At 40.9% G+C, this 57671-nt stretch carries 46 protein-coding genes, 2 tRNA genes and 3 pseudogenes (1 of these 51 cut by a window edge); 16 read left to right on the top strand and 35 right to left on the bottom strand.

Annotated elements, in window-relative coordinates:
• The first annotated feature begins 110 nt into the window (after positions 1-110).
• The gene (locus HMPREF9007_RS22125; RefSeq protein WP_008759927.1) at positions 111-344 is read left to right on the top strand and encodes a hypothetical protein; all 234 of its coding nucleotides are present in this window, start codon (positions 111-113) and stop codon (positions 342-344) included.
• Positions 345-473: 129 nt separating this feature from the next.
• Positions 474-1019 (top strand): RNA polymerase sigma-70 factor, encoded by a 546-nt coding sequence (locus HMPREF9007_RS22120; protein WP_008759928.1) that lies wholly within the window; start codon positions 474-476, stop codon positions 1017-1019.
• Positions 1020-1083: 64 nt separating this feature from the next.
• Here the strand turns inward: HMPREF9007_RS22120 and HMPREF9007_RS22115 are convergent, their stop codons facing one another.
• The 6 genes and pseudogenes from HMPREF9007_RS22115 to HMPREF9007_RS22090 form a co-directional block, all read right to left on the bottom strand.
• Positions 1084-2931: a right-handed parallel beta-helix repeat-containing protein gene (locus tag HMPREF9007_RS22115; protein WP_008759929.1), complete on the bottom strand. Its 1848-nt coding sequence runs from the start codon at positions 2929-2931 to the stop codon at positions 1084-1086.
• A gap of 39 nt (positions 2932-2970) precedes the next feature.
• Positions 2971-4230, bottom strand: a complete 1260-nt coding sequence (locus HMPREF9007_RS22110) for a Gfo/Idh/MocA family oxidoreductase (RefSeq protein ID WP_008759930.1) — start codon at positions 4228-4230, stop codon at positions 2971-2973.
• Positions 4231-4292: 62 nt separating this feature from the next.
• A tRNA-Gly gene (locus HMPREF9007_RS22105) sits at positions 4293-4365 on the bottom strand.
• Between the two features lie 8 nt (positions 4366-4373).
• A tRNA-Tyr gene (locus HMPREF9007_RS22100) sits at positions 4374-4456 on the bottom strand.
• Between the two features lie 50 nt (positions 4457-4506).
• A pseudogene (ribH, locus tag HMPREF9007_RS22095) lies at positions 4507-5002 on the bottom strand (6,7-dimethyl-8-ribityllumazine synthase).
• Positions 5003-5169: 167 nt separating this feature from the next.
• Complete coding sequence (locus HMPREF9007_RS22090) at positions 5170-5853, bottom strand: tetratricopeptide repeat protein (protein WP_008759931.1); 684 nt, start codon at positions 5851-5853, stop codon at positions 5170-5172.
• 161 nt (positions 5854-6014) lie between these two features.
• Here HMPREF9007_RS22090 and recF point away from each other — a divergent pair, with 161 nt between their 5' ends.
• The gene (recF, locus tag HMPREF9007_RS22085; protein WP_008759932.1) at positions 6015-7124 is read left to right on the top strand and encodes a DNA replication and repair protein RecF; all 1110 of its coding nucleotides are present in this window, start codon (positions 6015-6017) and stop codon (positions 7122-7124) included.
• Positions 7121-7396 (top strand): annotated as a pseudogene (locus HMPREF9007_RS0124540) (DUF721 domain-containing protein); the annotation flags it as partial. The gene recF and the pseudogene HMPREF9007_RS0124540, both read left to right, overlap by 4 nt.
• Here HMPREF9007_RS0124540 and HMPREF9007_RS22080 read toward each other — a convergent pair.
• The 7 genes from HMPREF9007_RS22080 to gap all read right to left on the bottom strand — a co-directional run bounded on the left by HMPREF9007_RS22080 (position 7396) and on the right by gap (position 14659).
• Positions 7396-8187 carry a histidinol-phosphatase gene (locus tag HMPREF9007_RS22080; protein ID WP_008759934.1) on the bottom strand — a complete coding sequence of 264 codons (792 nt, stop codon included), beginning with the start codon at positions 8185-8187 and terminating at the stop codon, positions 7396-7398. The pseudogene HMPREF9007_RS0124540 and the gene HMPREF9007_RS22080 sit on opposite strands and share 1 nt — an antisense overlap.
• Positions 8132-8656 carry a 5-formyltetrahydrofolate cyclo-ligase gene (locus HMPREF9007_RS22075; protein WP_008759935.1) on the bottom strand — a complete coding sequence of 175 codons (525 nt, stop codon included), beginning with the start codon at positions 8654-8656 and terminating at the stop codon, positions 8132-8134. Before HMPREF9007_RS22075 ends, HMPREF9007_RS22080 begins: the two co-directional genes overlap by 56 nt.
• A complete protein-coding gene (locus tag HMPREF9007_RS22070; protein WP_008759936.1) occupies positions 8634-10382 on the bottom strand; it encodes a S41 family peptidase in 1749 nt (582 codons plus the stop codon). The genes HMPREF9007_RS22075 and HMPREF9007_RS22070 overlap by 23 nt, the downstream gene beginning before the upstream one ends.
• 31 nt (positions 10383-10413) lie before the next feature.
• Positions 10414-10863 carry a dCMP deaminase family protein gene (locus HMPREF9007_RS22065; RefSeq protein ID WP_008759937.1) on the bottom strand — a complete coding sequence of 150 codons (450 nt, stop codon included), beginning with the start codon at positions 10861-10863 and terminating at the stop codon, positions 10414-10416.
• 18 nt (positions 10864-10881) lie between these two features.
• Positions 10882-11379 carry a DUF4847 family protein gene (locus HMPREF9007_RS22060; RefSeq protein ID WP_022470407.1) on the bottom strand — a complete coding sequence of 166 codons (498 nt, stop codon included), beginning with the start codon at positions 11377-11379 and terminating at the stop codon, positions 10882-10884.
• A gap of 18 nt (positions 11380-11397) precedes the next feature.
• Positions 11398-13467: a M3 family metallopeptidase gene (locus tag HMPREF9007_RS22055; RefSeq protein ID WP_008759939.1), complete on the bottom strand. Its 2070-nt coding sequence runs from the start codon at positions 13465-13467 to the stop codon at positions 11398-11400.
• Positions 13468-13648: 181 nt separating this feature from the next.
• Complete coding sequence (gene gap, locus HMPREF9007_RS22050; RefSeq protein ID WP_008759940.1) at positions 13649-14659, bottom strand: type I glyceraldehyde-3-phosphate dehydrogenase; 1011 nt, start codon at positions 14657-14659, stop codon at positions 13649-13651.
• 142 nt (positions 14660-14801) lie between these two features.
• On the opposite strand from gap, the gene mscL reads away from it, so the two are divergent.
• Together mscL and guaA are read left to right on the top strand one after the other, a co-directional pair.
• A complete protein-coding gene (mscL, locus tag HMPREF9007_RS22045; RefSeq protein ID WP_008759941.1) occupies positions 14802-15248 on the top strand; it encodes a large-conductance mechanosensitive channel protein MscL in 447 nt (148 codons plus the stop codon).
• A 206-nt stretch (positions 15249-15454) separates the two neighbouring features.
• Complete coding sequence (gene guaA, locus HMPREF9007_RS22040) at positions 15455-16978, top strand: glutamine-hydrolyzing GMP synthase (RefSeq protein WP_008759942.1); 1524 nt, start codon at positions 15455-15457, stop codon at positions 16976-16978.
• 197 nt (positions 16979-17175) lie between these two features.
• Here guaA and HMPREF9007_RS0124545 read toward each other — a convergent pair whose 3' ends face one another.
• On the bottom strand, positions 17176-17433 hold the full coding sequence (locus HMPREF9007_RS0124545; RefSeq protein ID WP_129593449.1) for a hypothetical protein: 258 nt from the start codon (positions 17431-17433) through the stop codon (positions 17176-17178).
• A 491-nt stretch (positions 17434-17924) separates the two neighbouring features.
• On the opposite strand from HMPREF9007_RS0124545, the gene HMPREF9007_RS22035 reads away from it, so the two are divergent.
• The 7 genes from HMPREF9007_RS22035 (at position 17925) to HMPREF9007_RS22005 (ending at position 31295) form a co-directional block, all read left to right on the top strand.
• Complete coding sequence (locus HMPREF9007_RS22035) at positions 17925-19397, top strand: hypothetical protein (protein WP_032850060.1); 1473 nt, start codon at positions 17925-17927, stop codon at positions 19395-19397.
• Between the two features lie 17 nt (positions 19398-19414).
• Positions 19415-22534, top strand: a complete 3120-nt coding sequence (locus HMPREF9007_RS22030; protein ID WP_016268476.1) for a TonB-dependent receptor — start codon at positions 19415-19417, stop codon at positions 22532-22534.
• 21 nt (positions 22535-22555) lie between these two features.
• On the top strand, positions 22556-24607 hold the full coding sequence (locus tag HMPREF9007_RS22025; protein ID WP_008764461.1) for a RagB/SusD family nutrient uptake outer membrane protein: 2052 nt from the start codon (positions 22556-22558) through the stop codon (positions 24605-24607).
• Between the two features lie 28 nt (positions 24608-24635).
• Positions 24636-25631: a DUF4361 domain-containing protein gene (locus HMPREF9007_RS22020; protein ID WP_008759946.1), complete on the top strand. Its 996-nt coding sequence runs from the start codon at positions 24636-24638 to the stop codon at positions 25629-25631.
• 13 nt (positions 25632-25644) lie between these two features.
• Positions 25645-27480 carry a BACON domain-containing carbohydrate-binding protein gene (locus tag HMPREF9007_RS22015; protein WP_008759947.1) on the top strand — a complete coding sequence of 612 codons (1836 nt, stop codon included), beginning with the start codon at positions 25645-25647 and terminating at the stop codon, positions 27478-27480.
• Between the two features lie 117 nt (positions 27481-27597).
• On the top strand, positions 27598-28299 hold the full coding sequence (locus HMPREF9007_RS22010; RefSeq protein WP_032850061.1) for a hypothetical protein: 702 nt from the start codon (positions 27598-27600) through the stop codon (positions 28297-28299).
• A gap of 5 nt (positions 28300-28304) precedes the next feature.
• Positions 28305-31295 (top strand): M60 family metallopeptidase, encoded by a 2991-nt coding sequence (locus HMPREF9007_RS22005; protein WP_008759949.1) that lies wholly within the window; start codon positions 28305-28307, stop codon positions 31293-31295.
• A 78-nt stretch (positions 31296-31373) separates the two neighbouring features.
• Here HMPREF9007_RS22005 and HMPREF9007_RS27415 read toward each other — a convergent pair whose 3' ends face one another.
• The 16 genes from HMPREF9007_RS27415 to HMPREF9007_RS21940 all read right to left on the bottom strand — a co-directional run bounded on the left by HMPREF9007_RS27415 (position 31374) and on the right by HMPREF9007_RS21940 (position 45134).
• Positions 31374-31547, bottom strand: coding sequence for a DUF5030 domain-containing protein (locus tag HMPREF9007_RS27415; RefSeq protein WP_008759950.1), 174 nt, complete (start codon positions 31545-31547; stop codon positions 31374-31376).
• Positions 31544-32299: a DUF5030 domain-containing protein gene (locus HMPREF9007_RS22000; protein ID WP_008759951.1), complete on the bottom strand. Its 756-nt coding sequence runs from the start codon at positions 32297-32299 to the stop codon at positions 31544-31546. Before HMPREF9007_RS22000 ends, HMPREF9007_RS27415 begins: the two co-directional genes overlap by 4 nt.
• A gap of 55 nt (positions 32300-32354) precedes the next feature.
• Entirely contained in the window at positions 32355-34223 is a 1869-nt protein-coding gene (locus HMPREF9007_RS21995) for an erythromycin esterase family protein (protein ID WP_022471526.1), read from the bottom strand.
• Between the two features lie 136 nt (positions 34224-34359).
• The gene (locus tag HMPREF9007_RS26975; RefSeq protein WP_008764467.1) at positions 34360-34518 is read right to left on the bottom strand and encodes a DUF5030 domain-containing protein; all 159 of its coding nucleotides are present in this window, start codon (positions 34516-34518) and stop codon (positions 34360-34362) included.
• Positions 34515-34940 carry a hypothetical protein gene (locus HMPREF9007_RS27420; protein ID WP_277754608.1) on the bottom strand — a complete coding sequence of 142 codons (426 nt, stop codon included), beginning with the start codon at positions 34938-34940 and terminating at the stop codon, positions 34515-34517. The genes HMPREF9007_RS26975 and HMPREF9007_RS27420 overlap by 4 nt, the downstream gene beginning before the upstream one ends.
• A gap of 167 nt (positions 34941-35107) precedes the next feature.
• On the bottom strand, positions 35108-35305 hold the full coding sequence (locus HMPREF9007_RS27425) for a hypothetical protein (protein ID WP_277754609.1): 198 nt from the start codon (positions 35303-35305) through the stop codon (positions 35108-35110).
• A gap of 110 nt (positions 35306-35415) precedes the next feature.
• Positions 35416-36198, bottom strand: coding sequence for a hypothetical protein (locus HMPREF9007_RS21985; RefSeq protein WP_022471527.1), 783 nt, complete (start codon positions 36196-36198; stop codon positions 35416-35418).
• A gap of 32 nt (positions 36199-36230) precedes the next feature.
• The gene (locus tag HMPREF9007_RS21980; RefSeq protein WP_008759954.1) at positions 36231-37064 is read right to left on the bottom strand and encodes an FkbM family methyltransferase; all 834 of its coding nucleotides are present in this window, start codon (positions 37062-37064) and stop codon (positions 36231-36233) included.
• 55 nt (positions 37065-37119) lie between these two features.
• On the bottom strand, positions 37120-38853 hold the full coding sequence (locus tag HMPREF9007_RS21975; RefSeq protein WP_022471528.1) for a glycosyltransferase: 1734 nt from the start codon (positions 38851-38853) through the stop codon (positions 37120-37122).
• 49 nt (positions 38854-38902) lie between these two features.
• Positions 38903-39736 carry a glycosyltransferase family 2 protein gene (locus tag HMPREF9007_RS21970; protein ID WP_008759956.1) on the bottom strand — a complete coding sequence of 278 codons (834 nt, stop codon included), beginning with the start codon at positions 39734-39736 and terminating at the stop codon, positions 38903-38905.
• Positions 39729-40955, bottom strand: coding sequence for a glycosyltransferase family 4 protein (locus HMPREF9007_RS21965; protein ID WP_008759957.1), 1227 nt, complete (start codon positions 40953-40955; stop codon positions 39729-39731). The genes HMPREF9007_RS21970 and HMPREF9007_RS21965 overlap by 8 nt, the downstream gene beginning before the upstream one ends.
• Positions 40952-41941 (bottom strand): hypothetical protein, encoded by a 990-nt coding sequence (locus HMPREF9007_RS21960; protein ID WP_008759958.1) that lies wholly within the window; start codon positions 41939-41941, stop codon positions 40952-40954. The genes HMPREF9007_RS21965 and HMPREF9007_RS21960 overlap by 4 nt, the downstream gene beginning before the upstream one ends.
• 143 nt (positions 41942-42084) lie before the next feature.
• Positions 42085-43035, bottom strand: a complete 951-nt coding sequence (locus HMPREF9007_RS21955; protein ID WP_008759959.1) for a DUF5030 domain-containing protein — start codon at positions 43033-43035, stop codon at positions 42085-42087.
• 11 nt (positions 43036-43046) lie between these two features.
• Positions 43047-43592 carry a JAB-like toxin 1 domain-containing protein gene (locus tag HMPREF9007_RS21950; protein ID WP_008759960.1) on the bottom strand — a complete coding sequence of 182 codons (546 nt, stop codon included), beginning with the start codon at positions 43590-43592 and terminating at the stop codon, positions 43047-43049.
• A gap of 72 nt (positions 43593-43664) precedes the next feature.
• Positions 43665-44444, bottom strand: a complete 780-nt coding sequence (locus tag HMPREF9007_RS21945) for a hypothetical protein (RefSeq protein WP_008759961.1) — start codon at positions 44442-44444, stop codon at positions 43665-43667.
• 21 nt (positions 44445-44465) lie between these two features.
• Positions 44466-45134, bottom strand: a complete 669-nt coding sequence (locus HMPREF9007_RS21940) for a hypothetical protein (RefSeq protein WP_008759962.1) — start codon at positions 45132-45134, stop codon at positions 44466-44468.
• A gap of 80 nt (positions 45135-45214) precedes the next feature.
• On the opposite strand from HMPREF9007_RS21940, the gene HMPREF9007_RS21935 reads away from it, so the two are divergent.
• The 3 genes from HMPREF9007_RS21935 to HMPREF9007_RS21925 all read left to right on the top strand — a co-directional run bounded on the left by HMPREF9007_RS21935 (position 45215) and on the right by HMPREF9007_RS21925 (position 51539).
• Complete coding sequence (locus HMPREF9007_RS21935) at positions 45215-47440, top strand: peptidase domain-containing ABC transporter (RefSeq protein ID WP_008759963.1); 2226 nt, start codon at positions 45215-45217, stop codon at positions 47438-47440.
• Entirely contained in the window at positions 47394-48734 is a 1341-nt protein-coding gene (locus HMPREF9007_RS21930; protein ID WP_008759964.1) for an HlyD family efflux transporter periplasmic adaptor subunit, read from the top strand. Before HMPREF9007_RS21935 ends, HMPREF9007_RS21930 begins: the two co-directional genes overlap by 47 nt.
• A 711-nt stretch (positions 48735-49445) precedes the next feature.
• Positions 49446-51539, top strand: a complete 2094-nt coding sequence (locus HMPREF9007_RS21925; RefSeq protein ID WP_008759965.1) for a BT4734/BF3469 family protein — start codon at positions 49446-49448, stop codon at positions 51537-51539.
• A 144-nt stretch (positions 51540-51683) separates the two neighbouring features.
• Here the strand turns inward: HMPREF9007_RS21925 and HMPREF9007_RS21920 are convergent, their stop codons facing one another.
• From HMPREF9007_RS21920 to HMPREF9007_RS21900, 5 genes and pseudogenes are all read right to left on the bottom strand, one after another.
• Positions 51684-52382 (bottom strand): hypothetical protein, encoded by a 699-nt coding sequence (locus tag HMPREF9007_RS21920; protein WP_022471533.1) that lies wholly within the window; start codon positions 52380-52382, stop codon positions 51684-51686.
• 113 nt (positions 52383-52495) lie between these two features.
• Complete coding sequence (locus HMPREF9007_RS21915) at positions 52496-54340, bottom strand: BACON domain-containing carbohydrate-binding protein (protein ID WP_008759967.1); 1845 nt, start codon at positions 54338-54340, stop codon at positions 52496-52498.
• Between the two features lie 9 nt (positions 54341-54349).
• On the bottom strand, positions 54350-55369 hold the full coding sequence (locus HMPREF9007_RS21910; protein WP_008764488.1) for a DUF4361 domain-containing protein: 1020 nt from the start codon (positions 55367-55369) through the stop codon (positions 54350-54352).
• Positions 55370-55396: 27 nt separating this feature from the next.
• Positions 55397-57448 (bottom strand): RagB/SusD family nutrient uptake outer membrane protein, encoded by a 2052-nt coding sequence (locus HMPREF9007_RS21905; RefSeq protein ID WP_008759969.1) that lies wholly within the window; start codon positions 57446-57448, stop codon positions 55397-55399.
• Between the two features lie 18 nt (positions 57449-57466).
• A pseudogene (locus tag HMPREF9007_RS21900) lies at positions 57467-57671 on the bottom strand (TonB-dependent receptor); it runs 2884 nt beyond the window's last position.

The raw sequence follows: 57671 nt of genomic DNA on the forward strand, positions 1-57671 counted from the left end.
ATAATAATTTTGCTATTTTTTTTATCGAAGGGATGTGGGGATAGACTTAACTCAAGTGTATTTATAATATACGAGTAATAATAAATAGAATAATAACAAAGTAAGATAGGATGGATAAAGATACAAAGATGAGTTTGATTAAAGGTTTGCTGGCAGGACAGCTGACTAAAAAGCAGCGAAGGAGCTATGCTGACCTGGAATCAGTGGATAGAGAACTTAAAATACAATGGAATGAATCAGAAAATAAAGCTATAGATTTTAAAATAAAAGAACAGATCTGGGAAAAAGTAAAAGCAAGATGTGTAGATAGGAAAAGAAACAAAGTTCTAACAGAACTTAGTTGAAATTAATAATTAGAATAGATTTTGAAGACATTATTAAAGGAAAAAAGGTAACTTTATTATAAATAAAAATCAAAAAAAATGTTGCGGTTAATAGTTATTTCTTTATTTTTGTAACACAATTGAAAAGAGATGGAGGAGACAATAATTCTGGAAAAGGTAAAAGCGGGAGATGCGGCTGCATTTTCTTTGCTGTATGACCTTTATTGGCTGAAGGTTTATAACTTTGCACGACTTTATATCACTTCATCTTCCGTGATTTCAGAAGTAGTTCAGGATGTTTTTGTGAAAGTTTGGGAGTCCAAAGAGTTTCTTGATATTACCAAGAATTTTGATGGGTTGCTTTTTATGATTACCCGTAATATTATATTCAATTATTCGCGTAGACATTTTAACGAGCTGAATTTTAAAATGACAGTTCTGAAAGGACTTGAAAATTCTTATGATATAGAAGAGGAATTGGATGCTGCTGATTTGAAGAACTATATTGATAAATTGATTTCGCAACTTCCGGCCAGACGACAGCAGATCTTTAGAATGAGCCGCGAAGAGCATCTATCTAATCGGGAAATCGCGGAACGTTGTGCAGTCAGTGAAAAAGCAATAGAACGGCAGATAACATTAGCATTGAAGTTCATCAAAGAGAACCTTCCTTTATTTGTCGTATTTGTGGGATAAAGGCTCAAACGTATTCATACCCATGCTTGAGTCTGAATACGTTTAATTGCCTATATGGTGTTTCTTATTTTTTCAGTTTAAAGAAAGGATTCTTGCTAATCTTGACATCCGAAGGTTTCATCTTTTCAATTGTAACAGTACGTCCTAATACATTCCCTTCAATCTTATTGTTTGAAATAACTACAGATTTACATGCTTCCAGCGTAATACCTTCTTTGCGATAGTGATAAGGCTGGTAAGTCGTATCACGTATGAGTGTATTGGAGGAGAAGGTGAGCCCGTTTACCGAACGTGCGAAGAGTATCGGATAATCAAATAGGTGGAAGGTATTATCCATAATGCGGATATTGCGATGATAGGGGTACTTCTGTTCCGGTGTCGGTATTTCCGGGTCAATGCTAATCACAGCTTCACAGAATTGATAAATTGAAGAATTGCAAGGGTAACGGAAATCATTGTTGCGTATCAGCACATCTTTGACAGCTCCTGATTCATACCATGCGTTTGCGTCTCCGGCAATCAGAATGGCAGAGCCGCTGGATTCGAATACATTGTTCTCGATAATAACCTTGCCGGGAGTAGATACAAGCAGACCACGTGCCCGGCAACTTCCGAAATGGCAGTTGCGTATTTCTGCATCAGGTGTGCAGGTCAGATTCTCTATTACATATCCGGCTTCCACTCCGGCTGGAAGTGGTACTGATAATTCGATGATAAATTCAGCTTTATTCAGTGCTTCAAATTTATTCATTTTACCGGTAGCTACGGTACGCATGGTTTTATGCTCTATAAATCCGATTGTTTCGTCTGGGCGTCCCCATTCCATCCCTTCACTCATGTCTTGCATGAACTTGCATTTGATACGGGTAGGAGAAAGAACTTCCATAATACGGGAACATGTTCCATGGATGTTAATAGGGTCATCCATCAATCCTGCCCAACTACAGTTCTCAATTTTGAGTAATCCGCTGCATCCCATGAAGTGGAAACCGTCGTCATGTCCGCTCAGCACACGTTTCTTGGAAGTGTTAGGGATGATATGTACATCATTGAAAGAGATATTCTTGCTATATTGTGACAGAATTCCCAGTCCGCAGGTATGGAATAGCTTTACGTTCTCTAGCTTTGTATCCATACTGTGGTAAATGAAGATACCGGCGTGATCTCTGGTGCTGTGTCGTAACACAAGGACCGTACCTGGCGCAGGGAAGAATTTATCAGCCTCCTTTTTAGGATCGGATAAGCGTATTAATCCGGGGTTTATTTCTGTTGCATCGTATGAGCGCCAGCCTAAGTTATCACCTGTATTTGGCAGGACGAGATGGGTGTCGGGATCAAACTGCATGATCGCCCAAAGACTGCTTTTCCATCCTTCGCCGACAAAAGTCAGTCGTTTGTTTTCTATGATATAAGGATATTGGTGGGAGTCGATTTCGATCTCAAGGTATTCGGAGGTAGATTGAGTGACAATACCTTGCGCAGTTAATGGGATTTCCCAATCGACGGAGAAATTCTTTAAAGTAATGTTCCGGCAATGATCCAAAGTGAATGGTTGCATCCGTCCATGCATAATAAACTCAGAACCATTACCGTCAATCGTCAGATCATTGATCTGCTCCAATAGCACGGCGAGAATTTTGGGATTAACATCGTAGGTGTTCGTTTCGTAATAATCTTTTTCGATAGCATGTTGTGTCCAGAAGTCATATCTTCCTTTTGGGAAAACAAGCGTGGAACCGGGATGTTGCTTGCAAGCATCGATTGCCTTTTGTATAAATGGCACTGCGTTGATACGGCTGTCGGGTTTCAAACCGAAATCAGATACGGAAATAATCTTGCTTGCTGCAATGCTGTTTACGCAAAGTAAAAGTGCAGATAGTAAGCATGTCTTTAATGATAGGAATGTTCTCATGTGTTTTTTTATAGTTTAATTGGGGTAAATAGGTAAAATCTAATGTTTGTGTTTTTTCCAGACACCTCTGGTGAAATCCGGTATTTCTACAGGAATACTTCCGTTCAATACTGACTTCTCGCTTAATTCGGTGATACACGACCATTCGGCTGCATCATAAACGTCCATGTCAAGGGGCAGTCCGTTGCGCAGGCAATATATTAACCGATAATCCATTACATAGTTCATTTCGTTCGGTAATCCTTTACGATGTGCTTCCTCGCCGATGGTGGCGCTAAAAGGGTGTTTATAGCGAGTTAATACTGTCTCCAGTGCTTCGCCTTCAAGCGGAGTATCTCCATGAGAATCCAGGGCAATGCATGATACCGGATATTTTTGTGCAAAGCCGAGTGTACCGCATACTGTTTGCAGGCGACTGTAAGGGCGGGGAGTAGAAACATTATACTGAAGCATGATCGTTTTTCCTTTGGCGGTATGGATAAGCGTGGTGTTGACATCTCCCAGCTTATACTTCTGACGGGCTTCCGGTGAGTTCTCTCCGAATCTTTTCCGCGCATACTCGCTCATGCCGGCCTGATGGGTGGACATGGATACGAGATATTCCATTCTGTCATTGCGGTGGATGTCGAGAATCTGACATGCAGGTCCCAGTCCGTGGGTGGGGTAGGGATTGCCTGTATGTTCGATACTGTATCTTTTTCCCCAGTGATTGTGGTAACCACCTTCGCTCTCTTCGGCAAAATACATGGAACGGAGATCGTGAATATACGCTCCTTCTACATGCATTATTTCTCCGAGTACACCTTGACGTGCCATTTCGAGAGTAGTCAGGGCAAAAGGGTCATAACAGCAATTTTCCAGCATGATACAGTGGCGTCTTGTCTTTTCTGCTGTATCGACCAGTTGCCAGCATTCGGCTATATTCATGGCGGCAGGAACTTCGATAGCTACATGTTTGCCGCATTCCATTGCATAGGTTGCCATTTGGGTGTGAGTGAGCCAGTCTGTACAGATAAAAATTAAATCCAGATCGTTGCATTCACACATCTTTCGCCAGCCGCCTGGTCCGGTATATCCCGTGGCTTCGGGGTGCTTTGCTTCTTTGAGTATGAGTTGGGCTTTGTTCAAGTTACCTTCCCTGATTTCGCTGAGAGCTTTGATTTCGGTTCCTTCTATTTGCAGATAACGTTGCAGGGTGAGTAGCCCTCGATTCCCCAATCCTATGATTCCGATGCGGACAATTGGGATAGGGGGGTGTGCCAATTGCAGTACGTGTGATTGCGTTGGAGAATCTTCCATGTTCTTAGAGGTTTAAAGTTATACAAAAAAAGAGAATCTAATTTCTCAGATTCTCTTTGAAGAGCGGAAGACGGGGCTCAAACCCGCGACCCTCAGCTTGGAAGGCTAATGCTCTATCAACTGAGCTACTTCCGCAATTTTTGTGGGCAAAGATGGATTCGAACCACCGAAGGCGTAAGCCAGCAGATTTACAGTCTGCCCCATTTGGCCACTCTGGTATTTGCCCTTTTGTGCTTTTGAGGAGGTTTGTTTCTCAATTGCGGTGCAAAGATACAACTATTTATTTAAACTCCAAACAAAATCGATCATTTTTATTGCAGAAATTGCACATTCATCTCCTTTGTTACCCAGTTTGCCACCGGCACGATCCTCTGCTTGCTCCATTGTATTGGTGGTAATTAATCCGTAAATGACTGGTATGTCGCCAGTTGCGTTTAATTCGGTAATTCCTTGAGTTGCTCCCATACAAACATAATCAAAATGTGGAGTATCTCCTTTAATTACGCAACCAATTGCAATAATTGCATCCACATCGCAATTTTCCATCATTTGATTGGCGCCGAAAGTTAGTTCGAAACTTCCCGGTACAGTTTTCACCAGAATATTTTCGTCTTTCACTCCATGTTTTTTTTAATGTATTGACTGCGCCGTTCAGTAAGGCTCCGGTAATATTGAAATTCCATTCGGATACGACGATGCCGAATTTCATGTTTTCAGCGTTTGGTACAGAGTTGAAATCGTATTCGGATAAGTTATGGTATGCTGTTGCCATAATTGTAGTAATTAAAGTGGGTTATAAATACATGATTTTAAAAAGGCACGGATTACACGGATTTCACGGTAGCTTCGCATAATTGCATTAGTACATATTGTGCGTACTAAAAACCGTGAAATCCGTGTAATCCGTGCCTAACCTTCTATTATATATAATAAGGTATATTATTTCTTCATCAATTTAGCCTGTTCGATGTACTTGTCGATGTCCATAGCCTGGTAAGACTGGAAGTATTTGTCCTTGATCTTAGTGTAGGCATTAACGGCATCATCATACTTTCCTTGTTTCACCAGGATTTCACCGGCTTGCATCAGGAAGATAGGGCTTAATGAGTTATTGTCAGCTTTGTCTGCTGCAGAGAGCAGGGTAGAAGCGGCTTTGTCCAGCTGACCCAGTTGTGCGTAGCAGTTTCCTGTTGCACCGAGGATAGCGGGAGCTACCATCTGGTCGCCTCCGTTGAAGCCGTCGAGCATCTTTACTGCTTCGTCATATTTACCCAGTTGTGCGTAGCAGATTCCTGCATATGCTTTTGCCAGATTAGCGGCTTTTGTTCCGCTATATTCGTCGGCAACTTTGAGGAAACCTACATAACCAATACTATCACCGTTCAGTGCTTGTTCATAAGCATCTTGTTCAAAGTATTCCTGTCCTTTGAAAAGAGCAGCCTGTGCCTTTTCTTCACGTGGCTCAGCATAGAGGTTCTTGTACATGATAAAACCTGCTACGATGATAATCACGGCTACAACACCGCCGATGATTGCGTTTTTGTACTTAACAAGAAATGCTTCCGATTGTGTCAGTGCATCTTCTACGTTCAGATGTTCGTTCTGATTCTTTTGTTCTGCCATTTTTATATGATTCTTTTTGTTATTATTCATCGTTTGATAATTCGACTCGCAAAAGTAGTTTTTTTATATCTACAAACGAAATTTAGAGGCATCTTTTTTTGTTTTACGCTCGAAAACCTCGAAAAACTTGCTACTTTTGTGAACAAATTAACGCGTATACAATGATACTGAAACGGATATCCATATTAAACTATAAGAATCTGGAACAGGTAGAGATCGGATTCTCCGCCAAACTGAATTGTTTCTTCGGACAGAACGGGATGGGAAAGACGAATCTGCTGGATGCAGTGTACTTTTTATCTTTCTGCAAGAGTTCGGGTAATCCGATTGATTCGCAGAACATTCGGCACGAACAGGATTTCTTTGTTATTCAGGGCTTTTATGAGGCGGAAGATGGCACACCAGAGGAGATTTACTGCGGAATGAAGCGTCGTTCGAAAAAGCAATTCAAACGGAATAAAAAGGAGTATAGCCGCTTTTCCGATCATATCGGCTTTCTGCCGTTAGTGATGGTTTCGCCTGCCGATTCGGAGTTGATAGCCGGAGGAAGTGACGAACGGCGCCGCTTTATGGACGTCGTGATCTCTCAGTATGATAAGGAATATCTGGAAGCATTGATACGCTATAATAAGGCATTGGCACAGCGTAATACCTTATTAAAAAGTGAATTTCCGGTAGAAGAGGAATTGTTCCTGGTTTGGGAGGAGATGATGGCGCAAGCGGGTGAAATTGTTTTTCGCAAGCGGGAGGCGTTTATCGAAGAGTTTATTCCTATTTTCCAGTCGTTTTATTCTTTTATTTCCCAGGATAAAGAACAGGTGGGTCTGTCTTATGATTCGCATGCACGGGATGCTTCTTTACTGGAAGTTCTGAAGCAAAGCCGGGAACGGGATAAGATTATGGGATTCTCTTTGCGGGGAATTCATAAAGATGAACTGAATATGCTGTTGGGTGACTTTCCGATCAAGAAGGAAGGTTCGCAGGGACAGAATAAAACGTATCTGGTAGCGTTGAAGCTGGCACAGTTCGACTTCTTGAAACGTACGGGGCAGACCGTCCCTTTATTGCTGTTGGATGATATTTTTGATAAACTGGATGCTTCGCGGGTAGAGCAGATTGTCAAGCTGGTGGCTGGTGATAACTTCGGACAGATATTTATTACGGATACCAACCGTGAACATCTGGATCGTATTCTGCAGAAGGTAGGCAGCGATTATAAAGTATTCCGCGTAGATCAGGGTGTAATTAATGAAATGGGAGCTGAACAATGAAACGTAACGATGCCGAGCAGATAGGAAAACTGATTCAGCAATACCTGCGTCAGGAGAGTCTGGAGTCTCCTCTCAATGAGCAGCGGTTGCTGGATGCCTGGCCGCAGGTGTTGGGACCGGCGGCAAGCTATACCAGTAATCTCTATATCCGTAACCAGACGCTGTATGTACATCTCACTTCCGCCGCCCTTCGTCAGGAACTGATGATGGGACGGGAACTTCTGGTGCGTACTCTGAATCAGAGAGTAGGGGCTACGGTTATCACAAACATTTATTTTTCGTTGAGGAAAGGAATTCTGTCTGTCACTTTCATCCCCAGCTTTTGGAGCGTCTCATTTGCCCGGTCATAGTAGAACGGAGTTTCCAGATATTGGTTGTTGTGGGCATCCACTCCGATAATGGCAGTGCAGCCTTCGTGCGCTGCTATTTCCCAAAAATCAGGGTGGGGAATGGTTGTTATTCCATGTTCGTCGTTGTAATCTTCGTAGCCTATATTATATTCCAGGGGCAGGTTCAGGCGGGCGGCCGTTCGGCAGATATGTCTGCTGACAAGTTTACAATGACGGTCAAATTCAGGATATGAACGCATGAACAGGTCGGGATGTGCCAGATAGGCAAACAAACCGCTTTCCATACCTTCAATCGCACTCTCTTCATAAAGTTCAAGCATATCTAACGTATGGGTATGTCGCCCGAAATAAGGAAACTTCTCATCTGTATGGAAATGGTGGTTGCCGAAGATGATGTAATCCAGCTGATACTCCTTGATAACTCCTTTCAGCCAGGGAATATACTCCGGAAAATATTCACATTCCAAGCCGATTTTAATGCTGATCTGATCTTTATATTTCTTTTGTAGCGAGCGGAGGCTTTCTACATACTCCGGCAGTTCTTCGGGAATCATCCGGATGTCGGATACATAATCGGTATGGTATTTCCATGGAGTGTGGTCAGAGAAACCAAGTTCCTGATAGCCGCCTTTGATGGCACTTAAAACAAATTCTTCGTCACTCCCTGTCGCATGAAGGCAGCGGGTGGTGTGGGTGTGATAATTCGTCCTCATTACTTGTTATAATTATGTCCATGCAGATGTCGAATGCTTCTGCCGGAACTTCTTCTACTATTTGAAATGGGAAGCAGATGCCTGCTTTATAAGCTGCGGGGATGCGTGGCAGCAAACGGTCATAATAGCCTTTTCCTCTTCCCAGTCGGTTTCCTTTCCGGTCGAAAGCTACACCGGGAACGGCAATAAAGTCTATGTCTGCATAGTCTGTGAATGTTTCTCCAACAGGCTCTTCAATACCGTAAGTGCCGGTTGCCATATCCTCGGGACCGGTATAGAGGCGTAATTCCAATTCATCGCCGATAACTACCGGAAGCAATATCCGCTTCTCATTGCTCCATTTCCGGATAAACGCATGCGTGTCTACTTCATCTTTGAGCGAATGGTAGAGCAATACAGTAGTTGCCGCCCTGAAAGCCGGGTGGGCTTCGAGGGCGGCAAGTATTTTAGCTGATTGTAGCTTCTGCAAAGTCGAAGATGCGTGTCGGGTCTTCAGTGATGCCATAAGCTTGCGCAGTTCTTTTTTTCTTTCCATCTTTATTGTCTTTCGTCACTTCCTCTTCTGTCTCGGCGGGTGCTTTTGGGAAAGCTTCTCCCTTTTCGAGCAGTTCTATGCCTTGTTGAACTGTAGCATCCGATTTATTGAAGTATTTCAGATAAGCTTCCAGTCCCAGCATATTATAGATAATGTTGCCGTATATATTCGCTTCCAGTCGTTTATACGATTTCTGGATCAGAATATTCCTTCTCTTTACACCTTTCGAGTCGGCAAAGCGGATGAACTGCTCTACCAAACCTTGGTGACGAAGATAATTCAGCAGGTCTTCTTCCGTTTCATACTGGCTCAGTTTCTTCCGGTTATTGTCCGTGTACTGGAAAGTAAACTGTAGAGTCAGTCCGCGGTTGATTACCGATGATAGATAAGAAGTGACTCCGGTAGTATCCTGTGGCACGAATACGTCCGGCATGATACCGCCACCGCCATACACTGTACGTCCCAAGCTGGTGAGATAGCGTTCGTTCTCGTTCTGCTTGATGCTGTCGCGTGAGAAGAACTCACCGTGTTCGTAGCGGTTGTACAAATCCAGTTCGTAGTTCCTGTCTTTACCACTTTCGTAAGGACGTTGGATGCAACGCCCTGAAGGAGTATAATAGCGGGCGATAGTCAGGCGGATAGCAGAGCCGTCGCTGAAGTCAATCGGTTGTTGTACCAGTCCTTTTCCGAAGGAGCGGCGTCCTACCACTGTACCGCGGTCATTGTCCTGAATTGCTCCGGTAAAGATTTCGCTGGCAGAAGCAGAACCTTCGTCGATCAATACAACGAGTGGCATTTTCTGGCAACTGCCCGTACCATTGGCAAATTCTTCCGCACGGGGATATTTACGTCCTTGTGTATATACAATCAGTTTACCTTCGGGCAGGAATTCATTTACCATGCGGATAGCAGCTTCCATGTATCCTCCTGTATTGCCGCGAAGGTCAATAATCAGTCCTTTACATTTCTTATGATTGAGCTGAGCCAAGGCGTTAAGCAATTCTACGTGGCTTGTCCGTCCGAATTTGCTGACTTTTACATAACCGATATCATCGTTCAGCATATAGGCAGCGTCTACTGTATTTTGAGGAATGTCTCCGCGGGTGATGGTGAAGTCCAGCAATTTCGGTTCTCCTACGCGTTTGACACCCAGTTTCACCTGCGATCCCTTAGGACCTTTCAGTGTGCGCATGGCTAGTTCGTTGTTCAGCTTCTTGCCTACAAATAAACTGTCGTCTACATTAACGATACGGTCTCCCGCCATGAGTCCCACTTTTTCAGATGGGCCTCCCTGTATAACGGCATTCACATGAATCGTATCATTCTGTATTGTAAACTGGATACCGATTCCGCTGAAACTGCCTTCCAGTTCCGAATTGACTTCTTCGAGATTCTGTGCAGGGATGTAAGTGGAGTGCGGGTCCAGTTCTGCCAGGATCTGCGGCATAGCCTTCTCCACGAGGTCGGTCATGTTTACGGTGTCTACATATTGATCGTCTACGATTCTCAACAACGCATTCAGCTTGTTGGAAGAACCGTTGATGATACCCAGACGGTTGCCGGCGAAGTGCTTGGCATAAAATGTACCGATAAGAATACCGGCCACCACGCTGATAGCTATGATGATAGGCGTAAAACGTGAAGAGTTTCTTGTACTCATGTCTATTCCTTTTTTTAAAACGTTCGTCTTATTATTTGTTTGGAGAAGAATCTTCGTTCATTTCTGTATAGATAACTTCAATTCCTGCCCGTTTTAATAGTTCTATTCCATCTTCGAGGCGGTAATGTTCGGAGTAGACTACCCGTTTGATTCCTGCCTGTATGATTAACTTTGCACATTCGATACAAGGTGAGGCGGTGACGTACATCGTGGCACCGTCGCTGCTGTTGTTCGAGCGTGCTATCTTGGTGATAGCGTTTGCTTCCGCATGGAGAACATAAGGTTTTGTCAGGTTATTCTCGTCCTCGCATACGTTTTCGAAGCCCGAAGGAGTACCATTGTATCCGTCGGAGATAATCATTTTGTCTTTGACGATCAACGCTCCTACCTTACGGCGCTGGCAATAAGAGTTTTCCGCCCAGATGCTTGCCATACGTATGTAACGTTTGTCCAGTTCCAATTGTTTCTTTTCCGTGTCCATCTTGTTTCAATTCTAGTCTTAGTTTGGAGCGAATACGAGACAGAGGTTCTCTTTATCAGTCTGGTAATAAAGATATAGGTTCCGGCTGTCCGATCCTTTGTAAGAATTTGCTTTTTTCATGCCTTCCAGTATCTTTTCGGCGATGCGGTCTTTGCTGTCGATGGGAGTTCCCTTTTCCACTTTCATCCCGAATTCCTGGTTTTTGCCGTTCGCACTCCAGGTTCCGTTGGCGTTGATTGCGCCGCTGCCCGTAAATGTGCCTTGTATTATATCATCCTCTACAGTACCGGAAAAAACCAGCATGAAAGTTTTCTTTCCATCTGCATATTCCATGATGTTACTATCATCCACATCCGCAAATTTATACCATCCATGACCGTTGGCTTTGGTGATATAAGTCAGTTTCCATGTCTTGCCGGTGAAGATGCCGGCTACATCATCCGTATCATTACATCCGGAAAACATCGGAAGCAATAACAGCAATCCTAATACTTTAAGTATCAATCTCTTCTTCATGTCCAATTCTCTCCTTTTTTAATTGTATTGTTTCTTTATGCCGTTTCGGATCAGCAATGCGTCAATGGTAGGCTCCTGCCCGCGGAAGCGCTTGTAGAGCAACATCGGGTGTTCTGTACCTCCTTTCGACAGGATATTGTTGCGGAACGAATCTGCTACTTCACGGTTGAAGATTCCTTGCTGTTTGAACAGTGAGAATGCATCCGCATCCAGCACTTCTGCCCATTTATAACTGTAATATCCTGCGGAATATCCTCCGGCAAAGATATGGGAGAATTGTGTACTCATGCAGGCTTCTTTGACTATCGGCAATACTTGTGCGTCTTTCCAGGCTTCCTGTTCATAGGCTTTTACATCGCCCTCGAAAGGAGTGTTGCGGGTGTACCATGCCATATCGAGCAGCCCGAAGCTCACTTGTCTCAGGCAGGCATAGGCTGCATTGAAATTCGAAGCATCCACGAGTCTCTGTATCAGTTCGTCCGGAAGCACTTCTCCGGTTTCATAATGACGGGCAAAGGTATTAAGAAATTCTTTCTCGATGGCAAAGTTTTCCATGATCTGTGAAGGAAGTTCCACAAAGTCCCAATATACGTTTGTTCCGCTTAGGCTCTGATAGGTTGAGTTGGCAAACATGCCATGCAGGCTGTGCCCGAACTCATGCAGGAATGTCTCCACTTCGTTGAAAGTCAGCAAAGCAGGTTTGCTTTCGGTTGGCTTGGTGAAGTTCATCACTACAGATATATGCGGTCGGCTGTCTTCACCGGTTACGGGATCTATCCATTGTTCCTTGTAGCTGGTCATCCAGGCTCCGGCGCGTTTTCCGGGACGGGGATGGAAGTCAGTGTACAGTACGGACAGGAACTTACCGTCTTTGTCGAATACCTCGTAGGCTTCAACATCTTTGTGATAAACCGGGATTTCCGTATTTTTCCGGAAAGTGATTCCGTAGAGTCTTTCTGCCAGTCCGAATACTCCTTTTTTTACTTGTTCCAGTTCGAAGTAAGGACGGAGCATTTCTTCATTGATATTGAATTTCTTGTTTTTCAGCTTATTGGAATAGTAGCTCCAGTCCCAGGGCATGACAATGAAGTCATCACCTTGTTCCTCACGTGCCAGTTCCTGTACTTCGAGATATTCTTTCTGTGCGGTGGGAGTGTAGGCTTCCAATAGTTGGTTGAGCAGCTTATATACGGCATCGCTGTTTTCAGCCATTCGTTTTTTGAGGGTATATTCCGCATAATCTTTATATCCTAGTAGCTGGGCTATTTTCATGCGTGTATTAACCAGCTTCTTTACGATTTCGATATTGTTGAATTCGTTATCGTGCGTACACTTTGTATTATATGCGATGTAGAGCTTATGGCGCAACTCGCGGTTGTCGGCATAAGTCATGAAAGGCACATAACTTGGAGCGTGCAGGGTGAAAGCCCATCCTTCTTTATCCTCACTTCTGGCTGTTTCGGCAGCAGCTTCTACGATGATTTCCGGCAGTCCGGCAATGCTGGCTTTGTCTGTCAGAAGCATTTGATACCTGTTTGTCTCCTTCAAGTTGTTTTCGCTGAAGTCGAGTGTCAGTTTGCTCAGTTCGTTGGTCAGTTGTCGGTATTGTTTACGGGCTTCTCCTTCGAGGTTGGCACCGTGGCGTACAAAACTGTCGTATATATCGTCTAGCAGGCGATTCTGTTCCTGAGTCAGTTGCAGAGATTGTTTTTGTCCGTACACTTCTTTCACGCGGGCAAACAACTTCTCATTCAGTGTGATGTTGTTGCTGTGTTCGCTGAGTAGTGGCATGATTTTCTGAGCCAATGCCTGTAAGTCGTCATTGGTTTCAGCACTAAGCATATTGCCGAATACGGCAGTCACTTTGTCCAGCAGCCTTCCGGATTGTTCGTAGGCTTCTATTGTATTTGTAAATGTCGCCTTCTCCGGGTTTTGTATGATCGCATCAAGTTCCGCATTCTGTTGTTTGATTCCTTCGAGGATGGCAGGCTCATAATGCTCTGTCTTGATCCGGTCAAAGGGCACAGTCCCATGCGGTGTCTGATACTGACCGAAGAAAGGATTCTGAGCGTTCAGTATATTGTTCATGGTGTAAACTAGTATCAATGTTATTAATAATCTCTTCATAATTCTCTTCATAGAAGTACAAAACTACTAAAATTGTAGGTTATACCACGGATAATACCTTGCTTTTTAACAATATATAAAATGAAGACAAAAAAACCGCTACGGTTTCCCGCAGCGGTTTCCTATATGTTTAGATTTCTAATTAAGCGTTAACTGATGCCATGTGAGCGATCAAGTCAAGAACTTTGTTAGAGTAACCGATTTCGTTGTCATACCAAGATACAACTTTTACGAAAGTGTCAGTCAAAGCGATACCAGCTTTAGCATCGAAGATAGAAGTACGAGTGTCACCCAAGAAGTCAGAAGAAACTACTGCATCTTCAGTGTAACCTAGAATACCCTTCAATTCGCCTTCAGAAGCTTCTTTCATTGCAGCGCAGATTTCAGCGTAAGTAGCCGGTTTAGCCAAGTTAACAGTCAAGTCAACTACAGAAACGTCCAAAGTCGGAACGCGCATAGACATACCAGTCAGTTTACCGTTCAAAGCCGGGATTACTTTACCTACAGCTTTAGCAGCACCAGTAGAAGAAGGGATGATGTTGCCAGAAGCAGCACGACCACCTCTCCAGTCTTTCATAGAAGGACCGTCAACTGTTTTCTGAGTAGCAGTTGTAGAGTGAACTGTAGTCATCAAACCGTCAAGGATACCGAACTTGTCGTTCAATACTTTAGCGATAGGAGCCAGACAGTTAGTAGTACAAGAAGCGTTAGAAACGAACTGAGTACCTTTCACGTATGTTTTTTCGTTTACACCGCAAACGAACATCGGAGTGTCATCTTTAGAAGGAGCTGACATTACAACATATTTTGCACCAGCTTCGATATGAGCCTGAGCTTTGTCTTTGCTCAAGAACAAACCTGTAGATTCAACAACGTATTCAGCACCTACAGCATCCCATTTCAAGTCAGCCGGATTTCTTTCTGCAGTGATGCGGATAGCCTGACCGTTAACGATCAATTTGCTGTTTTCAACATCTGCTTCGATAGTACCGTCGAATTGACCGTGCATTGTGTCATACTTCAGCATGTAAGCCAAGTAGTCTACCGGACAAAGGTCGTTGATACCTACGATTTGAATATCGTTTCTTTTCATTGCAGCGCGGAAAACGAAACGTCCGATACGTCCGAATCCATTAATACCTACTTTAATCATTTTGTTTAAACTTTTAAGGGTTTTATAATATTTGTTCAAATATCTCTCAGCTCGCGCATTTGTTTTATTTTCAAATGCGGTGCAAAATTACAAAAATGTTTTTATATTCGCATATTAAATTCACATTAAATATTGAAAAAAGATGGGAAAGAGCACATTTTTACAAGACTTTAAGGCGTTTGCTATGAAAGGGAACGTCATTGACATGGCTGTCGGTGTAGTTATCGGCGGCGCGTTTGGGAAGATCGTATCGTCACTGGTGGCGAATGTTATTATGCCCCCAATAGGCTTATTGGTTGGTGGTGTGAACTTTACAGATCTGAAATGGGTAATGAAAGCGGCTGAAGTTGGAGCAGACGGTAAGGAGATTGCTCCTGCCGTATCTCTGGATTACGGACAATTTCTGCAAGCAACTTTTGACTTTCTGATTATAGCTTTTGCTATATTCCTATTTATACGTCTGATCACTAAACTGACTACGAAGAAGGCGGCAGAGGAAGCCCCGGCTGCTCCTCCTGCGCCACCTGCTCCTACTAAAGAAGAGGTGTTGCTGACTGAGATTCGTGACTTGCTGAAAGAGAAGAAATAAGTACTTGTATAATAAAATAGGAGATTCTGTTTTGAGTCTCCTATTTATTATATATAAGTCTCTCTGACATCGTTTCCCTTTTCGGATTTTATGTTGTCCGATGATATATTTCTCTCGTAAATTTCGATTTTTCTGTTTATTCTTCTATCTTTTTGCCTACTTTTTTCTACTTTTGCAAATCATTTATTCAAAATCCAACCATTGATATGCAGGAGAAAATAATAATTCTTGATTTCGGTTCGCAGACAACACAGCTGATTGGTCGTCGCGTACGCGAACTGGACACGTATTGCGAAATTGTTCCTTATAACAAGTTTCCTAAAGAAGATCCGACAATTAAAGGAGTCATCCTTTCCGGAAGTCCTTTTTCGGTTTATGATAAAGATGCCTTCAAGGTAGACTTGAGTGAGATTCGTGGTAAATATCCTATTTTGGGTATCTGCTATGGTGCACAGTTTATGGCGTATACTAACAATGGAAAAGTAGAACCGGCCGGTACACGTGAATATGGCCGTGCGCATCTGACTTCTTTTTGCAAGGATAATGTGCTGTTTAAAGGAGTTCGTGAGAATACGCAGGTATGGATGAGTCATGGTGATACAATCACTGCTATCCCTGATAATTTTAAGAAGATTGCTTCAACGGATAAAGTGGATATCGCTGCTTATCAGGTTGAAGGTGAGAAGGTATGGGGCGTTCAGTTCCATCCGGAAGTATTCCATAGCGAAGACGGGACGCAGATATTGAAGAACTTCGTAGTTGATGTTTGCGGATGCAAGCAAGACTGGTCGCCAGCTTCTTTCATCGAGAGTACGGTTGCTGAGTTGAAAGCTCAGTTAGGTGATGATAAAGTGGTGCTGGGATTGAGCGGTGGTGTCGATTCATCGGTTGCTGCTGTTTTGCTGAATAGAGCTATCGGTAAGAATCTGACTTGTATCTTCGTAGACCACGGTATGCTCCGTAAGAATGAGTTCAAGAATGTGATGAACGATTACGAATGCCTCGGACTGAATGTAATTGGCGTGGATGCCAGTGAAAAGTTCTTTGCAGAGCTTGCAGGTGTGACGGAACCGGAGCGTAAACGTAAGATTATCGGTAAGGGCTTTATCGATGTATTCGATGTGGAAGCTCATAAAATAAAAGATGTGAAATGGCTGGCTCAGGGCACTATTTATCCAGACTGCATCGAATCATTGTCTATAACAGGTACAGTGATCAAGAGTCATCATAACGTAGGTGGTTTGCCCGAAAAAATGCACTTGAAGTTGTGCGAGCCGCTTCGTCTGTTATTTAAGGATGAAGTTCGTCGTGTAGGTCGTGAGTTGGGTATGCCGGAACATTTGATTACTCGTCATCCATTCCCTGGACCGGGTTTGGCTGTACGTATTCTTGGAGACATCACCCGCGAGAAAGTGCGTATCCTGCAAGATGCTGATGATATCTACATTCAGGGATTGCGCGACTGGGGATTGTATGATCAAGTATGGCAGGCAGGCGTTATCTTGCTGCCGGTACAGTCTGTAGGTGTCATGGGAGATGAACGCACTTATGAAAGAGCGGTAGCATTGCGTGCCGTGACTTCTACTGATGCCATGACTGCCGACTGGGCGCATTTGCCATATGAATTCCTGGGTAAGATTTCGAATGATATTATTAATAAGGTGAAAGGTGTAAACCGCGTAACCTATGATATCAGTTCTAAGCCACCTGCAACTATTGAGTGGGAATAAGAGATTTTCTTGATTTATATAAAATTCCAGTATCGCAAGTTACTGGAATTTTTTTATGTAATATACCCTTTACTTCTTATTATGGGCTATTCGCTAGAGATTGTCGGTGAAGGAGAAAATATTATTATATATGGTAGAAATTAAGGTATGCGTTTTATTTCTTATGCATTTATTCTTTTGGGGATGCACTACCTTTTTTATTTAGCATATTTGAAAATAAATAGTTGTGTTTGGCTGTTATGATTCATTTTTATATTTAACAGATTGGGATAAGTTGCTCTAGAACTTGGTAGTTTTATACCAATAAGTGTATTTTTTCCTGTTTTCATAGGCTTTTCAAAGGTTATTAAGTTTGTGTGCCACTTAAGACGGTGTAAAGTTATTAATAAAATTGGTAAACGCAATGTTTTTTTTATTTTAATTATCGGCAAACGGTGTTTTTTTTGATTTTTCATTCTACTACTCAGATCGTAATAAGATAGATACAATCTTTTTGTTGCTATATATTGTTGATTATCATGGTTTTATTATTTTAGCTACCAAGTTCTAGAGCGACTTATTCTAATCGGTCAATTACGACTATATTTCTTAATAATTATTTATGATAATGCGAAATTATAGGCCGCCTCCGGGCTGTGATTAAATTTTTATTATCGTTTCTTCAGCATAGATCAGAACAGTGCTGAAGAGAGATTGAATTCATTAAAAATTTCAATACCCCCCAAAGAAAAAACAAAATGAATGATAACAGTCAAACACAACTATATATATTCCTAAACTTACTAAATATTAAGATAAAGCATACACACCCAAAAACAAACGTATTAGAGTAAAAATGCACATCTTATTTCTACCACATTATCATAATGCCTAGATATAGAATAGTAAGTTTTCTACTTATCCATATTAACACAACTAATTATTAACCTTTAATCACAGAAAAACAATGCAAAAAAGAACTATTTTTTTGACATTTTTTGCCGCCGTATTTGTCTATCTGACTTCATGTTCGGATAGTAAGAATATAGGAAGTGCAGTATTCAATCCGGATCAACCTATTGAGGTGACCGGATTTTATCCGGATTCCGGTGGGATCGCTACCCCTATGATCGTCGAAGGCAGCAACTTCGGATCAGACACTACCAATCTGAAAGTTTATTTCGAAGATGCGGATGGGATAAAGCACCAGGCGGGCTTGGTGAGTTCAAATGGTAACAAAATCTACTTGTATGTTCCTTCGGGACTGACGTACAAGAAAGAAATGAATCTTCTTGTTGCCCGAACAATGCCCGACGGAACAGAATATGAAGGACAAGCTGGAAGGCAATTTATCTACAAGACGCAGACGAGCGTGACTACCGTTGTAGGACAAGCTTCGCCGGACGCTAACCAGCCTACGGTAGGAGGAGACATCGCTACTTCTACATTGTCGGCACCCAACTACATTAGTCTGGATGACGAGGATAATATCTTTATCACCGAACGCCACGTATGGCACGGAGGAAACAATTATCCATCCGTAACCTGTCAAAATGATAAAGGAGCGCAGTCTAACGGAAATATTGTCATGGCTTCCATTAAGAGTAATTCTGTGCTGGTACTTCAGTATGGTACGTCAGCCATCCTGAATGCTCCTGCTTTTTCGGACCTGGATGGTACGATGTACGCTCCTGAAGATGGCGGTATGGGATATTATTCTTTGGCCAAAAGCGTGAGCTATGCGCCGCGCCGCCTGACGGTGCTGCTGAATGATGAAACTAAAGACGTTGCCGATGGTAACTATAAGCACTGCTTTGTAGTGAATAAGCTGGATCATTACATTTATACAGTGATGGTTAAGGGACAACTGGTGCGGATAAAACCGAACACCCGTACTTGTGAACTCCTACTCAAGAAAGTCGGAACTTCTACCAGACCTGATGCATGTGACTCATACCTTGCTTTCAGCCCTGTCAAAGGACAGGAAAATATGCTTTATGTCGCGATGGCAGAAGGAAATCAGATATGGCGAGTGGATGTGGGAAATCTGGAAGGTAAAGACAAAAACACCTATCCCGGTGAAGGTTATGCCGGAAAGGCCATATTGGAAGGACAGGTAGCAGGAGCAGGATGGGAAGACGGTTTGCTGAGGAATGCCAAGTTTGATAATCCCCATCAAATCTGCTTTACCGAAGACGGTAAATTGTATATCGCTGATTGTGGTAACAATTGTATACGAGTAATCGATACCAAATTGCCCTTGGATAGAGCTATGGTAACTACTCCTATCGGACTTCCGGGCATGAAGGGCTATAAAGACGGCGGTCCGGATATCGCGTTGTTCAATCATCCGTTCGGTGTAGCTGTTAGTGCCGACGGACAAATCGTATATATCGCAGATACCGGAAATAAAGTGATTCGTAAATTGTCTATACAATAACCTTTGATAATACATATATGAAAAAAAATCTTTTATTGATTGTACTGCTTATGACATTGATTCCATTGGCAGGCTACAGTCAGAACGAAACGAGTACACAGTTTACAGTGGCAGGCGTGATTGTGGATGCAACCGGCGAGCCATTGGTAGGTACGGCTGTTTATGTAAAGAACGAACCGGGAGTCGGCGTAGTAGCGGATCTGGACGGAAAGTTCAAGATAAAAGTAACGAAAAACGCTACACTGATATTCCAGTCAGTGGGTATGAAGAATGTCGAGATGCTGATTACCAAAAACGAAGAAAAGCTTAAGATCGTCATGAAAGAAGACGAGACTAAGATTGACGAAGTAGTGGTAACGGGTATGAGTTCCCAGAAAAAAGTATCTGTGGTAGGTGCCATCACCACCATTGACGTTGCGCAGCTAAAAACTCCCGCCACTTCCCTCAATAATATGATCGGAGGTCGAATGGCAGGTGTTATCACTATGCAGAGTTCGGGTGAACCGGGCAAAAATATCTCCAACTTCTGGATTCGCGGTATCAGTACTTTCGGAGCCAGCAGTGGAGCCTTGGTACTGATCGATGGTCTCGAAGGAAGATTGGAAGATATTGATACCGACGACGTTGAATCGTTCAGTATCCTGAAAGACGCCGCAGCAACGGCTGTCTACGGAACACGCGGAGCAAATGGCGTGGTATTGGTGACTACCAAACGTGGTACCAGTGGAAAATTAGAGGTGACCGGACGTGCTACGATGAAAATATCACATATCAAACGTCTGCCCGAATACCTGGGAGCATACGATTACGCACTCCTTGCCAATGAAGCCAGAGCGATGTCCGGGGAAGACGATCTGTACACCCGCCTTGAACTGGATCTGATCAAAAACAGGCTGGACCCGGATCTTTATCCGGATGTAAACTGGATAGATGAAATCATGAAAAGGAATTCTATTCAGCAGAACTACTATGTCAGTGCTAAAGGAGGAGGTGACGTTGCTAGATACTTCTTGTCGCTGGGGTATCAGGATGAAGGAGCCGCCTATCGCCAAGAGGAAAATCTGTTTAAAAAGCCATTGAGCGTAAACAAGCTGAATTATCGTGCCAATATCGATATGAATTTGACCAAGACGACCCAGCTATACTTCGGTGTAGATGGATATGTCAATTCTTATGTCAGTCCGGGCGGAGGGAACACAGATCTGGTATGGTCAGCCGTCCAGCAGTTGACCCCCCTTCTGTTTCCGGTCACTTACTCTGACGGCACGCTGCCCGTATATGGCGGATCACGTGAATTGGCTTCTCCATATGTTATGCTGAATAATACCGGATACATGCAAAGCGAGGACAACCGAAACATGCTGACGCTGAAGCTGACGCAAGAATTCGGAGGATTTCTGAAAGGACTGACGATGTCGGTACAAGCGATGACGGAACATATCGGCTACTTCAGCGAATACCGCAGGATTTGGCCCGACCTCTACCGTGCTACCGGACGAACCGCACAGGGAGTCTTGATTAAAGCGCTGCGCTCAGCACAATCAAGTATGGCATACGGAAGTGGCGAAAACTCTTACAGGCAATACTATATGGAGGCGAAAGCCAACTGGAACCGGTCGTTCGGAGACCATACCTTTGGCGCGTTGCTCGAATACTATATGAAAGATGAGAAAAACTCTCTATGGGGCAAATATGATGATTTAGGTATCGCCAGCATCCCCAAACGCCATCAGAACCTTTCCGGACGTATCTCCTATGACTATAAAAACCGTTATTTCATCGATGCGAATTTCGGTTATACAGGTTCTGCACAGTTCAAAAAAGGAGAACAGTTCGGTTTCTTTCCTTCCATTGCCGCAGGATGGGTTCCTTCCTCTTATGCATGGTGGACAGAGAAACTACCTTGGTTTACGTTCCTCAAAATTCGCGGCTCTTACGGTATCGTAGGTAACGACCAGATTGTTTCTACCAACGATTATACCGGCCAGGGACGCTTCCCTTACCTGACCCTGATAGACAATCATGCCGGATCTGCTTGGGGATATCGTTATGCGGGTATCACAGAAACCCATACCGGAGCCGACAATTTGAAATGGGAAGTAGCAAAGAAGGCGAATCTTGGTATCGATGCCAAGTTCTTTCACGACAAGTTGTCCCTGACAGTCGACATATTCCGGGATACTCGTGACCACATCTTCCAGGACCGTGTGACGTTACCTTCTTACGTAGGTATGGTGACTTATCCGAAGTCGAATGTCGGACGTATGCACAGTGTAGGATCGGACGGAAATATTGAGTTTTTCCATACAATTAATAAGGATATGAGTTTTACGGTTCGTGCCAATTATACATTCTCACAAAATATCATCGACTATTTTGAAGAGAATAAATTACCTTACGACTATCTCAGTGTGACCGGCAGACCCTTTAACATCTTACGCGGATATATCTCCGAGGGACTATTCGCCAGCAAAGATGAGATCAATACCAGCCCCGATCAAAGCGGATTCGGAAAGATACGCCCGGGCGACATCAAATATCGCGATGTCAACGGCGATGGTATTATCAATGAAGACGATAAGGTGCCATTGTCTTATTCCAACCAGTTACCAAGAGTGATGTATGGATTCGGCGGTGACTTCCAGTGGAAAGATCTGACTGTTAGTGTCTTGTTCAAAGGTTCCGCCAAGGTAGACTACTATCGTGCAGGGCTTGGCAACGACAACGGATGGATTCCGTTCTATAATGGAGACTTGGGAAATGTGATCAAACTAGCCAACAATCCCAAGAACAGATGGACGCCCGCATGGTATTCGGGAACTACTGAAACGGAAAATCCGAATGCTGAATTTCCACGTCTCTCTTACGGAGGTAATAAGAACAATTCTCAATTGTCCTCCTTCTGGAGGCGGAACGGTTCTTTCCTGCGCCTTCAGGAAGTTAGCTTGCGATACAGCCTGAAACATCTGCCATGGATTAAAGCGGTAGGATTGTCTTCCGTCGATCTGGAATTTGTGGCGAATAACCTGTGCACTTTCGACAATGTGAAATATTTCGATCCCGAACAAGCATCGGCAAATGGTGCTGTCTATCCGATACCTGCTACCTATTCATTCCAGGTATACTTAAGATTCTAATCACATAACATTGAAAAATTTATGAAAAATCGAATTAAAATACTTTTGGGAGCCGTGATCGGCAGTTCTTTGCTGCTCAGTTCCTGCAATTTTCTGGATGTAGACAATTATTTTCAGGCTACATTCAAGGAAGATTCCATTTTCCACAGCATGAAAAATGCCGAAGGATACCTTTGGAACACCCCGACCCGTTTTCCCGACGCGGGTGCCATTTGGGGAAACTCATGGAATCCGGGAGAAACTGCCTCGGACGAGATTGCCGTCAGATGGCAGACCAACGAGTTTTGGGGAGCGCAATTCAGTGTTGGTACTGTCAACGGAAGAAACCTGCGGCAGGATATATGGTATAGCATGTATGTAGTAGTGGCAAGATGTAACCGGATGCTGGAAAATATCGATAAAGTGTCTGATATGACAGAAGCCGACAGAAGACGTTACATCGGATACGTACACTTTATGCGCGGTTATGCCTACTACCATTTACTGATGAACTACGGTCCGTTGCTCATTGTCGGAGACGAAGTACTAGGTACTTCCGAATCTGCGGAATACTATGACAGGGAACGGTCTACATACGATGAATCGGTGGATTATATTTGCAATGAATTCAAGCTTGCCACACAAGGTATTTATGGACCGACCGAGCAGAGTATCAGCTATTCCGACCGTCCTACCAAGGGGGCAGCTTTAGCGTTGATTGCCCGTCTGCGCCTGTTCCAGGCTTCTCCGTTGTTCAATGGCGGTGATGCCGCCCGCCTGTGCTTTAGCAATTGGAAGCGCAAAAGCGACGGTGCCGATTACGTAAACCAGACTTATGATCCCGACCGTTGGGCGGTAGCAGCCGCTGCCGCAAAGCAAGTGATCAATATGGAATACTATTCACTGTTCACAGTGGCACCGGACAATCAATACCCTTATCCGTTGGCAGATAATGTTCCTACGGCTCCTTTCCCCGATGGTGCGGGTGGTATCGACCCTTACCATTCTTTTGCCGATATGTTCAACGGTGAAGGTATTATTCAAACCAATAAAGAGTTTATCTGGGCAATGGCATCCCAAAATGTGACTAATTACACGCACCACTCGTTCCCTGTTAAATTCGGAGGCTGGGGCGGCATGTCCGTACCTCAGAGAGTGGTCGATTGCTTCCTGATGATGGATGGCAGAGACATCCACAATGCATCGGCAGACTATCCGTATGTAGCGGATCTCAGCCAGACAATAGGTACGAATAAAGTGCTGGGAAACTATCAGTTGAGAGGTGATGTTCCGAAGATGTATGACAACCGTTCGGCACGTTTCTATGCTTCCATCGGATTTCCCGGACGCTTGTGGACTATGAGTTCCGCTTCTTCCGACGCAACCTATGTCAACCAGCAGTTCTGGTATTCTCATGATGATACGCAAGCCGGGTTGGCCGGTGCGGGAAATAACGTCAATGATTACAATATCAGCGGCTACACTCCCGTCAAGTTTGTTCATCCTGACGATTCATGGTCGAGCGGAAAAGGAAGTGTGAAAGGCGCATTTGTTACTCAGCCTAAACCGTTTGCCATCATCCGTTATGCCGAAGTACTCCTTGAATATGTAGAAGCGTTGAACCGGGTGACGGGTACGGTCACCGTTACTACTCCTGATATGACAGGTACGGATGTCGAAGTGACTGTCAGCCGTGATATTCAGGAAATGGCTAAATACTTCAATATGATCCGCTATCGTGTCGGATTACCCGGTCCGGCTTTGGGTGACTTCAACGAGGTGGAGAGATTTGAGCAGATCATCCGTAATGAACGACAAGTGGAACTTTTCAACGAAGGCTACCGCTATTTCGATACCCGTAGATGGGGTACTTACCTTACCGAGGATGCCAATACGTCTAACTGGCAGGGATTGGATGTACAAAAAGACCGTACGGACGTCGCCGGCAATCCGGGATTCTGGAACATCGTGACCATTGACCAACAGAATATCCGCGATCGCGTCGCACTGCCCAAAATGGTATTTATGCCGATCAGTCACTCTGAATTACTGAAAGTACCTTCCATGGACCAGAATCCGGGATGGGACAGATAATGAAAAACAAGAATAACAGAAAGATAATATGAAAAAGATATTAACTATAATTCTTTGCTCTGCTTTGGTTATGATAAGTGGTTGCGATAAGTATGATTTCGATCAGGAACAGTTCCGCAAAGAAGTAAATTTACTCAGTAATTCCAACTTGGTATATGATCGCCAGGTAGCTGAGTTGCAGCAGGGAGGAGATACCCTTTTCGTGGTAGCTTCGTTGAGTGGATCGCAGGCTACCGACGAACCGGTAACAGTGGTGCTGCAACATTCCGATACACTGTTGAGGGCTTACAACAAGTCCAATTTTGATATCAATAAAGCCCGTTTTGCAAAGTACTTGCCGGAAGAATGCTATGAATTTCCGACGATGGAAATGAACATTTCCGCCGGCTCTTCCAAGGCTATGTTTCCGGTGTATCTGAAAAATCTGGAAAAGATTTCACCCGACTCCATCTATTTTCTCGAATATAAGATAGATTCATTGAGAACACCGGACTGTAATCCGAAAAAGAGGCACGTGCTGCTTCGTATCCACAAGGAGAATTACTATGCGTCCACGCAGACGGCAACTTACTACAATTACACCAGTAGTACGGTCATTATCCCGAATCCGGATGGGTATAGTGAAGTTCGCCGTCCGACCAATTCCAACCGTGTATTTCCTATCTCTGAGAACTCTGTACGTTTGATGGCCGGTGATGAAAATTTCACTGACTATACCACTGCGCTGGATATCATCAATAAGGGGAGCATCATTCTGGAAATGGGAACACAGTTGCCCGAGAATCCGTTGGCGAAGGAACTCACTATCCTGCCGTATCAAAGCATCGACGTAGTGCAGCTCACACCCATCGGCGAATATGACAATACGTATTTATTGAATGTCATCCGGACGCCCGACGGACGCTCCACTTATTATAAGGAGTTCCGCCTCCATTACAAATACCGTTTGAAGTCTACCGACCTCTACAGGGAGGTAAATGCCAAACTGAGATACCAATTCAATCCAAGAGTAGAAAACTTGTAATGCATCTAATAATATGAAAAAAAATATACTAATCATCGGACTGACAGGAATCCTGGGAACTTTCGTAGCTCTCTCTTCCTGTGGTCCTGATTATGAAACTGAGTTCAATGTACTGACATTGACCATTCCCAGCGAGAGCCAGGCGGCTGTTGTTTTTCCGCTTTCCGGCGGCGAACATGAGATAGAAGTGGAGACCAACGTGGCGCTCGATAACTGGACGGTAAGTTCGAATGCCGAATGGTGCAAACTACAAAAGCAGGAAGGTAAAGTCACGGTTTCTGCCGATCAGAATGAAGGCTATAAACAGCGTATAGCAGAAGTTACGATAGCATACGGTCACCAGAGTTATTCCATAAGTGTGAAACAGTTCGGCTTGGAACCGGTGATCGATATACCCGGATTGACGGATGATGGAATGAAGGCGGTGGATGCTAAAGCGACTTCACTTTCTATCCAGGTGAATACCAATCTGAATCTGGATGTCATCACTGTACCGGATACCTGTAACTGGGTACGCTTTAACGAACCGAAAGAGCTGAAAGCAAAGAAAGGACAAAAAGCTGTAAAAGCGGAAGATATCGTCAAGAAAAATCTGGTATTCAGTTTGGATCAGAATACTGATACCATTGTGAGGTATTGTACAATCACCCTTCAGTCGTCACAGAATTACAACTGTGTCGGCACGTTCATTATCAAGCAGCAGCCGAGAGGATATATTGTTGACATTGACGATGCACACAAGGTCTTTGAAGTGAAAGCAATGGGCGAAACGATCACGATTCCTTTCAAAGTGAACGGTCCTGCGGGTGCGGAATATGAATATGTGATTGACGAAAATGCTCAAACATGGATTAAGCCTGCAACTGCACCGCTCACCAGAGGAGCATTGCGTGATGCTTCCGAAAGCTTCATCATAGAGCCTAACACCGCAGTTGTAGAACAACCCCGTGAAGGAACGATAACGTTCACAAGTAAAGATCCGGTTGATCCAAACAGCTTTACAGTTACTGTGAAACAAGCAGGATTCGTTCCCGTTCCTCCTGTAAATGTGGTGAATGCTACCGCTACACCGGGAGCCGGACACATCACTCTGCAATGGGAAGCACCGGAAGATGTGGATTATAGTAAAGTGAAAATTACGTATTATGATAAGGTCACAAAAGAAAATAAAGAGATAGAAATAGATGGATTCAAGACAACATCGGCTATCATAGATGATACCTATCAGTGTGCTGGTGAATATTCCTTTACTTTCAAGACCTACGGTCCTACGGGAATGGAGACTGAGAGTCCTGTAATCATTACAGGTACTTCCGGCGAAGCTTCCGAGTTGGAACGCGTCATTCTCACTGTTGATATGCTTTCTGCTAATGCGACACAGGACGGTGATGGAGGTGGCTTACCTGCTTTGATTGACGGCAAAGGTGAAACTTATTATCATTCCAGATGGCAAGATCCAGTCGTATCAGAAGCCCATTACGTGCAGATTAAACTGAACAAACCGTTGCAAGGGCTTCGTTTTGAATATGATGCGCGTCAGACTGGCATAAATAATGGGGGCGACGTAACGATCGCAACTATTTACGGAAGTACCAACGGTGAATACTTTGAAAGCATGGGTACGGAAGAGTTCAATTTACCGACATCAAACGGTGGTCATGCTACCGCTAAAAACAATGTGAATGGTAAACAAGCTTACAACTATATCCGATTTACTCCTACGGGTCGCCGTAATCAAGCCACATTGGACTATACTAACGCTAATAAAGCATGGTGGAATATGGCTGAGATGTATCTCTACAGAGTAAGGCATGATGAAGCCTGGGCCAAAGAGCAGTTAGGCATCTGATAAACTAATGGAAAGACTGGCGGGGAGGAAATAAGATTAGATTAGACACATTTTCCTATAATACTCCCTGTCAGTCATTTTTTTATTTATATTATCCGACTATTGAGAATCATGTACATGAAAACAAAGAAACTGAATATCATATTACTTGTTTTGCTGCTAATCTGCACAGCCATCGGTTGTCATTCACGGCAGAAACCGGACATTCGTCCCCATCCCGTAAATCTCAGTGCCGACAGTTTTTATCAACAGGCGGTAGCCATCCTGCAATCGTCTTATGATGTCGATTCCACTCGGAAGTGTATCAGCCTTCTGGACCGGGCACTGTCGATTGACAGTCTCAACCCCGATTATTATGGTACCAAAGCTAAACTACTGGCTGAGATGGGGGAGCTGGATTCCGCATTGCATGTCCAGACTTTGGCAATGGAGAGAAAAGCGATAACAGGAGAATACCTGTTTCAGTTAGGATTGTTTCAGGCGGCTAAAGATATGAATGCTGATGCGCATCAAAGTTTCGGAAAAAGTCTGGAAATTCTGCGGGCAGTGCTCGAACAATATCCTGACAGTTTGGGAGCATTTATTCTTGAAGAATCCGCCAATGCGCTTTATCAGGGAGCAGACAGCATTTATATGAAAGACATCGATGGCATTCGCAAACGTTTCCCGAACAGGCTTCTGGAAATAGAGATGATCCGAAGGTTGAAGCCGCATTCGCTGGTGAAGCAAATCAAAAAGATTCAGATAGAGAATGAATATAACATTGACTTCGATTTGGATAGTTTGGTCAACGAAATGGAAAAACAACAAAAATTATAAATACTATGTTATTGGATAAGGTAAAACACATACTATGTATCTCTCTTATTCTGCTGGTGGGAGTCACTACTCTCTATGCTTGCAAGAGTGATGATAAGGAGCTGCAGGGAGAGCCGGTGCTGCAAGTTCAGAAATCCATTGGATTCAAGAAAGAGGGTGGGGAAGTAGCCGTACCTGTCAAATCGAACCGGGAGTGGAATGCATCGGTAACTGAGGGAAAAGAATGGCTGACGGCAAGGAAAGCATCGGATACAGAACTGACGGTTTCGGCAACATCCAGTCCCGAAAAAGGAGTCAGAGAAGGAAATATTACTATCGCCAATAATGCGCTGACTGCTAAACTCAGAGTTGTGCAGACAGGCGGTGACCTGATCATTGAAGTGGCTGAAGAGAGCCGTGTCATTCAGGTGGCGGGAACAGGAAACGATCATCTGGAAGTCAACTTGCTTTCCAATACAGACTATGAAGTAGTTATTCCGGAGGAAGCCAAAGACTGGATTACCGAGAAAGAAGTACCTGATACAAGAGCCGATCTGGCATCCAGTACACGAATATTCTCCATTGCTTCCAATCCTCTGACTACAGAAAGGAATGCTACGATCAAGTTTGTATCCAAAGAAAATACAAACATTTATGACCAGTCGGAAATCAAACAACAAAAGAAATCGAGTGATATTTCGGGTGTAAATCCGGAGAAGGATATAAAGTTGAAAGTTACCGGTGGATACGACACCGACCATCAGCCGGGGCAGGATATATCGAAGTCTTATGACGGTCAGTTCGGCGGAACCTGTTATCATTCCACATGGAGTCAATCTGCAAAATTCCCCGTTACTCTTGAATATCAGTTCGATCAGAATCAGCTTACGCTAGACTATATCCTATATCACAGCCGGAATGGTAACGGTAATTTCGGAGCATTCGAACTTTACATCAAGCCTCAAGGAAGTACGGATTTTATTCATATACAAGATTATGATTTTAAAGGAGCAGGAGGCAGCTATAGGATATTGCTGAACGATCCGGTTGTACCTGCGGCTGTTCAATTCAAAGTTAAAAGCGGATTGAATGATTTCGTCAGTTGCGATGAGATGGAATTTTTCCATGCTGCGGAAAATCCGCTTGACGAACAACTGATAACAGTATTCACCGACCGTTCATGCAGTGAACTCCTCCCGGACGCTTCCGACGAAGCCATCAATCGGCTTCCGGCATTCTTCAATGTGCTGGCAAAGTCTTTGCAGAGCAATACTTATCCCGAAGCGGAAAAGAGATTCAGGATACAGTCATATCAGGCATACAGTGTGCCCGAATATTGGGGAGATAAATTGAGAACCAATTACTACTCGCCTCTTTGCAACCCTACCGGTATCATAACCAATGCGGGTGAAGAGATGGTCGTTTTAGCAGACGGCATACCGCAAGGTGAATCCATTTCACTAAGGTGTTGTTCGGATCTGGGGCCCGACGGTGAAGAACGATTCCTGAAAAACGGAATCAACAAGTTTTCTTTCTCACGTGCGGGAAATCTGTTTGTCATCTATCAGAAACTTGATCCCCGTGGCATGCCGGCAGTGAAAATACATTTTCCGCCCCAGTATGTGGAGATAACGGAACATGCGCGTGTAGGCTTCAATGTATGGGATCTGACTGTGGATAAAACCGATGATCTGTTCCGTGAATATATCCGGAAGGCAAAATCTGTCACTTTGGACGGATCTGATAAATGCGTATTTGTATTGAAAGGCAGGAAGATTCTGTTTACAGCACTGAAAGACTTGCTGCAAAATCAGGACAACTTCAAACAGTATGGAGTAGTAAGAGGAATGGAACGATGGGATAACCTGATAGATTGGGAGCAGGAACTGGCTGCCATCGATACCTATTCGAATACAGGAGAATTTAATTCACTGATGCATGTCACGACTTTCACCGACGGGCTTTATGCTACCAATTATTACATTAATATGGCAGCGGGTGATGTAAGCACAAAAGATGGATGGGGTTTCAAAAACAACTTCGATCCGCGTGATATGGACAAGAATCAGGACAATGAATGGGGACCGGGACATGAACTCGGACACATGCATCAGGGAGCTATCAACTGGCCCAGTACTACGGAATCGAGCAATAATCTCTTTTCTAATTATGTGGTGTACAAGATAAACCAGTGGGGATCACGTGGAAGCTCCATTGGGACTTTAGCTACTTACCGGTATGCGCCTCCGACTCCTTGGAGCAGATTCATGCATCCGCGCGACCCGAACACGTTGGCATTTACCCCTCAGGACATGACATCTGATGATGCCAATAAATATGGATTATATCAAGGAGAAGCCTCCGAAATGCATATGCGCCTCAACCAGCAATTGTGGACATATTTCGAACGTATCGGCAAGAAACCGAATACCATCCGTAAGATATTCGAACAAGGACGTACCCCTGAATTTTGGTTACCTTTCAATGATCCGGGCGCAGCACAGCTGATGTATGCACGCAACGTAGCAAAAGCCGCTAATATGGATATGACCGAATTCTTCGATGTCTGGGGATTCTTTATTCCGGTCAGTTTCAAGTTGTATGCTTACGGAAGCTTTTCATATACCGTGACACAGGATATGATTAATCAGACGCTGGCTTATATGAAAACATTCCCCACTAAATGTCCGCCTATTGAATACATTGAAGACCGAAGATACCAGGCAGGAGCCGGAGGCAATCAAAAAGGTATATCCGAAGATGGAGGAGATGTAGGGTATTTCGAAACATTCCAGAACAATGTGAAAATCACCAAGACTGTAAGTTATACCGTTTCCGGAAGAACATACACTGTGACTAATGGCGAACAGGCGGTTGCTTTCGAATTAATCAAGGATGGCAAAAAAGTATGGTTTGCCAATCGGTTTGTATTTACTGTACCTGCCGGAGCAGACATTGAAGGAGCGGAACTGTACGCTGTTCAGGCGGACGGGCAACGTATTAAAGCAAATAAATAGGGAAACTTACTGAATATCCCCCAATCTTATATGGAATGAAGAGTAGCTTTTACTTTTGAGTAGAAGTTACTCTTTGTTCTAATGAAGATAATCCTCTAGCTTCCATCCTGTATCCGATGAATAGTTTGCTTTTACATACCGTCCCTGGAAAATAGAACCGTTTATCGTTTGTAACCATCCAAAACTCCAACGAGGCAACTTGCTGATCTGTTTTATTAATTGTTCGGTCAGAGCTTGATTCTCTTTATTCATGATCTCATTGGGTGATAATAAATATCCGGTCGTTTTCCCTTTTTATTCGTCACCAACAAGATATCTACGCCAAATTTTGTGGTTGATGTTTTATGCTTTTTCAAATTACCATTAACGAACTCTTCTAATAAATCCAGTTTATATTGAAGATTAGTATACCAGCAACCATCTGTACTGGCAATAGGCGAATACTTGATAGTAGGACGAGAACGACGAGGACCTTCCATCGTTCCGGTTTTTGCAATATCTAAAAAGTTTCGTGATATAACCTGTCCCTTTTCTATGTCAAACTCAGCTACATTCTTCGTCACAATTTCTCCAAATAAGTCTTTGGGACACGATAAGGCTGTTATCTTCCCCGAATACCATATTGCAGGAATCCCTAAATCGTCTTTTCCATATTTTTCAGCCAACTTATTCTTATAGATCGATGCTTCATTCGACTTTCCTTCTTTTGATGAATATATTTTCTTTAAGTATAACATAGCCTTTTGTCCTGAAGAATATTCAAAGCACCATTCCGCACGAATATCTTTTGGTCTTTGTAAGTCGGATGGTAATAGAGATTGTTCCATAAATATTCCTGCTTCAGGAGATTCTTCAATATTATAAATAATATCATGATTCTTCAAAGTATCGATAGCTTTTTGCTCTTTATAGTTAGATATCATCTTTTTGACTGGAATATAATGCTGCCCATAAACAACATTACAAGCATAGCATAGAATACTTAAAAAAAGAAATTTCTTCATAACTTTAATCCTTTATGATAGAGTTGTTTTTTTTGTAAATAGAGGCATAACAGAATTAATTATATTGTTCTTCGTTTGCTTTCAATTCTTTTATCAACTCCTTTATTCTAAGAAATTGTTTGAACATTGTTTCGAATTCTCCAGTCGTTACATTTTTGAGCGGCGTGCTCTCTTGTATAAAGACATAGGCATCACACCAGTTTTTCACAGAATGAAATTGATATTGTCTCTGATAACGTGCCATTCTTGGAATAACTAATAACTCAACAATACCGTCATCCATATATTTGGATGGATAATAGAAATAACTTTCTTTTGTGCTTAGAGCTAAATGTTCAAAACTATTATATGGTGGCTTGGATAATGGTAATGCTATCAGCTTGCTAAAATAACCGGCGGATTCCTGAGTAAATGTTCCTTTTCCAACTTGAAAACCAATTGAGTAATACTTATCTCCATAATATTTCTTTAAACGATTCCCTGCTGGGATTTCTTTATACGGAAAACTATCAAAACGTTCCAAGTTAGAAAGATGGGCACTATGAGCGTGAATGATTAGCTTCTCATCTTTTTTTAAGAAATGATCAGCAAGTTGTTTGGTATAAGTAAACATATAGAAATCCCTATAATCAGGAGGAGGCAATTGGGAGCCAATACCCAAATTGATACAAGTTTCTATGTATTGGGTAAAAAGCGAAAAATTCTCTTCTCCCAACTTCGTTTTTAAATAAACATCCTCATGAGCATATTGCAATATATCTTTAAATTCTTTATCATATAGTTTTAATAAATAGTATCGCCCTTTTTCTTTATCCAATAGATTTAATAGGTAGTCATAAAAATATGGACTTATGATGTCTTTATAATCCATACCAGATAGGTGTACTTTACGAAGAGATGTCTTGTTATACTCCTTTAACCAATCCACAAAGCCCATAAGCTCGCTATTGTTTGTAAAAAACATCTGCATGATTTCTTTTATTTGTTTTTCAATGTCGGGTGATGATATAATTCCTTGTATATATGCATCGACCAGTAGTAAGGCATCAACGGGAGCCTCTAACAGAACAAACCTGCAATCTCCATTTTGAATGAGATTCTTTGAAAATTGAATAACCGCAGTTTTTAATTCTTGCGAACCATGAGTACATTCTCCTAATCCTATGATTTTTTTATCTTTCAATTCATTTATTCGCGTAAGCAGAGTACTATCATTGTCATGAGATAATTTTATAATCTTATTTTTGATAAGTCTTTTGTGAATGTTTGTGTTAATGACAGTTTGATCTTCAATAGATTGTTTCCCCAGATCTTTTCCATCAATATTGATTTGCAGGTCACTTAAACATATTTGTTGATCCGGATTACTATTTCCAAAATAAAAGATATTAATTCGTAATGCTTTGGCTTTATATTTCCCGTCCGTCAATTTTAATGATAGTACATTATCCGTCCATTCCGGATGTTCCAGCTTTTTGTCTTCAGATGCTACTGCCACTTCATTACTGTTGAGAGCTGTAACTGTAAGCCATGCATTAGTTATCTCTCTTGTTTTACTTTTTATAGATACTTGGCAGCTATCTCCATTTATCTGTTCTGGTATCATGATAGTGCAAGATGCAATAAATATCATATTCTTATTTTTTGATGGAGGTGGAGTATATGATATTTTATAAACTATATTATCATCTTTCTTTATTTGCATTGATTCAATATAAGTAAAGCATCCGGTTTGGTTCTTTATCCAAGACCACTTTTGTTCTTCTCCTCCCTTAAAATTGAAATTATATTCTTCTGCGATAGTTTGAGCAATAGATGATGCGGGAAAGATAAATATAAATAATAGTACAGGAAATATAAGGCAAAATCTCTCTTTTTGTTTCTGTATCCCGCTAATACCTATTCGTACTAATTTCTGTTTCATATGCATTAAATTTAAGTTGTGTGATTCTACAAATATAGAAATAAAAACGCATTGTTGCATAGACAATCAATGATTTAATATTGCTTGTTGACTCAATATCAATATTCAAGGTATTTGCCAGTGAACCATTCGGCAATTATACCATTATAACCTGCTGGTACGTCTTGATACTGTCCTTAAAAAGATTCAACATGTCGGTTAGAGACATAATCTCATATTTGTCGTCTGCATTATTTTGAGCATAGATCAAACCAGGCAATAAATATATGAAAAGTGATATAATTCTATTTTTCATAATTGACCAACTATACGTACGGTATCTGATTCATTTCGCTTTGGCAAAATAAATATATTATCTGTCTCTGGGACAGGATCTATTACTTCGATATAATCTTTCGGATTTCTATACCAAAACACCTTTTGTAATGATTTGATATAGTGGTTGAGTTTCTTAGCTCCTTCGTCAGTGTATAAGCAATAAAGAGGGATACAACCACGATATCGTTTTTGAATTAATATGACCAAGCAATGAGTATATTTATTTTCATATTTTTCCCACATTTTTAAAGGGTATGTGATAACAGTATCTGCATTGAAGGATTCACGGGCATATTTGGAAGACTTATAAGTTATAGGTAATTCAGATAAAAAAGCGACTCGTTTTCCCGTATTTTTAAGGAAGTCCGCTTTAATATGGGTTAAATGATAAGTATTCATCTCAACTTTCATTTCTGGAAGCAAATCAAAATCTGCATAGACTGAATCATTGCGTCTGCAAAATATACTGGGAATAGCAGTGAGTATAATAAAATTACTATCTTTGGATAGAAAGGATTTGCGATAGTAGCTTGGTAATCTCTTAGATTCTTTTGCAAGAAAGCATCCTAAATAAACTTTGTTTTTCCTAAAGAATCGATATAGGATATAAAATCTTTAGGCTGATTATACTGTACTTGATTTCTATCTAGTGCATAACCTTCTGGGATAAAAACATTTTGAAGACTTTTATCTTTTTGAGGATAAGCATTCGATGCTATCAAAAGTAATAATGATGATAAGATTATTGTTTGTAGTATTCTCATTGTTTTACACTTTAATAATTGTAGCCATTATAATCATTCTGATAAATTTTAGTTGTGTGATTCTGTAAAGATAGAAGTAATAGGATAAATTCCCATCTTATTTTTGCATCTTAATTATTAGCGGATCTTTCTTTAGCTTTTAAATGAGGTATTTCATATTCATCTATGATTGGTGGATCTATTACTTCAATGTAATCTTTCGGTTCTCTATACCAAAAGACATGTTCTAATGATCTGATATAGTGACTTAGCTTTTTGGCACCTTTGTCATTATAAAAGCAATACAGAGCAATACATCCACGACGTTTTTTTTGAATTATCATTACTTGGCAATGATTGTACTTATTTTCTAAATTTTCCCACATTCTTAAAGGATATGTAATTACAGTATCCGCATTAAATGCTTTACGAGCATATTTTGAAGATTTATAAATGAGAGGAAGATCACACAAAGAAGTAACCCTTTCTCCTGTATTCCTAAAAAAATCTCCTTTGATTATTTCTAAATGATAAGTATTCATTTCAATCATAAATCCTGTTTTAAAACTAAAGTCAGCATAAATAGAATCTTTATCCCCGCAGAATATGGGAGGCACAGATACGTATGCAATAAAATTACTGTCTTTTGATAGTATGCAATTATAATGTCGACTAAATGCATGTGCTCTAAATTGTTTTGAAGTAATGCATATTAGATTACCGTTAGGAATATGATGAAACACAAAATCGCTGGACTGATTAAATCGTACTTGGTTTCTATCCAATGCATATCCTTCAGATATATATCCACCAGAATTGAAAAAATCTTTAGTTTTTTTATCTTCTTGAGAGCATACCTTTGATATATTCAAAAGTAATAATGCTGACAAGGTTATTGCTTGTAGTATTTTCATAGTTCTATTGTTTTTATGTGTAACTATATTTGTTAAAACGTTGCATGCCAATCGCACCAAAAGGTCCATGCCGGTTCGTTCAGTCTCATTTTGTCTTCTCTATGCTTTTTAAGCATTTCCTTTGCTTGAGGGTAATCATACCATTTGCCGGCTAGTTCTTCTCCAAATGGTCCTGAAGAACCGGGGAAGAAATCGGTAAATTTCACTCGTTGATCAGTATCGGAGAGAACTATCAGTTCTTCGGCATACTTACAATTGGTTTCTATTTGTTCGAACCAATTATGTTCAGAATTATTCTTATAAAAACAATTATAGTCGAGTACGGTAAGTGTTCTTTGATCAACTAACTTGAATTTTCTATATCCTAGCTGATATAAAGCATTCAAAGTGTCCAATTCGTGTCCTGCTATATCTTCATCTTCTCCTATGCATTCAGTTTCTACTGATATATATAGAGGTTTCTCACTCACTTTTTCCATCGTTTGCAGTGCAATGATGTCATTTCCTTCTATATCTATTTTACAATAAAAAGGAGTACCGTATTCATGAAACAAATGGTCCAGCCGTTTTGATTTAATCTTCTTTTTAATAGCCTTGCAGCACATTCTTGAAGAAATAGAAACTTTAGTTGAACTCCAAATGGTATTTGGACCGATATAAAAATCGGTGTCTACGTCATTTGTGTCAGAAATCACATAGTTTAGCAACAATAGCTTTCCATTCTCTATGTATTTCTTAAAAATATTCTGCCATTCATTTATTAAATTAGGGTCAGCATCCACAGCAATTACCCGATACCCTTTCAAAAGATAAAAAAGGGTATCTTCTCCTTTATGAAAACCTATATCAAAAATGAGATTTTCCATTAGACTATTTTATTTTGTATAAATAATAAGTTTATCATTGTCATCAATCTTTCTTTTATTTCAGACTTATTGATTTCATGTGTTTATTCGCTCTTGCAAAATGCTCTCTTATTTTACCCTGCTGTTCCATATTACTCTGAGTAACATCCGAGTACCCAAAATCCTTTTGTTCTGAGATAAAAGGATAGATAACCATTATGTTTGTGGCTAGTTTGGATATTACTCCATCGGCTGTGTCAGTATTCTGAAACGAATAATCCAGCATCTTATCAAAAAAACGATTATAAATAACAATGAACTGTGTGCACCAAAACCAGTCAACTTTATAACGATGATATCCTGCAGGGATCGCTTGTCCAAATCCTCCAATACCACCGGAAAGTACTTCCGCTCCTTGTATATAAGCTTCTGTAACTTCTTTGAACAGTAATTTGGGAGAATAATTTTCCGTGAAATAATGGTCGTCTTCGCAAATGACAATGATGTCATCTCCTTTCTCTTTTGCCATTTTTATGATTTTGATCATACTATTCCATAAACCTACTGCACCGATAGGATGGGCCGAAGCCTCTACCCAATTTAACTCGAATTCTTCCTTGTTGTCGAACTCCTTAGTAATATGTTGTTTACGTTCCACTCTTTCTCTCATATTGATAACATAAACCGGAAGATAAAAATCCGGTTGATGCTCGGATGCAAGCTGTTCTATAATCTTATTGCTTTTATCGAGCCATATATCCCAGTTTAAACGTTCTTCAAAATCCTTTCGTGCAGTTTTCCTTAGTTTGGAATATGTTATATGGTTATTGAATATCTCTTCTATTTTATCAGCATATTCCAGCGAAGAAGCATCGATGTTGAACAGAAATCCATTTTCTCGTTCTTTGATAACCTGTGATACACCTCCTACATTAGTGCCTAACGATGGAATACCATAGGCGCATGCTTCGCAGAAAACTATTCCAAAACAATCAAAGCGAGTGGGCAGAATCAGAAAATGCGATCGTGTCAGGATCTCATGGAATTTTAACCTGTCATTGGAGTTTGTTTTGTCGATAAAAGGGTATATTTCAATATTCGGATCATTTGGTAAGGACATTGGAGGTTCACTTCCTACAATAGTAAGCGTACATTGAAATCCCCTTCCTTTTAGATTATGATAAATTTCAAGTACTTTATTTCCACCTTTCATATTCCAATTTCTTCCGATAAATAAGAGGTTACATGGTGCATTTATCGGCGATACGTTATCTGGAATCGGGATGTTCTCTGTGATATTCGCTCCAAATTCAACCACTTCTATTTTCTCGGCATCAGCATTGTAATCCTGCATTGCGCTCTGTTTTGCCCATTCCGAACAATAAATAATTTTATCCACCTTTTGTATAGCGAGTGATTCCAGTTGTTCGGCTAGTTTGGTAAGACTTTTGTCCTGCCAGTTCATGTATTGATTAAACAGATGAAATGTAGTATCTCCAATATAAATAAGTGGTATATCCGAAACGAGATATGCGGCAAAGAAATAATCTCGGCATATAATTACATCATAACATTCCTTTTTCAATAGGTCAGAAAACAATTTACCAAAAAGCAACGCATAATTTTCAGGAAAGAATGTTTCATTGTTTTTGAAATTGGCTTTGTGGAATTCCCAAACCTCAGCAAACACAGTTTCGCCTACCCATATCACCCTATGTTTCTTTTGAAGTGAAGTGTATAGAGAGTAAAGAGTACCTGACCAGTTATTTTGATCATTAGGGTTTGATGAAGATAAAAAAGCGATATTCATGGTTGTTCTAATTCTATCTAAAATAATTTATTAATTTTCAATTGAAAGATTAAACCATTGTATCGCGTTGTATTCTATTAAATAGATTCACAAAAAAACGAAAAATGTCTTCATTAGACATCCATTTATTCTTTTCTAAATTTTCAAAGTCGGATAATAGGCTATTTAATGTTTTATTATTATATACAGAGAGAAGATAGAGAAGAATTTCCTTTCTCAAACGGATAGAACCTAAAGACATTTCCTTTTTCTTCGTTACGGTGACCTGCGTATCACTTCTTCTAAACATTAATAGTTCTTGTGGTTCTACAAATAATATTCCTCCAGCTTTCGCTATATCAAACCACAATTTATAATCTTCCACACAGGGGTAATTTTGATATTCAATATGGTGATTAAGCAGAAACTCTTTTTTAATCATCACACTAGGATGAAGTAGCATGTTGTATTTTAGTAATTCCAACACAGGTTCGTGTATGATTCCATATCCAAGGTGGGAAACATTTCTTTCGTTGCCCTTATCGCTGAAAATCTTAGCCCATGTTCCACAAACTGTAATATCCGGATTTTTTTTCATACGTTTTAATTGAATTCTTAATCGTTCTGTATGCATTATATCATCGGCATCCATGCGTGCAATATAAGAGCCGGAAGCCAACTCTAATCCTTCATTTAAGTTTTGAATAAATTGATGCTCCTTTCTGACTAAACGTATTCTTTTGTCTGTATATCCTTGAATGATTTCTACTGTCCGGTCTGTTGAACCATCATCTATAATAAGAAACTCAAAGTCGGTCAGTGTTTGATTCAAAACACTATCAATAGATTCTTTTATATATCTCTCACCATTTCTGACGGGCATTAGAACTGTTATTTCAGGCATTGTCTTGTTCTATTAATTGTTCATATACATTAATCGTATTCTCTATCATCTTTTCCAGAGTGAATCTTTCTTGGTAGTTCTTGATTGCATTTGTGCTCAGTTTTAGCCTTAAGGCTTCATCATCTATCAAGCGGATGATGGCGTCTGCTAATTTCTCTTCATCTAGCTCTAAACCAAAATCTTCATCAAACACTAAAGGGATTCTCAAAGCGTTTACTTCATCTTCGAACATTTCGGAAAGTGCATCTACATCTGATACGATCATTGGCATACCAAACATGGACATTTCAATAGCCACATAGCTACATTGTTCATGTAAAGAAGGAATGACTCCTATAGTATTTGTTGTATATAGTTCTTTCAGCTCATTAAAAGAAACAGTCCCTAATATGTCAATCTTTAGTTGTTTGTATGCTTTGCGGATATGAGATGACATATATCCGGTACATTGCCCAACTAATTTCAGTTTGCAAAAATACCCTCTACTGGCTACTTTATTTAATGCATTAAGTAAACAAATCACTCCTTTTTCACGACTGATTCTGCCTACGAAAAGGATCTCTGGTGTTCTAGATTTTCTTTCCTGCAAGGTGATTCCCGTATCATCCATACCATTATATATAACAGATATTTTGTCTGGATGGATACCATATGCTGAAATAATGTGTTTCATTGCGGAATAAGAAACACATATAATTCTATCAGATAAAGGATATGCAATCTTTTCTAGTTGATTTTCATTTATTAAATTGAATGTGTTATTCAACCATTGAGAGTACTGTTTCTTAAACAGACTTTCATTATATTCAAGACTTAGTTTCCAAGGAATGATATGTAAATGGGTTAAAATATGTCCGCCTAAAGATAACTTTAAAATATCCGCTAATTTTACTAGTAATAATTCTTGCACATGCCAAATTAATTGTTTCCTGTTTTTAAAATAGGGAGATATTAAGTCGGATACGACGTTAAAATACTTAGTAAGCCAATATATTTCATTTCTCAGAGGCTTGGATTTAGAAGGATATGGGATATTAGCAATTATCCTATCCTCTGTCACTTCAAATTTGGGAAAGATCAGACTGGTATTTAAACAAATAATATGAACTTTAATGCCGTTCATATGTTTCATACCTTCTGTTAACATTTGAATATAGCGTACAACACCGGATGGATTGCCAGTTTCTATTCTGAGGATTACAACATTTTTTTCTATCATTTCAGCATTATATAGTGTCCGGTGGATTTTATATCTTGGAAATTAAGACATTCCATAAGTAACAATTGGGGAATTCCTCCTTTTAGTCTACTTAATGTCAGCCGATTTTCTTTATATAAATAAGATTCTTTATTAAACAAGAGGCTTGACAATTGTTTCTTTAAAGATGTCCATTCACTTTCTTTATTAAGAAGTTGTAATTTATTCAGATTGTAAATAGCATCAATTGATTCTTTTAAGTTTAGGGTTTCCAAAACCATATTTGAAAAGTAGCATTTTATAATCGCATTTGCCAGCTTTATGATATCTTTGCGTTTATGGCACAAACCATATTGCAAAAGATTGACCCCAAATGATATATTAGTACAAACATGTTTATCACTGATTAATTTTTTATGTGTTTGTACTATTATGTCAATTAATGTTTCTCCTCGAATACTTAATTCTTCATAAAGATTATAGAGACAGAGCATTTTCGTAGCATGGTAATAGAACAAATTACGTTCAAACAAACTTTTAGGAATTTGTTTTAGGTAATCATAGAGGTTCTCTATTAAATTGGGAAGTATTTCATCAAAATCAGATTCCTGAATATATGATTTAGAAGCTATTAAAAACGATATAGCGTCGTTTTTAGATACAATATTGTTCATATCTGTTTTTAATTGTTTTATGAATGCTACTATTTCTTTATGTTCTTGACCATATAATTCCAGATAATCAGCTTCAATATATTCTTTTTCAATAAGATGAATAAGAGACCATGCTATTCCCATTTTTCCTTCATTAAATGTATTGCTTTTCATAGGAGAAGCTAGTACCTCTTGCAATAACTCAAAAGCATGTTTTTCAGCTAAAGCATCCTTAAAATAGTGAGAATATTCGAAAAGAATTAAAGAATACCCCATTTTACCAAACATCAGACTAGAGTTGTCTAATGAATATCCATGTAATAATATAAAGTTCACCAAAAAATTATTTTTCATACTTCGTTTATATTAACTCGCTTTAATAGGGAAATCTTCAATATTGAATTGTACTATGGCAGAATGGTTGTAGTCCTTCTTTGTGGCAATTTCAATAAGCAGTGTTCGAAATCAGTGACTTAGTATTGTTTCTTGACTTAATATCAATATTCAAGGTAGTCTTCAATCTTAAACTTTTCATCTTTTACAATAAATTTTAAATATCGACCATATAACATTTTCTTGTCAATGGTTATCAGGGGGCCAAAACTGTTTTCAGGAAACTTCCTTATTTGTTTTTCTAAATAAGATACAATCATTTTCTCGTCGGTAGATAATGTTTTCGGCAATAAGAGGTGTGGAATAATTTGTCCTGTTTTAGGGACTACTTCCAATAGAAATGAATATTCCCTCCCAACATGTTTGCTAAATTCTGTAGAAAAATTTTCATTAATTAGGGGAGAGATTAAAAAATCTATATTCCTTTTAATGTCATCATACCAACATCCGTCTTCGCGTATTAATATCATGCCTCCTTTTTGTGGAAAACAAGAAGATTCAAACTTACCCTCATCTGGAGTTATTTGTTTTTCGTCAGATATCCTACCTTTATGAATGGATATGAGTGAAGCTTTCTTTGATACAACTGTATTAAATAGCTTTCTTGGGCAATGCAAAACGAATAATCTACCAGTGAACCATTTGGCAATTATACCATTATAACCTGCGGGCACATCTTGATACATAGCTGATTCTCTCATTCCATATTTCTCTTTTATTTTTTGTAATTCAAGAGAAGCTTGTTTTAAGGAATCTTTGTTTTGCGGAAATATATCTTCTAAAAATAGATACTTACAGTTTCTGTTTGGGATTCTCCATTGAGCTACACAACAAAATTCTTTCTTTAAAGGTGAAGGATACATAAAGGAAGGCTCATAGAAGTAACCGGGAACATATATTTCGTCATAATCTTGAGGAACACTATTTTTACTATCTTTGAAAAGACTAAACATGTCAGTTAGAGACAGAATCTCATATTTGTCGTCTGCATTATTTTGAGCATAGATTAAACTAGGCAATAAATATATGAAAAGTGATATAATTCTATTTTTCATAATTGTTGTTCTCAATATGGAATATAGGTATCAGTTGGCTCATGATAAATATAAAATTCTTTATATCCAATTTCTTGTAATTTACTCTTTGTTTCATAGTCTGCATCACTTGGATAGTTAGCATATTCACTCTGATGGTTATGATATTTTATATCACATCCACTATACGCCATTGACACTTCTTTTTCTTGATGATTGGTACCTGCGAAAAAATGATAAGTTGAACTATCCACGCACATAGACCATTCTACAGAAGTATTTTGAGTTAAAAAACTATAGATATCTCGATTCTGTTCACTAGTACCTTCAATAACCAATTGACCAGAAGATATTTGAAAAGATGTACCTTTAGGCAATTCCATTGTTGGAGCCCCATCCCATGATCCCATTGATACAAGAACCTCATCTGTATTTGTTTCGTTAGAGTAAAGTACACGCCCATCCACTCCAATTACATATAAAGTACCTCCGATTACTCCTTTTTCTTCATTTTGACTCAATACAGGCATTTCTTTTCGAATTTCATCAATAAGTGCCCTTGTTAATTTTTGTTTCATAAGTGTTTGATTTTAGTTTTGTGATTTCACAAATATAGAAACGATGGGATAAATCCCCATCTTATTTGCATCTTAATTATCAGCGGACTTTTCTTTAGCTTTTAAATGAGGTATTTCGTATTCTTCTATGATTGGTGGATCTATTACTTCAATATAATCTTTAGGCTCTCTATACCAAAATACCTTTTTTAATGATCTTATATATTGACTTAATTTTCTAGCACCTTTGTCATTATAAAAGCAATACAGAACAATACATCCGCGACGTTTTTTTTGAATAATCATTACTTGGCAATGATTATACTTATTTTCTAAATTTTCCCACATTCTTAAAGGATATGTAATTACAGTATCCGCATTATATGCTTTACGAGCATATTTTAAAGATTTATAAGTGAGAGGAAGGTCGCATAAAGAGGTCACTCTTTCCCCTGTATTTACAAAAAAATCTCCTTTGATTATTTCTAAATGATAAGTATTCACTTCAATCATAAATCCTGTTTTAAAACTAAAGTCAGCATAAATGGAATCTTTATCCCCGCAAAATATGGGAGGCACAGATACGTATGCAATAAAATTACTGTCTTTTGATAGTATACAATTATAATGTCGATTGTAGTCTCTAACTTGTTTTGAAGTAATGCATGTTAATCGATCACCGCCGGGAATATAATGGAATACAAAATCGCTGGACTGATTAAATCGTACTTGGTTTCTATCCAATGCATATCCATCAGATATATATCCACCAGAATTGAATAATTCTTTAGTTTTTTTATCTTCTTGAGAATATACTTTTGATATACTCAAAAGTAATAATGATAACAAGACTAAATCTTGCAGAACTCGCATAGCTTTTTATTAATTGTAGTATTAATTATAGTAACTGTAATCACTGTTAGCAGTACCATTGTAGTCACTAATATTTTCATAATTATAATTCCCGTAATAACTATTACCATAGCCATAACTATCTTCGTAATTACCATAACCAAAATAACCATAGGCATAGCCGTAGCTTTCCTCATGAGCACCAATGGTAGTATCAATGTCGGCTTTTTTTATTCGATATATTGTGGATATATCCGAAATGTCTACTTTTCTTACCTTTTTCCCATCTTCCCCCTCTAGGGTTGGGTCAAAATAAGAGATTTTTCCGTTTTCATCTGGTACTGCAAAGACTATAATAGTATGTCCTGTGCCATCAGGATTTACCATAGTTGCAACTTGATAATAGTCTCTGTTAGAAGTCATTGAACCTGGAACTGTATTACCAAATCCCATAACGCTAAGGACATTTCCAATTAATTCATTGGGAACTCCTCCCATTGCTGTAGGATCAAGACCATAAATATCTTTATAATCATTAGCATAATCTTGCGCAGATCGGGAGGGATCCATATGGTGCATGCAATTGAATAAACAATCCCAACTTGTAGTTCCACCATCTCCACCGTTGCAACATCTCATTTCCATTTCTGTCAGTACTGGCATCTCTTTCCGAATCTCATCAATGAGTGCTCTTGTTAATTTTTGCTTCATAAGTATTAAATTTTATTTGTGTGATTCTGCAAATATAGAAATAAATTTCGCATCTTTGCAAGAAATATAAATCTTTTTTTATGCAAACAAGACAATTCCCCTGGGAGTACCAAATGGATGCAAAAGACTGTGGCCCAGCATGTATCAAAATGATAGCAAAATACTACGGCAAATACTATTCGTTGCAATATTTGAGGGATTTATGTGGGATAACCAGAGAAGGAGTTTCCTTTTTGGATATTAGCTATGCTGCCGAAAAAATAGGGCTAAGAACTGTAGCGGTTAAGGCGACTATGGAGAATCTGACCAACAGGATTCCACTGCCATGTATCATACACTGGGACCAGCACCACTTCATAGTTGTGTATAAAACAAAAAAAGGGAAGATATATGTGTCCGATCCTGCCAAAGGCTTGCTTTCCTATCCGGAAGAGGATTTCAAAGACAGATGGTATAAGGAAGGGGAAGAATTCGGGATGCTGATGGTACTGGAGCCTATGGCAAACTTCAAGCAAATAGAAGCTCATGAACGGATCGAAAGATTCAAAAGTTTCGAAAACCTTCTCAACTATTTTACGCCATATAAAAAAGCATTCGGCATATTGTTCGCTATCATGTTGATAGCCACCGGACTGCAAGCAGTACTTCCGTTTATCTCAAAATCTGTAATAGATATAGGTATATATACTCAGGATATATCTTTCATCTACATGATGCTAATCGGCAATATTGTTCTTTTACTTAGTATAACGCTGTCAAATGTATTAAGAGACTGGGTCTTGCTGCACGTTTCTACCCGTGTCAATATCTCCCTCATATCGGACTATCTGATCAAATTAATGAAATTACCGGTGACTTTCTTCGAAAACAAACTGGTCGGTGATATCCTTCAACGGGCGGGCGATCATGAAAGAATACGCAGCTTTGTGATGAACAACTCCTTGGGGATGTTCTTCTCTATCATTACATTCGTTGTATTCAGCATTATACTGTTGATTTATAATCCTATGATCTTTTTTATTTTTATAGCGGGCAGTGGGATTTATGTAGCATGGATTTTCACCTTTTTGAGCATACGTAAAAAGCTCGACTGGGAGTATTTCGAACTGAATGCCAAGAACCAAAGTTACTGGGTGGAAACCATCGAAAATGTTCAGGAGATTAAAATAAACAATTACGAAGACCTTAAACGCTGGAAATGGGAAGCTATACAGGCAAGGATATACCGGTTGAATCTGAAAGTGCTGAAAATCAATAATGCACAGTCGCTTGGGGCGCAATTTATCAATAGTATGATGAATATTGCCGTCACGTTCTACTGTGCCATCGCCGTTATCAATGGAGATATCACTTTCGGAGTCATGATCTCAACGCAATTTATTATAGGGATGCTGAACGGACCTGTGGCACAGTTAGTCAGTTTTATACAATCTGCCCAGTATGCTAAAATCAGCTTTATGCGTATCAATGAAATTCATCAGCTGAAAGATGAAGACGATTCTTCGCCTGTGATAAGCAACAGTCTGAGTTTGCCTGTAGACAAAAGTTTATATCTGAAGAACGTATCATTTCAGTATTCGAGAAATGCTCCGCTGGTTTTGAAAAACATCACCTTGCAGATTCCTAAAGGAAAAGTGACCGCTATTGTCGGAGACAGCGGATGCGGCAAATCTACTTTACTCAAACTGTTGTTGCGTCTATACATGCCTTCTTACGGAGAAATCTGTATGGGAGATATGAACGTGAATAATATCAGTCTTCGCAATTGGCGTGCTAAATGCGGCTGCGTGATGCAGGACGGGAAATTGTTTAATGACACCATACAGAACAATATTGTACTGGATGATGCCAATATTGATTATGAGGCATTGCAGAAGGCTGTTGAAGTAGCCAATATCAGCCACGAGATAGAAGCTATGCCGCAGGGATACCAGACAATGATCGGAGAAATGGGCAGAGGTTTGAGTGGAGGGCAACGGCAGCGTGTACTGATAGCAAGAGCGCTCTACAAGGATCCGGACTATCTGTTTCTGGACGAAGCTACCAATGCACTTGATACGATTAATGAGCAAAAGATAGTAAGGGCATTAAATAACGTTTTCAAAAACAGGACAGTCATTGTGGTAGCTCATCGGCTAAGTACGATTCGCAGGGCAGACCAAATCATCGTATTAAAAGCGGGAATGATCATAGAGACAGGCAATCATCAAAGCCTGATGACAAACAAACAGTATTATTACAACTTAATTCAAAGCCAATATGAACCGGAAACAAACACCTTCTCCACAGAAGAAAGCGCAGACTAAATCATCCGGAAGAAGCGAAGAACTGGATGAGATTATTGACCGGATGCCCATGGCTTTCGGAAAATGGGTGGCACTGGCGGTCATTGTATTTGCAGCATTATTTCTATTGTTCGGATGGATTATCAAATACCCGGATATGGTGACCGGGCAAATTAAAATTAATGCGCAGAACCCGACCGTAAGGCTTGTTGCCAACAGTACGGGGAATTTGCTGCTTCTTTCGCACAAAGCACAGGAGGAGGTGAAGAAGGGGGAATATATAGCGGTCGTGCAAAATCCTGCTTCTACAGAGGATGTGCGGAAGATTGCGGATTTAATAAATCGAATAGATTTCGATGGCACCCATTTGCTTGCTCTTAAAGATACATTTCCCGACAAGGTATATTTAGGAGAAATCAACCCTCAATACTATGCCTTTCTTGCAGCTCTGAAAGCTCAATGTGACTATCTGCAGCAGAATGTCTACGAAAAGCAAAGAGAGAATATCACGACGAGCATTGAATGGAAAAAGAAGATTGTCCGAGAAGCGGAGGACTCGCAGAAAGCTGCAAAAGATAGAATGGATGTTGCCCGGAAATGGCTTAAACGTTATGTCTCTCTTGATCAGCAGGAAATAGCGACTTATGAATATGAGACCGATCAGATTAAAAATAATTACCTGACAACAGTACAGGAGGTACAAAACATAAATAGGGAGATTGCCTCGACCCGCATGCAAATCACAGAAGCATACCATCGGCTGGAGCAACTGGAAGTGGAACAACTGGAGAAAGAACGGGAACTGAAAGTGGAACTTTTGTCCACTCATCAGAACTTGATAGCAAATATGGCCGCATGGGAACAGAAATATGTTTTCAAAGCTCCTTTTGATGGAAAAGTAGAGTTCCTGAAATTTATTTCAGATGGTCAATTTGTGCAGGCAGGAGAAGCGGTATTTGGAGTGATACCCAAGGAAAACCATATATATGGTCAGGTGCTGCTTCCGGCCAATGGAGCCGGAAAGGTAAAAGAAAACAGTAAAGTCGTTATTAAGTTAGAGAACTATCCCTACATGGAGTATGGATATATAGAGGGATATGTATCTTCTATTTCTTTGGTCACCCAAACGCAGAAAACAGGAGAAAAGACCATTGAAACATATTTGATTAACGTTGAATTACCCAACGGATTAACAACTAATTATGAAGAGACTCTCGACTTTAAATATGAGTTGGGAGGAACTGCCGATATTATTGTAAAAGACAGACGATTGATAGAACGCCTGTTTGATAATTTAAGGTATCGGACTAAATAAAACTCATACTCAAATTTACGCTCCATAGGAATTCAACACGACTTTTGCCCTCATGCTCTAACAGTCCGTCTGTATCCCTTTATTCATCGTGGTTTCGGGCGTGGTAGCAAGTGTGGTGGCAAGTATGAGAGCAAACGGTTGCTCTCACTCAGTTTCGTCGCATTATATGTTGTTTTTTACTGCTATTATTTGATTTACAGAGTATTAATGTCTGAAGTGTCAACTATTAACGATTGGCATTTCAGCCATTAATAACTGAGAAATCAGGTGTTAATAGCTGATAACTCACGCATTATTGACCGATATATGATTGAATGCTTCCTGAAAGATCAGGTTGATTGAAACATTTCATGCGGTCAAGTTAATCCAATCATATAAGTCAAGCGCCAGTTTCCTGCTTGGGAAACTGGCATTCCCTTATAAGGGAACGGCAGTTCCAAGGCAGGAAACGAGCGTTTCCGATATAGGGAACGCTCGTTTCCAAAATAAGAAATTAAAGGAAACTGTAAGCCATTCAGATACAATGATATAGGGAAATCATGGTAAGAAATGAACCATCTACGTGTGATTGATGTCATATTTTATTATAAGGTTAATGCGAGCAAAAAGTCTGTTTTTATTAGAGGAAAAGTTTGTATGCCGTAATATAATATCGTACCTTTACAGGAATTAAGCGATAAACAATATTGGTAGATAAACAGACAAAAAAGAATGAAAATAACTTTAATCAGACAAGACAGCGGGAGTGGAAAAGAAGCTCTAAGCATATGCGAAGCAGGTACATTATTCAACAAAATGAAAACGGAGACAAAATCGGGACACATTACGGCTTTGCGAAACCTGATACCGATGCTGGAAGGTACGTACAGCCAGTACGAACATATAGACAAACTGCCATATATCTATTCTGCCGTAGAATGTACCCGCACTAAAGAAGGCGAACGAAAAATGAAACAATATAACGGACTGGTGCAGTTGGAAGTGAACCGGCTGGCAGGCCCGTCCGAAATGGAATATGTGAAACGGCAGGCGGCACTCTTGCCTCAGACTTTCGCCGCATTCTGTGGTTCCAGTGGCCGTAGCGTGAAGATATGGGTGCGTTTTGCCCTGCCGGATGACAGAGGACTGCCCGAAAAAGAAGCGGAAGCGGAATTATTTCATGCTCATGCCTACTGGCTGGCGGTAAAGTGCTACCAGCCGATGCTTCCTTATGATATTAATCTGCAAGCACCGGTGCTGACACAGAAGTGTCGCATGACACTGGACGAATCTCCATATTACAATCCCGATGCAGTGCCGTTCTGTCTGGAACAACCGCTCGCTATGCCCGGTGAAGAAACTTTCCGGCAGCGCAAGCAGGGTGAAAAGAATCTGTTGTTGCGATTGAAACCGGGATATGAGTCTGCAAAAACTTTCACGAAGATTTATGAAGCGGCGTTGAACAGGGCATTTCAGGAAATGGAAGACTGGAAGCGTGGAGATGATTTGCAACCTTTGCTTGTACACCTTGCCGAGCATTGTTTCAAAGCGGGTATCCCCGAAGAAGAAGCGGTCCGGCAGACACTCATTCATTACTATCGGGAAGAGGATGAGCGAATCATACGCTCGACGATTCATAATCTTTATCAGGAATGTAAGGGTTTTGGTAAGAAAAACAGTATCGGAAGGGAGCAGGAGACGGCTTTTCTGCTGGAAGAATTTATGAACCGTCGTTATGAATTTCGTTTTAACACCGTGTTGGATGATCTGGAATACCGCCAGCGTGATTCCATCCACTTTTACTTTAAGCCCGTGGACAAACGTGTGCGCAACAGTATCTCTATCTGTGCCTTGAAAGAAGGGATCAATGCCTGGGATCGTGATGTAGACCGTTTTCTGAATTCGGAATATGTTCCTTTGCACAATCCTGTAGAAGAATATCTTTATGATGTCGGCCGTTGGGACGGGAAAGACCGTATCCGTGCATTGGCAGGATTGGTTCCTTGTACGAATCCGTACTGGCAGGAGTTGTTTTATCGTTGGTTTCTGAGCATGGTGGCGCATTGGAGAGGGGTGGATCGGCAGCATGGAAACAGTACGTCACCTTTGCTTGTCGGTCCGCAAGGGTATCGTAAGTCAACGTTTTGCCGGATTATTCTGCCGCCTGAGTTGCGTTTCGGCTATACGGACAGTATTGATTTCAAGAGTAAGCAGGAAGCGGAGCGTTATTTAGGACGTTTTTTTCTGATCAACATTGATGAGTTTGATCAGATCAATGTCAGCCAGCAGGGGTTTCTGAAGCATTTGTTGCAAAAGCCTGTTGCTAACTTGCGCAAGCCTCATGGCAATACTATTCGTGAAATGCGTCGTTATGCTTCCTTTATCGGCACCAGCAATCAGAAAGATTTGCTTGCCGATCCCAGTGGCAGCCGTCGTTTTATCTGTATTGAGGTGATAGCTCCTATCAAAATCAATGCTACCATCAATTACAAACAGCTTTATGCTCAGGCGATGGAAGCCATTTATAAGGGTGAGCGTTACTGGCTGGATGATGAGGATGAAAAGATTTTGAAGCAGACGAACCGTGAATTTGAGCAGGCGAGCCCGTTGGAACAGTTGTTCCATTGTTATCTCCGTCCGGCGGAAGAAGAGGAGGGAGGCGAATGGATGACGTCCATGCAGATTCTGAATTATTTGCAGACGAAGACACGGGACAGGTTGGCTATCAATAAGGTAGCTGTGTTCGGCCGTGCGCTTCAGAAGCTGAATATTCCCTGCCGGAAGTCCGGTAAGGGGACACTTTATCATTTGCTGAAAATAGAATGATTGGTAGCAACGTGAGGGCAAACGGTTGCTCTCACGCTGCTATCATTGGATCTCTAATCGCTGTAACTCCGATGAATAGGGGGATTGAAGCGGGAATGAGAGCGTGAGGGCAAAAGTGCTGTCATTTTTCATTTGGAAAAAAAGTTATTTCGCTACAGTCGCCTCAACGAGACTATCCATATCAAAATCAATATTATAATCCTTTTCTATTTGAATCCTTCTTATTTGATTGACCAGCGAATGCGGTTTCACCCTTCGGGTCATCTCTATTTCCAGCAACCTTTCGGGAAAGCGTTTACGGATTTCATCTATATTTCTCATGAAAAGTGAATCTTTATTTTCGTAGAGAGAATTGGCGGCTTCTGCCAGGATAAAAGCTCCCAAGCTGTCGGGATATTGTTTTAGTACTGCTTGAAGGAAAACCTTGCTTTTTCCAAAGCTTTCGTGGGCTTCAGCGTGCATATCTTTGGCAGCTTGAAGTAGTCCCAGTTGGAACAGATACTCACCAGTAATTGCGTTTTTCTCCATAGCAAGTGTTTGTATGTATAGGGCGGAGTCCAGTTCTCCCATTTCAGATAAAAGTTTGGCTTTCATGCCGTAATAGTCAGGATTTAAACTGTCGATTGCCAAAGCTTTGTCCAGAAAGCGGATGCATTTTCGGGTGGAGTCTACATCATAGGAAGATTCCATCAGGGCTATTGCTTGCCGGTAGAGGCTGTCTGCCTGAAGATTGATACAATGAGGAGTGATGTCTGCTTTAGACTCTTGCCGGGAATGGCAACCTGTAGCTGCAATAATCATTGGCAAGATAGTTAATAAGAGGCTTAATTTCTTGGGTTTCATATTCATAATTCTTATCATCCAATTTTATAAAAAGTAAGACTGGCGAAGAACTCGATAAGAAAATGTGTCTAATCTGATCTTATTTTGTTCTTCGTCAGTCTTTTCTTGTTTTGTTAAATGCCTAGCTGCTCTCTTGCCCAGGCTTCATCATGTCTTATTCTGTAAAGGTATATTTCGGACATATTCCACCATGCGCTGCCTGCGACAGTATAATCCAATGGATCTTTGTCACGGCGAGCCGTAGGAGTAAATCGGATATAGTTGTAAGCTTGCTTTCCACTCACATTGTTTTTAGCTGTGGCATGGCCACCGTTTGTTGTCGGCAGATTGAATTCTTCATTACCCATACTTTCAAAGAACTCACCGTTCATACTTCCATATATTGTTGCGGCTTTTACGTCACCTCCGTTATTCACTCTGCTTTGACGTGCATCATATTCAAAACAAAGGTCCTTTAATGGTTTGTTCAGTTTGATCTGGACATAATGTGCTTCTGTTGTAACAGGAGCATTCCACTTGGTATGATAATAAGTATTCACCTTCCCGTCAATCAATGCCGGTAAACCGCCTCCGTCTCCGACATGATTAGCATTGTCGGAAAGCATATCGATAGTAAGAGTAACACGTTCCATTTCGGAAGCTTCGCCGGAAATGCCTGTTATTGTTACCGGACTATCTGTCTCCATACCAGTCGGACCATAGGTGTTGATAGTAAATGAGTATTCACCTGCACATTGGTAAGTATCATCTATGATATAGGATGTTGTCTTATAGTCATTTATTAAGATCTCTTTATTTTCTTTCGTGACTTTATCGTAATAGGTAATCTTTATCTTGTTGAAGTCTACATCTTCAGGTATCTCCCATTGCAGCTGAATACTTCCGGCTCCCGGAGTAGCAGTAGCATTGATCACATTTAAAGGAGGTGTCGCGATAAATCCGGCCTGTTTTACTGTGACTACGAACTGACTTGGTACTTTGTCGGTGCTATTGGTACTCTTGAAGGTTATCTTTCCTTCACGAGGTTGATTCTCAACTTCAGTGTTGGCTTTAATGATAAAGCTTTCGGAGACATCACGCAGTGCTCTTGAAGCGGGTAATGATACTGGAGTGATCCAGGATTGGGCGGATTCTTCGACTTCATAGGTATATGACACTTCACCGGCAGGAGAATTTACTTTGAAAGGAATAGTGATTGTTTCTCCCATTGCTTTCACTTCATAGATCTTCTTGTCTTCATCGATTTCGACTATATAACCTCTAGGTTGTTGCTTTATCAGGAAAGAAGCTGTATAGCTGTAATTCTGGGAAGACTGGAGGATAATCGTACAATAACGTACGTCAGTCTCGGTGCTTTTATCCAGCGTAAATTTCAGTTCCTGTTTGTTTACGTCTTCCGCTGCACGCGTCTTTGCATCAAATGTGGCAGGTTGCTCTGCCAGACGTATCCAGTTGCAAGTGTCTGGTATAATGATATTATCCAGATTCAGGTTGGTCGCTACAGGAATTGTCAATGTTTCTCTTTCTGCATCTATTATTTCTACATATCCTTCCTGTTGTAGCTTGTCACCTATCAGGATGGCCGGTTCTTTACCAAACTGCGAGACAGTGATGGAATAGCTTTGATGACCATAGGCTACAGTGATTTCTGCCCGGCGTTGTTTGTATATATTGTTTGCACTGGCAGATACGACTACTTTGCCCTCGTGTTGTACTACCTTGCACCATTCTGCATTGGACTGGGCACTCCATCTGTCGAGTGGTACATTGGTCTGCACTTCAATTTCATGTTCTCCTCCCAGAAGTGGGAAAGTGATAGGTGCCTGACTTTTATCAGGAACTACGAGCGTTTCTACTTTAAACTCGGTTTCGTAATCGGGCGAACAAGAGATAAGTCCGGAAGCAATTCCGAATATGCTTGCGAGCCCGATGATTAATATATTTTTTTTCATACTCATTTGATTTGATTACAAGTTATCTACTCTTGGGTTAAATTCATATCGTAGTTTGGCTTTCACTTCCCGGTAAGGGGCGGTGGATTCCAGGCGATATTTATAATGCAGACGGAACTCTTTGTAATAAGTGGCACGTCCGTCGGGAGTACGGATAGCGTTTAACAGGAATGTGTTGTCGTAATCATCGATTGGGGTAAGTTGTACTACATCGACCGGATCCACTTCCACATCATTAACTCTGTCATGCGCTCTGATGGTAAGTTCTCTGGCCTGAGGATTCTCCGGTTGCTGCTCGCCAATTTCCAGAATGATACTCTTAGATACAATTCTGCTTCTTGCTGTCTTATAATCGCCAAGATCTTCATCACCTGCCATCATGCGTACCGAATTGGCACCGATCGGGAATACTTGATTGGCATTTGTCGGTCTACGGACTTCGGGACTACCACTGGGGTTAGGAATTACAATCGTACTGCTTGTATAATTGTAGTAGGTAGAAGTCTTTGTCGTTGCGTAATAGTTTTCTTTATAGATACGCAATAATACATGACTTTTATCCGGATTATAATTAGGTGTTTTTTCCGGATCTATCTTGTAATCCAGAAAATAAATAGAATCCGGTGAAATCCTTTCCAGATTTTTCAGATAGATCGGAAACATTACTTTGGAAGTGCCTGCCTGAATATCCAGTTCCTTATTGGGAAAATCATAGCATTCATCGGGAAGCAGTTTGGCAAATTTTTCTTTTTCTATATCAAAGTTGGATTTGTTGTATGCTTTCAGCAAAGAATCCGATTCCAGAAGAGCTACATGGTGTGTGTTAGGGCTTATTTGTGAGCCGCTAACCGTGGCAACCAGATAGATCGTATCTTTTTCTTGTCCTACATTAGCCACCTGCCGGTCGTAGATCAGACTCGAATTACTGAGTAAGCCTACTTCGTTCCGGTATTGTTCCTGGTCGAAATCGTATTCATTGCAAGCACTCAATACACCTATAAGGGTGCAGAGCATTATATTAAATTTCTTTTTCATATTCAGTCTGTTATTCATGTTTTGATATTATCTGTCCCATCCGAAATTCTGGTCGGCATTGGGAACCTTCAGCAATTCATCATGGCGGATCGGTAAGAATACCATTTTAGGCAGTGCAATGCGGTCTCGCACATTTTGTGTATTGATCGTCACAATATTCCAGAATCCTTCATTACCGTTGGCATTTGTACGGTCTTTTGTCACATCCAGTCCCCGCCAGTTGGAGCTGTTGGCATCTTCGTCCAGATAGGTTCCCCACCTGCGCGTATCGAAATATCGGTATCCTTCGTTAAAGAGCTCTACCTGACGTTCATTGCGGATGATTTTTTCAAAATTGTCTGCTTCTGCCATGTCGTTGGCATCTACTCCCGGCAAGCCGACGCGATAACGTATCATGTTGAAATATTTAGTCATTTCTGCCGGATCACGGCTAACGGTTTCCTCAATAAGTGTACCTGTATTGTCGGATACTTCTACGGTCACTGTACCTTCTACACGGTTCAATGCTTCTACATATTCCAGTAGCACTTCACCATAACGAATGATAGGGAACGGTTTAGGGCTGGTGACGAATGCGCCTTTTACACTCCCTTTGCCGTTAGCCCATGAGTCGTCCGGATGAATGTATTTGACGGGAACATAACCGCTGACACTGTAGTCGTTTACGTTATTTCCGGCACCGGCAATTCCGGCATTGGTATCATCGTGAGAATACCAGAATTGCTGATTGACGTAGGAGGCGTCGGTAGAAGCTGAACTCATCGGCCAGTAGCGACCCGGAAAACCTATCGAGGCATAGAAGCGTGCCGAACGATTGGCGTACATCATAGGTACGTTTTCCCTCAGTAGGTATGTCCCCAGTTTTTTGGATTCGCCGGTGAGTCTGCTGAAGTCCGGTTCATATGGATATTCTGCCGATGAATTATGAATAGTCCGCCCATCTGCCATCAGATAGCAATCAATTACCCTCTGCGGCACAGACATTGAACCCCATCCGCCAAACTTGACAGGGAATGAGTGATGGGTATAGTTAGTGACGTTACTGGATTCCATCGCCCAGATGAATTCTTTATTAGTCTGTATGATACCTTCTCCTGTGAACATGTCGGAGTAAGAGTGATAAGGATCGATATTGCCTGCTCCGTCAGGGAAGTTAGCAGTAGGGACATTGGAGGCCAGAGGATATGGGTTCTGGGCATCTGCTTCCACTGTATGTAGCTCGTATCCCATTTTGGTCAGCTGTTTGGCGGCAGCTGCTGCAACGGCCCAGCGTCTCGGGTCATACTCTTGATTGACATAGTAGGCTCCGTCGCTTTTACGTTTCCAGGTCCCGAAACATTTACGGGCTGCAGCTCCGCCATTGAAAAGCGGTGAAGCCTGGAAGAGGCGCAAACGGGCGATGAGTGCCATGGCTGCTCCTTTGGTCGGACGTTGATAATAGTTGACGCTTTGCTCATCCGCCGAATAGATGCCTTGAGTTGCCAGTCGGAATTCATCGCATATATAATCTACAGACTCATCATAGGTAGCCCGTTCGCGATTATAATATTCGGCAGGTTCGGAGGTGCTCAGTTCTTCATCGCCCACGATAATCAACGGTCCCCAGTTCATCAAAAGATGATAATAAGCGTACCCACGCATAAAGTGAACATATCCGATATAACGTCTTCTGTCCATTTCGTTCATATCAGGTACATTGTAGACTTCTTTAAGCATTTTGTTACATCTTGCTACAATGACATACATGTCGTACCATTGGTTTTGGATAGGCAGATTTCTGCTGTTGATGGTACCTACGGAAAATTGTAGTCCCCAAAATTCATTTGTCTGATATTTAAGTGTTATTTCGTCCGAAGCAGATTCCCCCGGATTCCAGGAATTTCCCCAGATAGCCCCTGCGTCGGGAAAACCTTTCGGAGTGTTCCAGAGATAACCTTCAGCATTTTTCTTGCTGTGAAAGATGGAGTCTTCTTTGAAAGTAGCTTCGAAGTATGGGTCTACATCCAGAAAATTGCAGGAACTGAGTAGTAGTGTACTTCCTACTGTTGCTCCCAATATTATTTTGAATAACTTTTTCATGAGTGTTCTATATTATTTTTAGAATTTAAGATAAACCTGGAACGTGTAAGTTGCCGGTATCGGATAAGCGGCCCCGTTTGCAGATGCCTGTTCCGGATCAAAATACTTCACTTTGTCGATAGTAAAAAGGTTGTTGGCAACAAACTCCAGATCGACAGAAGATAGTCTTGTCTTTTTTATCCATGGAGTCTTCAGGTTGTACTTCAGACTGAGTTCCTGAAAG

The organism is Bacteroides sp. 1_1_14 (assembly GCF_000162515.1).
GTDB classification, from domain to species: Bacteria; Bacteroidota; Bacteroidia; order Bacteroidales; family Bacteroidaceae; genus Bacteroides; species Bacteroides thetaiotaomicron.

Bases quoted from the DNA above. Each gene is read 5' to 3' on its own strand.
- HMPREF9007_RS22125 (WP_008759927.1), top strand. From the start codon at position 111: ATGGATAAAGATACAAAGATGAGTTTGATTAAAGGTTTGCTGGCAGGA.
- HMPREF9007_RS22120 (WP_008759928.1), top strand. From the start codon at position 474: ATGGAGGAGACAATAATTCTGGAAAAGGTAAAAGCGGGAGATGCGGCT.
- HMPREF9007_RS22115 (WP_008759929.1), bottom strand. From the start codon at position 2,931: ATGAGAACATTCCTATCATTAAAGACATGCTTACTATCTGCACTTTTA.
- HMPREF9007_RS22110 (WP_008759930.1), bottom strand. From the start codon at position 4,230: ATGGAAGATTCTCCAACGCAATCACACGTACTGCAATTGGCACACCCC.
- HMPREF9007_RS22090 (WP_008759931.1), bottom strand. From the start codon at position 5,853: ATGGCAGAACAAAAGAATCAGAACGAACATCTGAACGTAGAAGATGCA.
- recF (WP_008759932.1), top strand. From the start codon at position 6,015: ATGATACTGAAACGGATATCCATATTAAACTATAAGAATCTGGAACAG.
- HMPREF9007_RS22080 (WP_008759934.1), bottom strand. From the start codon at position 8,187: ATGAGGACGAATTATCACACCCACACCACCCGCTGCCTTCATGCGACA.
- HMPREF9007_RS22070 (WP_008759936.1), bottom strand. From the start codon at position 10,382: ATGAGTACAAGAAACTCTTCACGTTTTACGCCTATCATCATAGCTATC.
- HMPREF9007_RS22065 (WP_008759937.1), bottom strand. From the start codon at position 10,863: ATGGACACGGAAAAGAAACAATTGGAACTGGACAAACGTTACATACGT.
- HMPREF9007_RS22060 (WP_022470407.1), bottom strand. From the start codon at position 11,379: ATGAAGAAGAGATTGATACTTAAAGTATTAGGATTGCTGTTATTGCTT.
- HMPREF9007_RS22055 (WP_008759939.1), bottom strand. From the start codon at position 13,467: ATGAACAATATACTGAACGCTCAGAATCCTTTCTTCGGTCAGTATCAG.
- gap (WP_008759940.1), bottom strand. From the start codon at position 14,659: ATGATTAAAGTAGGTATTAATGGATTCGGACGTATCGGACGTTTCGTT.
- mscL (WP_008759941.1), top strand. From the start codon at position 14,802: ATGGGAAAGAGCACATTTTTACAAGACTTTAAGGCGTTTGCTATGAAA.
- guaA (WP_008759942.1), top strand. From the start codon at position 15,455: ATGCAGGAGAAAATAATAATTCTTGATTTCGGTTCGCAGACAACACAG.
- HMPREF9007_RS0124545 (WP_129593449.1), bottom strand. From the start codon at position 17,433: ATGAAAAATCAAAAAAAACACCGTTTGCCGATAATTAAAATAAAAAAA.
- HMPREF9007_RS22035 (WP_032850060.1), top strand. From the start codon at position 17,925: ATGCAAAAAAGAACTATTTTTTTGACATTTTTTGCCGCCGTATTTGTC.
- HMPREF9007_RS22030 (WP_016268476.1), top strand. From the start codon at position 19,415: ATGAAAAAAAATCTTTTATTGATTGTACTGCTTATGACATTGATTCCA.
- HMPREF9007_RS22025 (WP_008764461.1), top strand. From the start codon at position 22,556: ATGAAAAATCGAATTAAAATACTTTTGGGAGCCGTGATCGGCAGTTCT.
- HMPREF9007_RS22020 (WP_008759946.1), top strand. From the start codon at position 24,636: ATGAAAAAGATATTAACTATAATTCTTTGCTCTGCTTTGGTTATGATA.
- HMPREF9007_RS22015 (WP_008759947.1), top strand. From the start codon at position 25,645: ATGAAAAAAAATATACTAATCATCGGACTGACAGGAATCCTGGGAACT.
- HMPREF9007_RS22010 (WP_032850061.1), top strand. From the start codon at position 27,598: ATGAAAACAAAGAAACTGAATATCATATTACTTGTTTTGCTGCTAATC.
- HMPREF9007_RS22005 (WP_008759949.1), top strand. From the start codon at position 28,305: ATGTTATTGGATAAGGTAAAACACATACTATGTATCTCTCTTATTCTG.
- HMPREF9007_RS27415 (WP_008759950.1), bottom strand. From the start codon at position 31,547: ATGAATAAAGAGAATCAAGCTCTGACCGAACAATTAATAAAACAGATC.
- HMPREF9007_RS22000 (WP_008759951.1), bottom strand. From the start codon at position 32,299: ATGAAGAAATTTCTTTTTTTAAGTATTCTATGCTATGCTTGTAATGTT.
- HMPREF9007_RS21995 (WP_022471526.1), bottom strand. From the start codon at position 34,223: ATGAAACAGAAATTAGTACGAATAGGTATTAGCGGGATACAGAAACAA.
- HMPREF9007_RS26975 (WP_008764467.1), bottom strand. From the start codon at position 34,518: ATGAAAAATAGAATTATATCACTTTTCATATATTTATTGCCTGGTTTG.
- HMPREF9007_RS27420 (WP_277754608.1), bottom strand. From the start codon at position 34,940: ATGAATACTTATCATTTAACCCATATTAAAGCGGACTTCCTTAAAAAT.
- HMPREF9007_RS27425 (WP_277754609.1), bottom strand. From the start codon at position 35,305: ATGAGAATACTACAAACAATAATCTTATCATCATTATTACTTTTGATA.
- HMPREF9007_RS21985 (WP_022471527.1), bottom strand. From the start codon at position 36,198: ATGAAAATACTACAAGCAATAACCTTGTCAGCATTATTACTTTTGAAT.
- HMPREF9007_RS21980 (WP_008759954.1), bottom strand. From the start codon at position 37,064: ATGGAAAATCTCATTTTTGATATAGGTTTTCATAAAGGAGAAGATACC.
- HMPREF9007_RS21975 (WP_022471528.1), bottom strand. From the start codon at position 38,853: ATGAATATCGCTTTTTTATCTTCATCAAACCCTAATGATCAAAATAAC.
- HMPREF9007_RS21970 (WP_008759956.1), bottom strand. From the start codon at position 39,736: ATGCCTGAAATAACAGTTCTAATGCCCGTCAGAAATGGTGAGAGATAT.
- HMPREF9007_RS21965 (WP_008759957.1), bottom strand. From the start codon at position 40,955: ATGATAGAAAAAAATGTTGTAATCCTCAGAATAGAAACTGGCAATCCA.
- HMPREF9007_RS21960 (WP_008759958.1), bottom strand. From the start codon at position 41,941: ATGAAAAATAATTTTTTGGTGAACTTTATATTATTACATGGATATTCA.
- HMPREF9007_RS21955 (WP_008759959.1), bottom strand. From the start codon at position 43,035: ATGAAAAATAGAATTATATCACTTTTCATATATTTATTGCCTAGTTTA.
- HMPREF9007_RS21950 (WP_008759960.1), bottom strand. From the start codon at position 43,592: ATGAAACAAAAATTAACAAGGGCACTTATTGATGAAATTCGAAAAGAA.
- HMPREF9007_RS21945 (WP_008759961.1), bottom strand. From the start codon at position 44,444: ATGCGAGTTCTGCAAGATTTAGTCTTGTTATCATTATTACTTTTGAGT.
- HMPREF9007_RS21940 (WP_008759962.1), bottom strand. From the start codon at position 45,134: ATGAAGCAAAAATTAACAAGAGCACTCATTGATGAGATTCGGAAAGAG.
- HMPREF9007_RS21935 (WP_008759963.1), top strand. From the start codon at position 45,215: ATGCAAACAAGACAATTCCCCTGGGAGTACCAAATGGATGCAAAAGAC.
- HMPREF9007_RS21930 (WP_008759964.1), top strand. From the start codon at position 47,394: ATGAACCGGAAACAAACACCTTCTCCACAGAAGAAAGCGCAGACTAAA.
- HMPREF9007_RS21925 (WP_008759965.1), top strand. From the start codon at position 49,446: ATGAAAATAACTTTAATCAGACAAGACAGCGGGAGTGGAAAAGAAGCT.
- HMPREF9007_RS21920 (WP_022471533.1), bottom strand. From the start codon at position 52,382: ATGAAACCCAAGAAATTAAGCCTCTTATTAACTATCTTGCCAATGATT.
- HMPREF9007_RS21915 (WP_008759967.1), bottom strand. From the start codon at position 54,340: ATGAGTATGAAAAAAAATATATTAATCATCGGGCTCGCAAGCATATTC.
- HMPREF9007_RS21910 (WP_008764488.1), bottom strand. From the start codon at position 55,369: ATGAAAAAGAAATTTAATATAATGCTCTGCACCCTTATAGGTGTATTG.
- HMPREF9007_RS21905 (WP_008759969.1), bottom strand. From the start codon at position 57,448: ATGAAAAAGTTATTCAAAATAATATTGGGAGCAACAGTAGGAAGTACA.